This is a genomic window from Halalkalibacter okhensis, from assembly GCF_000787375.1.
Classification (GTDB): Bacteria; Bacillota; Bacilli; order Bacillales; family Bacillaceae_D; genus Halalkalibacter; species Halalkalibacter okhensis.
The window spans coordinates 1-44,892 of sequence record NZ_JRJU01000035.1 but is presented as its reverse complement, the minus strand read 5'-3'; the positions used below and the strand labels follow the sequence as shown (position 1 = coordinate 44,892).

Here is a 44,892-nt window from a genome sequence, read left to right as displayed (position 1 = left end):
AGTCGATTCCACTGTTTTTCTTTAGACCTGCTAAAAAACCAATTGGGACACTGACTATGATCGCTATTATGATGCTCCCTACATTTTTCAAAAAGCTTTAGAACTCGAGCTTATTAAGAAGGATCCGACTGAATTTGCTTACGTTAAAAAGGACAAGAAGACAATTGAACAACTTGAAGAAGAGGAAGTTCCAAATTACCTTGAAAAAGAAGAACTTGCCTTGTTTTTAGAAACAGCTAAACAACATGGGCTTGAACATGATTATTTGGCGTTTTTAATCCTAGCCTATACAGGAATAAGGGTCGGAGAGTTAGTTGCTCTCAAATGGAGGGATATAGACTTTATAAACCAAACGATAAGCATAACCAAAACGTATTATAATCCCAATAACAATACCGTTGAGTATCAATTGGTCCCACCAAAAACTCGAAAGTCTAGACGGAAAGTTGTCATAGACGAAGAGGCTATTCAAGCTTTAAAAGACCACAAAGACGTTCAGAATCAAGTAACAAAGCGACTAGGTGACGACTACTACAATAAAGACTTTATCTTTGCAAAGATGGAGCGACAGTTCGGTTATCCTATTGTGATAAAAAACGTTCGAGACCGTATGAAAAGGCTGCTTACTATCGCTGACCTAAATGAAGAGTTAACACCGCACTCTTTGCGACACACTCATACCTCACTTCTTGCTGAAGCGAGGGTTTCACTCGAACAAATCATGGATCGTCTCGGTCATACCGACGATCAAATTACGAAAAATGTATATCTCCACGTAACCCAAGAAATGAAAAAAGAAGCCTCTCAAAAGTTCACTGAACTTATGAGAAGCCTCCGTTAATATCCTCAATGTTAGCAAACCACTCTCACCTTACTAACAAATCCTTTTATACCAAGGGTTTGAGGGGCAGGTTACATCATGCCGCCCGTAAGTTTTGAGTGTGTAATATCGTTAACAAGAGGTGCAAAAATTGCGGTAAATCAACGTTTTGGATATTGTTGACTGTAACATCTTTAACGGGGATTTACCGTTTTTTATGGGATTGCGTTAGCAAAATGTTAGCAATTTAAAACAGAAATCATCACCAATGTCCACACACTCCACATGCCGTGTGTGCTGGGCATGGACAATTTAAAGAAGATGTAGTGGAATCACCTATTTTCAACTTAAATAAATTTATTTTATGTACAACAGCCAGATGTATATTTAACTCAATTCATAGTATGCAATAATACTTTCTATAGTGTCTTCTCGCATAAACCAATTAGAATTTAATAAACTCTCATATACCTTAGCTTCTATTGAATTTAAATTTAAAAACTCCGCTGAAGATTTATCACTTTCTAATTTTTCTTGAACTGCTTCTAGACCTCCAGATAAGTAATCAGTAACAATACTTTTTACCCGTATCCTAAATACCCTACTAGCAGCCTTCCCATATCTCGAGTCTAATTCCAACTTCGAAAAATGACGCTCTAATCTACTTCGCAATATTGAACTTCTCAAAGTACTATTTATATTAAATTTAAATGTTATAGGAAATGCCTCTACTACTTCCGCTTCTAACCAATCTATACTTGTAATATCTTCAAAATATGAATTTATCAACAATTTTTCTTCAGTATCATAGATTTCATCAGACTTATTAGTGTTACAATCTATACAACTTGGGATTAAATTAATCGGAGTTATTGCATAGTTAATATAGTTTGCCTTTGGGAGATAGTGATCTAATGTAGTGACATTTCCTATTAAACAATAAGGACAGATGCCATCATCGGCAAGTAACATTAATTCATCATAAATGTCTCTCCCTATCCCATCACTATCTTTTACTAAATAATCTTCATATGCTTCTTTCATAACATTTTTATCTACATATCTAATATAATTATATAAATCTTCTCCAGCAGATAAAATACTATCTAAATGATTTAACTTTACTACTTGTAATTGTTCGAGGATTGAATTTTTGGTTTGAGTTGGATCAATAAAATCAATTAACTTATAGTCTCTTAATTTCTCTAGTAATCTGTTTTTGGCTATAGTATTAGGAAAATTAAAAAACTGTAATACAGGAGTATCTCTAGGAATTTCTATTATTTGAGTGGGAACTATTTGATGTAGTTCATTTCTATCTTCATTTGCTACAAAATTATATTGAACTTCTTTTTCTATTAAGTCACTTTTTATTGATTTTATTCTACCAAGCCTAAACTTCCCAGCAACACTTTGCCTATTAGCAAGTAACTCATCAAAAAAATCCTCAATTTTGATATTAGGTTTTGATAATTTATACATCATTAAAATCCTTTTCTAGTTCATTTAAATAACTTCTAACTATTGTTTTTGCATCTAAGCTTAACTGATAATCGAATTCTTCTAATACTCGATCATAATCTCGAAACTTTTCTGCAGCTTCTTTTAGAATTTTATGAAATCCTGTATTAATCACTTCTAAACCAAAAACTTCTTCAGTTAATACCCCTGTATTTTCACCAAATGTTTCCATTTTAGGTCTTTCTATTTTGAATGCATTCCCATATTTACGAATAATAGATACAACTGATTTAGGCACTTCTTGTAGAACTACAGGAGAATGTGTAGCTACAATACCAACACCATTTTCAGCCTTTAGAAGTTCAGATAAACATCTTATATATGCTGATAACAATGGCGGATGTAAGTGCGTTTCTGGTTCGTCAATTAATACTAGTGTTTTTTCCACTAGCAACTCTACTATTTTAGAAATTGAAAGAAGAATAATTTTATGGCCCGAACTCAAATACTCAAATTTAGATACTATGTTTTCTGTACAGATTTGCATATCTTCTTTACTTCGTTTAGTTTCAAAATATTCCTCTAATATAGTAATAAAGTTCAGCTTATTAAAATTATAATCCGCTTTATTTAATATCATAAACATTTGATGTAAATAGTATTGTTTTTTTCTAATCAGAATACTTAATATAGATTCACTAAATTCTTCACTAATTTCAGCATCACTTTTTGTTTCACCCAATTTTTTTTTAAAACCTACATAGAAAAAAGAATCATTTTCATCTTCTTCATTACTAGGGATTTTATCAAATACGCTAAATGAAATATAAACTAAATTAGCAAAATTATCTTGGAGTTTCCCATTTATATATTCATTCATAATTCCTTTCAAAACTGTAGTTTTACCAACACCATTTGTACCAATAACTGCGTGTAAATTTGTAGGTGGTAACGTATCTGGTTCAACCTTAAAATGTAAATCTTTCTTTTTATTTTGATATTCTAAGGAAAATGTAAAATCAAAGTCTGTTAGTAATGCTCCGCCTCTAGCTATTCTCTTAAATTGATTCTCATAATTATATTTATTTACTTCCCTCATCAAAGAGACGGTTAACACTTCTTGTTCCGAATATTTTTCCATAAACTCATCATTATACGCAATATCATTAATAGCCGTTAAAAAATCGATTCTCAAATCATCATCATTTAATTTTTTTATATTCTTGTAGTATTTCGCACTTTGCCCTAAAGAAAAAAAGTTACTCGGCAATTTTAGAATAACATTATTCTGACTAGCTGCTAATTGATTTAATACTGTTCTAGTCTTTTCCTCTGTGGTTTGATTTTCAAAACCTATTTTCACATGTCCTATTTCAGTCTTTTTTAAATTTTTATCTACATATTCAACATTAAATAATGTATAGAAAAGATAATCATTCCAATTATCTGGTACTAAATGAAAACCCTCTTTATTTCTTGCCTCATTAAAATTTGTTATGTAAATTTTAATAAGTCTCACCTCCGGATAAATATTGTACGCGTGTTCTTTTAATTACTTTATAAAAATTCAACCATTTTAAAACAGGCTATTACTTTGCACTTAAATCACCAGAAATTCCCTCAAAATATCAATATGGTTCACCATTTCCATCAAACCTTATTAACGCATTACCATTTCTTAATTCTGCATCTACTAAGTAAAAATTTGATAACGAGGCATCCTCCCAAAGAGATTTAGGTATATGCTCTAAAACATTAATTTGATACTCTATTTTGAGTTCCTTACTAATTTCACTCATCTAAACTTTTAATAAATAATAAATACGAAATTTGCTTAATATTTGTTAAAGGATTACATTCCCTTCCGTCCATAACATTTCCAAAATTTTAGCGATTTGGCTCTTTAATTCACTTATAATCATGTGATTGCTTCCATTAATGTTTTCTTATTTAATAATATTGTTGATTTAAATGGCTAAAACAATTGCTATACCACCACTTCCTAGAGTGCTTTAAATATGAATTTATTAAGATAGTTACTGCTATGAAGGGATGGCAGTAGCTTTTAACCAAAATCAAATCAAATGATGAACTTTTGTTAAGTCCTCCACTTTAATGTTGTATTGTTCTTCTATGAACTTTTGATTCTTCTTCGTAAGTTTAGAAAAGACAATATATAAACGGTTGATTGCTCTACTTAATCCAACATAGTAAACCCTATCTTCTTCGTTCTCCAAATCAGGGTTAAGAAGAAAATCTAAAGAACTTGGTATTAGTAAAACATTTTCAAACTCATCACCTTTTGCTTTGTGAATAGTTCTGTGCTGACTGGTATCTTCTTTATAATTTATACATATTGCAAGTTGGGTGTATGTAATTCCATCATAAAAGTCTTTGGCTGCACCCGCTTTAAAGGTACTCATTGGAATATGGGATTTTATCACTGTATAAAACGCGATTAAGGAAGTTTCATTATAACTATCATATTTAGTTAATAGTTCTTGAAGTAATTTAATTGAGTTATTAACTCGGTCTTTCTCAGGACAATCTGTAAATAGTACTTTCATTTTTTCTAATGCATTTTTATAATCACCTATTCGTGCAAATTCAACTGCTTCTATAGAATTTAAAATTATCCTCGGTCTATCTTTATTACTATCGGCCTCTTTGAATTTCTTTAATAGCTTCGTATCTATTCCATTTAATGCAACCAACGATTTCATTGCATTAGCAGTGGGATTATCCCTTGAAAGTGTATGAATCGATGAACCTTCTCCGCATAGTTCCTTTACTTTTTTATAAGCATCTACAGTATCTCCAATAAATAAAATTGGTAGTTCACCATCAACATTTTTATATTTAGATTGCGCAATATCCTTTCGTACTTCATTCAACAAATCGATAATTTGATTCGAACTACGCCTATTTTCAAGGATTTGATATTCGACCATATTTTCTAATTTGAAGTTAATAAATTCATCTATACTCGCCCCTTGAAACGCAAAAATAGATTGTGCCGGATCTCCAATAATGCCAACTATTGTTTCTTCTTTAGCTATCAACTTAATAATTTTTGCTTGAATAGGATTTGTATCCTGCACCTCATCTAAGAAAAAGTATGGGAATTTGGCTCTTAATACGTTTAGTATAAAAGGATGCCTCGTTATTAATAAATAACTAAAGAATAATACATCATCATGATCAACTTTACCCGATGACCAAAATATTTTTTTATAACTAATCAAATCATCTGCTAAAATATCAGTTACTTTTCTTACTCCACCTACTTTTTCTTGATTACCCACTAACTTTAAATTTCCGTCTGAGTCGTACATGTACTGTAGATTATTGAGCCAGATAAACAAAGAGTCTAACTTTTGCCCGAATAGCAATTGCTTATATGAATTAGGATGAGTAAGTTCATCTACACGTTTATGATTTTCTAACCAATTTTTCACGATTGAATATCTTGGACCATAAGTATCATGTCCATTAACTTTTGAGACATTTATTTCAAATTCATCTGATAAGTAATGTAAGTATGGTTTAACAACGTGCTTATATAAAAAACTATGAATAGTTGATACCTCTACTCTGTCAGTTACACCAGCACCAAGCCTTTTCAAAATCGTTTCAACAGCGATATTTGTATAGGTAATACAAGCTATTTTTCGCGTCTTCTCCAATCGCGCAGAATTTTTCACTGTATTTATTATATGATTAACTAACCAATGTGTTTTTCCTGCTCCTGGACCAGCTGTTATTTTAAAGTGCTGTTCAATATCAATTAAGTCACTAGATGTAATAGTAATCAATTTTCACACACCCAATCTATAGCTTCTTGAATATAGTCTGGGACGACAAACTCAACAAAGTCTTCAGAACCTCGCTTAGCTAAGTTTTCTTGTAATGCGTAGGCTAATTCCAAAGCGTTAACTCCCTTACCAACTGAATTTAAATACCTAGCAGCTATCAGTGCTATTTTTTTATCATCTTCTGACCAACTTAATTCTTCATGTTTTAAGCCATCTATTATTCTCGTATTTTCTTTTGATTTACTTAATCGGCTATAAAGTTTATCAATATCTTTACCTTCTTGAAATAGCTTCATTAGCGCTTTAATTTCTTCTTTATTAGACATTGAATCCGTTACTAACATCTTCAACATTGGGTTGAATCGCACTAAATCATATTCAAGTGTTTTACCTTTTAATTCATCTTGAAAATAAAACTTAATGTTCGTCGAATAATCCACATCCTGCTTACTAATTTTATATTCATATTTATCAGCTTCTATATTCATCTCAAATGGATAACATTTTGTATAGGATTCCCCCTCAATTAAACGCTCTTTCCTTACTGGATCCCTATCAGTAATACAAACTACTTTTCTATTTATTGCAGCAGAATTATTAGAATTAAACAACTTCAAAAAGTGGTCAAAGTACTTTCCTCCTACATTAATTACAGCTACATGTTCGTCTTCTAAAAACTTTCCAAGATATTCTGCAAAAATAGACATTAATAATTGCTCTGCTAAACCTTCAACTAATATAAGTTTTTCAGCAAAAAGCATATTTGATTTCGTCGCATCTAAAAATCTTTGTACATATTTTTTACTTTCTACATTAGTACCAAAAACTTTACCTGGGTAGCTGACTTTTGTTTCATTCTCACCTTTATATAAGCAGATTAATTCATCTAACTCTAACGCTCCTGTAATATGAGTCGAATGTGTTGTTACGAATATTTGACGAACCTTTTTCTCTGCCAAATTCTTTTTCAAAAACTTTAATAATTGCTTTTGCATCGAAGGATGTAAATGCGCTTCTGGTTCTTCTATAACAAGCATTGGAAAGACTTTTGCGTTGCTTCCTAAATACGTTTCACTCGCATTTACTTGCATTTTTGCCAATAGTAAAGACATGAAAATCAAGTTATTATAGCCAAGGCCATTATGCGTTATAGGTAGTTGAATTCCATCATGATGCTCCACTATTAGTTTAAGTGCAGAATAGAGTTCGACATCTGTTATACCGCCAGCAAAGTTTGGTTCAGCATTATCAAATGAAGCCCCAATCTCTTTTGAATACGATAAAATTTGTTTTTTTCCTTCCAACATCCTCTGATTCAAAGAATCCATCAGTACTTTAGCTTGATCTTCAAATTTCTTTTTTTCCTCTTTGATTTGTTGTTCTTTTTCATCGTCATCTAAACCTTGATTGGATTTTATACTATAATCCATAAAGAAATCCAAAACATTTTTTAATAATGTATTTCTTCCACTGAACATATCCCTTTCTACATCTCTAATAGCATCTAAGAATTGAAAATCAAATTTTTTCATATACTCACTATCCACGGTAATTTGATTTTCTAAATTTCCTCCATAAATTTTGTATGTATAAAAACGCAGAAAATTTCTATCTATAATTTCCCATGCATCATTTACAGAGGTTGCAGTAGAAAGTTTTTGTTCATACTCGTCTTGATGTTTTAGCGGAAGACAAAATTCATAATGAATTTTAGCTTCGTATGGTTCTTCCAGTTTCGTTAACCATTGACTTACTACTACCAAATCATCTCCCATTAGGTTTTCTTCTTTTTCTTGACTAAGAGTAATTGATACGTTGATGCGTGGTGGCTGCTTTTTTAATTCTTCTAATGTAAGTTGCTTATTAAAATCATCAATTGATAGGTTCTTTTTAACAGATGGATTATATATTAGTGCCATAGCTCTTAATAAGTTCGATTTTCCAGCATTATTATGACCAATTATTACATTTAAACCCTCGTTAAATTCAATTATATTAGCTTTGAAATTTTTATAGTTTTTAATTTCTACCCTAGATATGTACATACAGCTGTTGACCCCTTTCTGAACTCGAAATGAATTTACTATGTTATGTCTATTATAAGTCATCTTGTTAATATTTGGTTATGTATCACTTTTTAATGATATATCGGATACTGAAGATTACTTTAAAAAGATTAAAACTTTCAATGATATTGAACAGAATTTAAAAGATGTAGTAAAGACATAGGTATTATTTGGTTGGGATGATGATGGGTATCGCAATGGCAGTTTTAAAGAGAGATTTGATGATTTTGTGAAGACAGAATATATAGGAAACAAAAATAGTACAGCTGGTGAAATATTTTTCTTTTCACAGTTAGGCTATATATCACAATCAATGAATATTTTATTTACTATGATGGAACCTAATTTTGTCCCTTATGTACGTGGAATTGTGCCGTTTAGATATCTAACAATTATATATACCAGTCTCAAAGAAAATTTGAATTTAAACTTAGATATTCAAATTGTCCGAACTAGTATTAGCTACTTTTTTGAGAGAGTCTTTGATCATAATTTAGTTTCAGAAATTTCCTACAATGAATATTTAGAAAAGATAAATAGTTTAAGTTTGTACAAATATGTTGAGGATGCTTTGTCACTCCTTAACAAAGAGTTGGATGAAATAAGTCTTAGACAGATAGATTTAAGAGTCGAACAGTTTTATAAAAATGAATTTTTAGTACGTTTAAAATAGCCAAATCAAATTTTTGGCTATTTTTTATGATCAATTATTTACCGTAATATTTTCTACTTTTGATCCTTAACGAAAGGTGCGTTAGCTTAAATATTATTGTTGCGTAGTATAAGTCTACTACGTAAAACAACAGTTAATCTAGCCTCTTTGCAGAAGACTGATCTAATGAATAATGCATCACCTTCTATCGTAAGCAAAAGAAAAAGGCTTCTCAAAAGTTTAATCAACTAATGAGAAGCCTCTTTTATATACCTTATGTTATCATTTTGTTAGCAAATCTCTTTAAAACCCTTATCTATCAAGGGTTTGAGCGGTCATCACATCATGCCGCCCATTCCACCCATGCCGCCCATGCCGCCCATGTCAGGCATGCCGCCGCCTTCGTTTTCCTCAGGCTTATCAGCGATAACAGCTTCTGTTGTTAAGAACATAGCTGATACACTTGCAGCGTGTTGTAGAGCAGAACGAGTTACTTTCGTTGGGTCAACGATTCCAGCTTCAACCATATTTACCCACTCGCCAGTTGCAGCGTTGAACCCTAGGCCAACTTCTTCACCTTTAAGACGCTCAACGATAACAGATCCTTCAAGACCTGCATTGTGTGCGATTTGACGAACTGGCTCTTCAAGAGCACGTAGGACGATGTTTACACCTGTTGCTTCGTCGCCGTCAGCTTGAACTGCTTGAACCGCTTTGATTACGTTAACAAGTGCAGTACCACCACCAGCTACGATACCTTCTTCAACTGCCGCACGAGTTGAGTTCAATGCATCTTCAATGCGTAGTTTACGCTCTTTAAGTTCTGTTTCAGTTGCAGCACCAACTTTAAGAACCGCTACACCACCAGCAAGTTTAGCAAGACGCTCTTGTAGCTTTTCTTTGTCAAACTCAGATGTAGTTTCTTCAAGTTGAGCTTTGATTTGGCTTACGCGGCCAGCGATTGCAGCTGCGTCTCCAGCACCTTCAACGATTGTTGTGTTTTCTTTTGTTACAACAACTTTTCCAGCGCGGCCAAGTTGAGTGATGTTAGCAGACTTAAGGTCAAGACCTAAGTCTTCAGTGATTACTTCACCACCTGTAAGTGTAGCAATGTCTTCAAGCATTGCTTTACGACGGTCACCAAATCCTGGAGCTTTTACAGCAACAGCGTTGAATGTACCACGTAATTTGTTCACAACAAGTGTAGCAAGAGCTTCGCCTTCAACATCTTCAGCGATGATAAGGATTGGCTTACCTTGTTGTACCACTTGCTCAAGAACAGGAAGAACTTCTTGAATGTTAGCGATCTTCTTGTCCGTGATAAGAACGTAAGGATTATCAAGAACAGCTTCCATCTTATCAGAATCTGTTACCATGTAAGGAGAAGCATATCCGCGGTCGAATTGCATACCTTCTACTACTTCAAGCTCAGTAGAGAAACCTTTAGACTCTTCGATTGTGATAACACCGTCGTTACCAACACGATCCATTGCCTCAGCAATGATTTCGCCTACTTCATTGTCAGCTGAAGAGATAGCGGCAACTTGTGCAATTGAAGCTTTTCCTTCAATTGGCTTAGAAATGCTTTTAAGCTCAGTCACTGCAGCAGCCGTTGCTTTTTCGATTCCTTTACGGATCACCATCGGGTTTGCACCAGATGTTACGTTTTTAAGACCTTCACGAATCATCGCTTGAGCAAGAACTGTCGCAGTTGTTGTACCGTCCCCTGCGATATCGTTAGTTTTGCTAGCTACTTCAGCTACAAGTTTTGCACCCATGTTTTCGAATGCATCTTCAAGCTCGATTTCTTTTGCGATTGTTACACCATCATTTGTAATTAATGGAGAACCGAATTTCTTTTCAAGAACCACGTTACGTCCTTTTGGTCCAAGTGTTACTTTCACAGCGTTCGCAAGTGCATCAACACCACGCAGCATTGAACGACGAGCGTCTTCACTAAACTTAATATCTTTAGCCATGTTTTGTACCCTCCTAGAATTATTTTCTTATTTTATGTAGAGACTAAGCTCTTACGTTTATTAGCCAATAATTGCAAGAATATCGCTTTCACGTAGGATTAAATATTCTTTGCCTTCAAATTTCACTTCAGTTCCAGCATACTTTGAAAAGATGATAGCATCTCCTTCGCTTACTTCAAGAGCAACGCGCTCACCGTTGTCAGTCACACGACCAGTACCAACAGCTACCACTTTTCCTTCTTGAGGCTTTTCCTTCGCAGAATCTGGTAATACAATCCCGCTTGCAGTTTTTTCCTCTGATTCAACTAGTTCAATTACAACACGATCACCTAATGGCTTTAACAAGGAAAACACCCTCCTTCAAGATCTAAAAATTAATTTTTATTATTAGCACTCATCACACTCGAGTGCTAACACAATTATTATAATAAGCATAACTGGGTATATTTGCAAGCATTTTGCAAAAAAAAATTTTGAAATTTGCTAGGCGCTTTCACCCATATTAAAAATATGTATTACTATGTATTTTCAAACGAGCATACCGGACAAGCACATAATCAAATACAGACTTACATAACGTATTAAAAGACTGCTCTAAAATTGAATGGACACAAACCTTCATTAGCTTATCCTATTAGAAATTCTCTTATTCACACTATATTCGATAAGTTGTAGGGCTTTCCTTCAGCTTTTATGTAAAGCTTATGTTAAAATATGAAGATGCGATTTTGAGACTTTTTAACAAAGGGGAATTACACATTGAATAAACGATATTGGTGGATTCTAATTACATACACATTGATGCAATTCTCAGCTGTTCCAGGCGTTTTACTTCTTAGAGAACTCGATATTCCTTTAGAACGTATCCCTGGCATTTGGAGCATGTTCAGTTTTACAACGGGCTTACTCATCATTGTCTTGTTGCTTTTGCCTGAGATTCGCAACCGGCATGATGTAGAAGGACGTTCTTCAAGAGGAGAAGCCGTACGTTGGTCTATAATTGGTGTTTTCTTTGTTTTTGCCGCTCAATATGCAGCAGCATTAATTGAAATGTTCCTCCTTGGCATCGAGCCTGGTTCTGAAAACACAGAAACCATTGTAGAATTCGCAAAAGCGTTTCCAGCGTTCATTCTTGTTATATCCGTTATTGGTCCTATTTTAGAGGAAATCGTCTTTCGTTTAGTTGTGTTTGGAGCTCTATACAAAAGATTTAATTTCTGGATTTCAGGGATCCTTAGTTCATTAATTTTCGCTGCTGTTCATATGGATTTCACACATTTACTCGTATATACAGCGATGGGACTAGTGTTTGCCTATTTATATGTAAAAACAAAACGTATCCTTGTTCCAATTATCGCTCACGTTGCGATTAACCTATTTGTTTCAATCGTGAATGTTTTGTTAGCAGATCAAATTGAAGATTGGATGGAGCAACTCGAACAGCTCGAACAACAAACTTCACTCATTATTGGAGGATTATTATGAGAGCATCACCGATAACCATGGCACTCCTTTACTTTTCCATAGGTGTGTTACTCGTTTTTTTCGCTATCCAAAATGTAAACACAGCTGGTTGGAATTTTTGGAGCTATTTAATTGTTTCTTTTGCCGCAATCGATTTTATGATTGCTTATCGCTTTTATCGCTTACGAAAAGTGATTAAACAGCTTCAGAAAACAAATAAAAAGAAAAAGGATTAACATATCTCCGCAATATGAAGGGCCCAAAACACTTGAGGTCCTTCAATTATGCAGAGGTATTTTTTTGTCTTAGCCTAAAGAAACTCTGACAAAAGATAGCAACAGCAAGCTCAGCAATAAAACTAACGATATCGTCACTCTTTGTTTAACATTCACGCTTGATCACCTTCTGATTTTTGCTTCTTATTTGTTTTATATGCAACTTGTACTTCTTTTCATTCCAGCTCTTAAAAAAAGCTATGGACCTTTGGCCTACGGCTCTCATCTCTCCCATGAAGGTCATGATTATCTGGAGTAAGGAAACTCGTGCTTGGCCCAATTAAAAAAGCCATGAATTAAAAACAATTCATAGCTTTTTCTCCTGCCATATATCATTAAATCTCGCCACTACCCCAACGTTAGCGTGACGCATTACATTTCTACGTACTTGAAGTCATCTTTTCGTCTTTGCTTGCTGCTTTTTCAAGTAAGAACGCAATTGGAATGGAAATCGCCGTTACTACAGCAATGACCATGAACCCTTCATTAATGGCTTGAAGGCTTGCCTCTTCTAACGAACCGAGACTAGCCATTAATTGCCCTCTTCTCACTTCATAGTAAATGGAAACAAATACAATCCCTAATGCCGAACTCATCTGTCTGACAACGTTATTCATCGCAGAACCTCTAGAGATCAAATGGCTAGGAATGGCATTCATCCCTGTCGTAGTTGATGGCATGCTGCTTAACCCCATACCAATTCCTCGAATAGCCATCCAAAAGAAAATTAATGCAATTGACGTCTCTAGACTCAAAAATCCAAGAGGGAACGTTCCAATTGCTACGACAATGAGACCGGTAGAAATAATTCCCGTTGCTCCTTTTCGATCTAGAATGCGTCCACCTACACTCATAAATACACCTGTTAATAAAGCGGATGGCAAGAAGATTAACCCAGTCATGATTGGTCCAAACCCATATACTTGTTGAATTAACAGCGGAATTAAAAACAACCCCGCAAACAATCCAACAGATGAAACACTTGCGATAACCATGCTATATGTATAGGCCGGTACACGAAACAAGGCTAAGTCTAATAAAGGTTGTTCCTCTTTTCGTTCAATTTGAACAAATATATATATAAGTATGATGCCAACTGCCACTAACGCAAGATTCACTGGGTTGGTTAAATGAGCAAGTTCGGACATTCTGCCTAATGAATATAATATCAATCCGACACCAAAAGTAATTGTTAAAAACCCGTATTTATCAAAGGTAATTTGTTTATTTGCTGTTGTAGTTGGTAAATAGCGGAATGCAAACCAGAGACCCAAAAGGCCAAAGGGAACATTCACTAGAAATAAATATGTCCAATCTAATGTTTCTAGTAGGAATCCTCCAAAGGTCGGTCCAATCGTTGGTGCCATCATGGCTGATATGCCCCATACTCCCGTTGCCAAACCGCGTTCCTTTCGAGGAAATGCTTCGAAAATAAGCGCCATAGATAGAGGCATCATAATACCACCGCCAACACCTTGGAGCCCTCGAAAGATAATTAAAGAACTAAGATTCCATGAAAGGGAGCCGAGTAATGATCCTAATACAAAAATAGCCAGCCCAATAATATAAAGCTTCTTTTTTCCAAAACGATCACCGAGATAACCCGTTACAGGTACCGTCATTCCCATTGTCACCATAAAAATGGTTATGACCCATCCAGTTGCAACTGCATCCGAGTGAAATACATTCATCAACTGCGGTACCGCTGGATTTAACATGCTGTTATTTAAAATCATTGTAAATGATCCGAGTAGCACAGCTACAACAACCATCCATTTTCCCGAAACTTTCATTATTCTTCACACCATTTCGCATTTCGAAATATTATAGCTGTATCATACCATAAGTCAGATCCTAGGAACACTACTTGCCCCCTATCACAACAGCAATAAGAGGTAAACCCCTTTTGAGTTTACCTCTTATGAAACTTACATTGCTTCTCTTAATCCTTTACCAGTTGCTCCGAAGCCCTTTTCATTGTTTCTTCCTTTGAATATCATACTCTTTAAGTAAGGCAATACCCATCTATCTCCACCGTAACGTCCTGCGTTTGCTCCTGCTACTAAAATAAACATTGATATTAAGATCATCCATGGATTAGAAGAAATCGTTCCAGCAAATAAGAATGACATATTCATCACTACTCCAAAGAATGCTGCCGCTGATGTGAATACTCCTAATATGAGGCCTAACCCTACGAACAACTCTCCCCATGCTACCATCACACTAAAGGTATCTGCGTACGGAATCGCTACACTCTCTAAAAATGATACGTAGTTCGGATACATCAACGCTTCCCCACTCATGACTGGATTGGCAACAGATCCTTGTAAATACCCTCCTGCATTAAAGTCCCCTGTTACCTTGCCCCATCCTGCTGTTAACCAAGACCATCCTAGATACACTCGTAATACTAACCAAATTCCTGCCATATATTTATTTTCTCTAAAAAATTGTCCGATCATTGTAAGTCCCCCTCATTTTTTGTTTGTTCAATGTTTCACATTCGATTGTACAGCTTAGATGGCTTCTTTTAATTTCGCTCCACCTATTCCTTTTTCACTGGTTCTTCCTTTAAAAACAACACTTTTCAAGTAAGGCAACACCCATCTATCTCCACCGTAACGTCCTGCGTTTGCTCCTGCTGCTAAAATGAACATAGAGATTAAGATCATCCATGGGTTAGTAGAAATCGTTCCGGCAAATAAGAATGACATATTCATCACTACTCCAAAGAATGCTGCTGCTGATGTGAATACTCCTAATATAAGTCCTAGTCCTACGAACAACTCTCCCCATGCCACCATGACGCTAAACGTATCTGCAAATGGAATTGCTACATTTTCTAAAAATGCTACATAGTTCGGATATAGTAGCTCTTCCCCACCCATGACTGGGTTAGCGACAGATCCTTGTAAATACCCTCCTGCATTAAAGTCCCCTGTTACTTTGCCCCATCCTGCTGTCAACCAAGACCACCCTAGATACACTCGTAAGAATAACCATACTCCCGCAACATACTTGTTTTCTCTGAAAAATTGACCGATCATTGTAAGTCCCCCTTTAGGTGATTTATTTAAACCCACATAACAATGTGATGTTTCATGCTAGATCATTCACTTTACGTTTTTCTCCTCACACTTTTATGTGAAGTTTTTCACAACCTCTACACTCATAGTATAGAATACTCCCTACCTTTTTTCTACACCCTTAAGCCTTTTGTCAAAGTTTGTTCAATGTTTCACATAGTTGACGTAAAAAAAGAGTGAATGCTGTGATGCATGTCACTCTTTTGAAGAATTTTCTCGTTCTTTTTCTAGTCGTTGGACCTTCCGATACGTCAGGTAAGACACCCAAATACTAAATTCATATAGAAGAAGTAGTGGCAATGTCACCATCAAATGAGATAAGATTTCTGGCGGTGTGATAAAACCCGCAATGACCAACAAAATAAAATAAGCAAATTTCCTCACCTGGGCTAGAAAACTCGGTGTCAGCATACCTAATCGAGTAAAAAACATGACAACGACCGGTAATTGAAAGAGCAAACCAAACGGCAAGGTCACTTGAAAAAGGAAAGAAAAATATTCGTTTACTCCATATTGTTCTGTAATCCCTAATCGCTCTGATAAGCTGCTCATAAATTGAACTAAAAATGGGAAAAGAACAAAATACGCAAACGACAGACCCGCTAAAAATAATATAAATGCAAATGGAATATACGCAAGTGTTGCTTTTTGTTCCTTCTCATGCAAACCCGGACTTACAAATGCCCAAAGCTGATACAAAATAACCGGGAAAGTAATAATAAGAGCACTCGCAAAAGCAAACGTCATAAATATTCGAATGGGATCTGTCATCTTAAAAGCATTCATTGGTAAATCTTGTGCTGTAGGTGTGCTTTGCAAATACGAAATTAGCGGTGTAGCTAAAAAGAAGCCGGCAATTAATGCCACGATGAAGAAGACTAAAGTAACAATAATTCTTCGTCTAAGCTCCACTATGTGGTCCATTACCGACATGTCTCTTTTTTCCATTTATAGACCCTTCCTATTTAGGCTTTATCGTTATCTTTTTTCTTATCATCTTCATCTGCTAAGCCTTTTGTTGCGTTTTTAAATTCACGTAATGTATTCCCAGCAGCCTTTCCTAACTCTGGCAATTTCTTTGGACCAAAAATTAGTAAAGCAACGATCGCAATTAACGCAATGCTGCCTGCTCCTAATCCACCCATAGGTAGCACCTCCTTGTCCTAAATTCATTATAGATTGTGTCGAAATAGATAGCAATGGCTTCGTTTATTCTACGATTCTGAATAATGCTTTAAGAAATAAACCAATGCTTGTAACTCAACCGATAGATCAATATGGTGTACGCGTACACTTTCTGGCACATCAAGTCTAGCCGGTGTAAAATTTAAAATTCCTTGTATTCCAGCTGCGACTAATTGATCGGCAATTTTCTGTGCAGCAACTTGTGGCACAGTCAAAATTGCAACCGTCACTTCTGGATCAATTACCTTCTCAAGATCACTTAAATGGTGAACCGTTACCTCGCCAATTTCCTGACCGATTTTCTGTTCATCCACATCAAAAGCCATCACGATTCGTGTATTATTATTTTTAGAAAAATTGTAATGTAAAAAGGCCGTTCCGAGATTTCCAACTCCAACAAGAACGACTTTCGTTAGCTCGTCTTGATCTAGCGTTTTACGAAAAAAGGAAAGTAAATAATTCACATTGTACCCATATCCCTTTTTCCCTAGTGCTCCAAAATAAGAGAAGTCACGCCTAATTGTGGCAGAATCGACTTTCACTGCCTCACTTAATTCTGTCGATGAAACCCGTTGCTTTCCTGAAGCAGACAAATTCTCTAAAAAGCGATAATAAAGCGGCAAGCGTTTGGCCGTTGCTTGAGGTATCTTTGTTTGATCAATTTTCATTCATTGCCTCCCTCCTACCATCGTCAAGTTGGCAACTCAAGACTACCGTTATTGTACACTATTTCACAGGGTTTGTAATCGTTTCACACTTCTGTTCATGAAGTTGTTGAAAGATACATTCTACGATACACTTAAGAGGTAACACAAAAAAAGGACGGGGTTCCCTTTTTTTGTGTTACCTCTTAGCAATGAGCGGAGCCGTCGTTTGCTCTTTAGCCTTTTGAATGGGTTTCTCAAAAGGCGTACGGCGTGCGGAGCCATTGCCACTTTGGAAGTACTTTTCAAATAAAAACATAGCTTTTATAAAAAGGAATAGATTTTATTAGTTAGGAATGAAATCGATGATTATTTTACAATGTAACAATATTAGCAAATCTTTTGGAATTGATCCTATTTTATCAAATATTAAATTAGATATTCAAACCGGTGAGCGAGTGGCCCTTGTTGGTCGAAATGGTGCCGGGAAATCAACATTATTAAAAATCATTGCAGGTCAACTTTCTTATGATAGTGGACAAGTTATGATGCCAAAAGGGACCGAACTTGGCTATCTAGCTCAAAATACTGGTCTTGAATCCGAATTATCCATTTGGGAAGAGATGTTAACGGTTTTTGCCCATCTACGGAAAATGGAGAAACAAATTCGAGACATGGAAGTACAAATGTCTGATCCCAATTTGCTTCAAAACGAAAATCGTTACAACAAGCTTTTAAAAGAATATGATCAGCTCCAAATCACCTTTAAAGATAAGGGTGGCTATCAATATGAAGCTGATATCCGCGGTGTGCTTGCAGGGATGAATTTTGGTGATTTTGATTATGAAACAAAGATATCCACATTAAGTGGAGGTCAAAAAACGAGATTAGCGTTAGCTAAGTTATTGTTAACTAAGCCAGACCTTCTTATTCTGGACGAACCAACTAACCACCTAGATATTGCTACGCTCACTTGGCTTGAACAATATTTAGTTGGTTATAGAGGTGCGATTTTGATCGTGTCCCATGACCGCTACTTTTTAGATAAAATCGTGACAGAAGTGGTCGAAATCTCTCGGACGAAATCAACCAAATTCACGGGCAATTATAGCGCTTATCTCGACGAAAAAGCAAAACGCTATGAGCTCGAATTAAAACAATACGAGAAGCAACAAGATGAAGTTGCTAAGCTTGAAGACTTTATTCAAAGAAATATTGCTAGAGCTTCAACAACCAAACGAGCGCAAAGCCGCCGAAAACAACTTGAACGAATGACGTTACTAGACCGCCCAGCTGGCTCTGAGAAATCGGCTTCTTTTTCGTTTACAATAGAACGTCAAAGTGGAAAAGAGGTAATCCGTGCAACAGATCTTCATGTTGCGTATGGAGATGAAACGATTTTTCAACAGCTGAACCTGGCGATTGACCGCGAAGAAAGTGTTGCACTTATCGGGCCAAATGGTGCCGGGAAATCTACACTTCTAAAGGCTCTTATGAAAGATATTCCTTTACAAGATGGCGTGATTCGTTTTGGGAGCAATGTGACGGTGGGTTATTATGATCAAGAACAAGCCAATTTAAAGTCTAACAAGCTTGTGTTGCACGAGTTGTGGGATGAGCATTCACTTTTACCCGAAAAGGAAATCAGAACGGTACTAGGTAACTTTCTCTTTAGTGGGGATGACGTCTTAAAGCCTGTTTCGACATTAAGTGGGGGAGAAAAGGCGAGACTGGCTCTTGCCAAATTAATGATGAAAAAGGCAAACCTCCTTATTCTCGATGAGCCAACAAACCATTTGGACCTAGATGCAAAGGAAATTCTCGAAAATGCACTTATTGATTATCCAGGAACGTTACTCTTTGTTTCTCATGACCGATATTTCTTAAATCGCATTGCAACAAGAATGGCTGAACTCGATGATGGACAAATTACGAATTATCTTGGCGATTATGATTATTATGTGGAAAAGAAAAACGAAACCGAACAAAGGGAACTACTAAATCAACAAGAGCGTGCCGCAAGTTTAACTCAAACTACAACTGGACCCCAGACGGATAAGCGCTCATACGAACAAGACAAAGAGGCCAAAAAAGCTGAACGTCAACGTCAACGTAGGATTGAGGAAATCGAAAGTCAAATTGACTCACTAGAAACGTCAATGGCCGAAAAAGAAGATGACCTTTGCGACCCTTCTATTTATTCAGATCATGAAAAAGCGCAAACCATTCAAGCGGAAATTGATGAAGCAAAAGCAAAAATTGAAGCTCTAATGGAAGAATGGGAAGAACTTCAGGAGTAAGAGGAGTAAAAGAGGCAGCTTTCTCATTATAAGAGAGATGAACATCTAATTGTTCGTCTCTTTTTTGAGAATAGGTACGTATTCAATGGATGAGTCCTTTTTCTTTGGTCCATTACGGTTTCAATTCCCTTTGACGAGTGACCTTCACTCTCTTCCCGCTACCCGTTACAGCTCTCATTCTCCCCTTTGACCGACCTTTTCATATTTCATCAAAAAGAGTCACCCCATTCCCTCTTCAGTAAAGGAATATGAATGACTCTATTTCCGTATAACCTAAGCTTGTACAAACGTCCTCTCTTGTATAGAAGAGACTACCTCCTAACATCACTCCACTTCACTCAAAACAGTCAAATCTTCTCCATCTGAGACGAGTAAAATCGTACCGTTCTTGCTTGTTGCATAGACGTTGCTGCCGCTTTTCACGTATCGATTGTAGACTTTTTTACTTTGAAGGATATTCGCACTAATAATTGTGTGCTGTGGCTTCACCGTATCAATGAAGGCTTGAGATGAGGATGTACGGTCTCCATGGTGAGGAGCGTGTAATACATCTACGTCTAACTTATCTCCATATAGCTTTATTAATTCTCGCTCCTTCTTTTTGTATATATCTCCTGTAAATAAAAACGTGTGATTTAAATACGTGACCTTAAGTACCAACGACCGATCATTCATTTTTGCCGTTGATAACTTCCCTGATTCATAAGCATGGATCAATTCTTCCTCACTCGGACCAAGAATTTCAACTTCTACATGATCGCCCAGTGTAAAGCGGTCTTCCGCCGCTACAAACTGTTCAGTAATAGCTTGTTCGCGAAGAAGATTCCTAAATACTTGATAAGTCTCTGTGTGATGCTCTAAATTGGGTCTAATGAAGAGGTCGATTTGTTTGGACTTGAGTAACGTATGATATCCGCCAATATGATCATGATGAGGGTGGGTTGCTACAGCTATATCAAGATGATTGACGTTTAATTGATCTAAATAATGATCAAGCTTCTCCCCCGTGTCCACAATTCCTGCATCAATTAACATTCTCTTTCCATCTGGACTTTCTATTAAAATGGCATCACCGGATTTGGTGTCCGCTTCTAAATCAAAATATCTAATTTGTAGGGCTCCTTTGTGTAAGGTTTCATCAAAAATTTCCTTATGGTTTACTTTCGCTTGTATTGCTTCTTCTTTAGTTACGGTCTCTGCTTGAATATAGGTGACAAGCGGATAGGTAAAAGTCAGTAAGAAAGCTATTGCAATTATCCACTTCAGGTTTGCATACATACGAGGAGCCACTTGTCATCCCTCACTTCTTGGTAGTTTATGTACTTAAAATGTAGAAGGTACTATGATGAAGCAACGGACACTTTCAAAAACTGCTCCGGTTTATTTGTTGTGATGTGCATATGTGGAGAATAATCCTTAAGCGTTTCCATCACCTTAGCATCATCCACCGTCCATGCTCCTACCCTTACCCCATTCTCGAGTAACGTGCTTACTAACGCTTTTGTCAAATAGGCATAATGCATCGACACGCTTGTTGCCCCAGTAAAATTCAATTGATCAATCAACATGGTCGGTTGCCCCAAAACTATGAACCCCGTTTCTACATGACGGTCTAATTCCTTCACCATTCGTACACTCTCATGATCGAAAGAAGCGACCAACACTTGTGAGTACATGTTATATTTTTCAATAAGTTCAATCACAGCTTTTTCGAGACCTAAGTAGAAGTCTCCCGTTTGTTTTAATTCCACAACAATTTGGCAAGAAGTCGGCTTAAACAACTGAAATACTTCTTCTAATGAAGGAATCTTTTCCTCCGCAAAAGAAGAATGAAACCAGCTTCCGGCATCTAACTTCCGCAACTCTTCGTACATGGATTCTTTAATAAAGCCATTTCCATTTGTTGTTCTTTCTAAAGTATGGTCGTGTATCACAACCGGAACTCCATCTTTAGTTAAATGAACATCTAATTCAACCCCATAAATCCATGTTTCTTCCATCGCCAAACGAAACGCGGCGAGCGTATTTTCAGGTGCTTTGGAAGACCATCCACGATGTGCAATACATTTCATATTTGTCGACTCCTTTTCTTATCATGTGTCGTTTTCTTTTATTTGACTCCTGTATACACAAATGCTCGAATAATTTGTCGTTGCGCAAAGAAAAACGCGATTAATATAGGTAGCACAAGAATCATGTTTCCAGCCATCAAGATATTCCAAGCGATTCCACCTTCAACTTGGCGAATTTTTGTAATTCCAATTGGCAATGTTCTCGCTGCATCTGATGTTGTCATTACAAGTGGCCAAAAATAATCATTCCAATGTGTAATAAAACTAAAGAGTGCAAATGTGATTAACACAGGTTTAGCAATAGGAATCATAATCTTCATAATAATTTTCCATTCAGTGGCATCATCTAACCGAGCCGCTTCTAGCAATTCCTCAGGTACTTGCTTAAACGATTGACGCAAAAGGAAAATGCCAAATGCGCTTGATGAGAATGGAAGAATTAACGCCCACAATGTATCAAGCAATCCCCATGCACTCATTTGTAAGTAAACAGGTAAGAAAATGAGCTGCGCCGGAATCATGAGCGTAATCATCGTAAGTCCAAAAAAGAATCGATCTCCTTTGAATTTATATCGTGCAAACGCGTAGGCAGCCGGTATAATCGTACACATTTGTAAAAGTAAGATTCCGATCGACACGATCACACTGTTCAGAAAATACGTTAGGAATGGCCCCGAATTCCAAGCCTTGCTAAAGTTGTCCCAGTTAAGCTGTTCTGGAATCCACGTAGGAGGAAACAACATCGTTTCACCTAAGGTTTTAAAGGACGTTGACATCATCCATACAAAAGGCATCGCAAAAATACACACAAGTAGAATCAGCCCAATTAAATTAATCCCTTTTAACACGATCTTTTTATCCATGCTCGTCTCCTTTTCTAACGATAATGAACCCGTCTTGCTAGCAGTCTAAAATACACAATGGTTAATAGACTAATCAAAATTAATAGCACAACACCAGCAGCTGATGCGTACCCAATCTTAAAGAATCGAAATCCATTTTCATAAATGTAATAAACAAATGTATTCGTTGAGTTAATAGGACCTCCTTGAGTCATAATGGCAATCGTATCAAACACTTGAAATGACCCAATCATGCTTATAACAACTAAGAAAAATAAAGTTGGTGATAGCATTGGCAAGGTTATTTTGTAAAAGATTCGAAACCAATTTGCTTCATCCAATTGGGCCGCTTCGTACATATCTTTTGGGATACTTTGAAGACCAGCGATAAAGACCAGCGTATTGAACCCAATTCCTTTCCATACAGCTACTAGAATCAATGAAAACAAGGCTGTATCAGGATGAGTTAACCACGTAACACTCGGAATCCCTACTAATCCTAAAAACCAGTTTAATAGTCCATAATCCGCGTCCATTAACCACAACCAAAGCATGGAAATCGAAACAAGTGAGATAATATGTGGGCTGAATATAGCTCCTTGCACGAAGCTATAAACCGCCCCTTGTTTGTTCAGCCATAAAGCAAGTAACAAGGAAATCAATAATGTAAAAAACACCGTAAGAAACGTATAAACTGCTGAGTTTCTCATCACTTCTATAAATTCTCTCTCACCCATTAGAGAACTAAAATTCTCAAAGCCGACAAAATCCTTTGTTGGACTAACGAAGTTCCAATCAAAAACACTAAGGTACATCATGTAAAAGATTGGGTAAATAAAAAACAAACAAAAGATAAGAACAGAAGGAGCAATCATCGCATATGGACGAAGCTTAATCCATGGCATCGATTTTAAACCCCCTCTAGTACGAACGGTGTTTTTCTTCCAACGGCTACATCTCTCAACCGCTCACCATTTCTATCAAAAAAATATAGGTCATCATAGGGGATCGAAATAAATACGTTCGAATCACGCTCAACAGTTGATAAGAACGTTTTAACCTGACAATCTCCTACCTTGCTTTTTATTCGGTAAATTACTTCTGCCCCTAAGGTTTCTCTTGTTACTATCTCACCAGGAATGACTAGACAATCATCATGGGTCAGCGCATTTGATTGGATACTCGTATGTTCAGGTCGAAATCCTATAAAACTTGCTTGATCTCCAACATTAGGCAACAAGCCTCGAACATCTTCATACTTAAAAATGTTCATGGCAGGAGTCCCTATAAATTCTGCTGTAAACGTATTGTTAGGGTCATGGTATATATCCATTGGGCTATCCACTTGTTTGACAACACCCTTGTTTAGAATAATAATTTCATCTCCCATAGACATTGCTTCAACTTGGTCATGGGTAACATAAACAAAGGTTGTTCCTAAACGTTTATGCAGTTGAATGAGCTCTGTTCTCATCTGGTTGCGCAGCTTTGCATCAAGGTTAGACAGAGGCTCATCAAGAATAAAAACCTGTGGTTTCTTCACCATAGCTCTAGCTAAAGCGACACGCTGCCTTTGCCCTCCAGACAAATATTGAGGCTTCTTATTCAAATATGGGGTAAGTCCGACGATCTCTGAGATCTCACTAATGAGCTTTTTTCTTTCTTCTTTTGGCACTTTTTTATTTATTAATCCAAATTCAATATTTTCTTGAACGGTCATCGTTGGATAGAGGGCATAATTTTGAAAAACCATTGCTATGTTTCGTTTTCCGGGCGGAACGTCATTCACGCACTTTTCGCCAATCCATATGTCTCCACTTGTTTGCGTTTCAAGCCCGGCAATCATTCGTAACGTTGTTGATTTTCCGCACCCTGAAGGGCCTACAAGGACAGTAAATGACCCATCTTTTATAGTGACATTAAGGTTTTTGACGACTTCCTCATCTTTAAAAGTCTTCGTCACATTTTGCAAAACAATTTGTGCCATAGATAAACCCTCTCTCTCAAAAAAAATTAATCAAACATTTGTTTACTTATAAAAACCTTTGATATAACAGAGAAGAAAGCAATGGTCTTGCTTTCTTCTCTTCGCTCTTACTTCAATAATGGATTAGCTCTTTCTGCAGCTACATCGATTGCTTCTTCGGCTGTAATATCATCTTGGATAATGACTCTCGTAATCTCATCAGATATAATTTTTGCAATTTCCGGGTACGCATCTGCCATAGGGCGAGGTCTCGCATATTCTAATTGGTCAACCGCCACTTTAAACTGCGGGAGCTCTTCATACAAGGCTTGCATCTCATCACTATTAACCGCAGACATCCGACTTGGCAGGTAGCCGGTATATGAACTTGCATAGATGGTTTGTTCCGTTGATGTCATCCAATGAATAAATTCCCACGCAGCTTCTTGCTTTGCTGGATCGAGCCCCGCTGTCATAACAAGGTTCGCTCCCCCTGTTGGCACTCCATAGGTTGAATTAGCAGGCATGAAAGCTGTCGTCAACTCAAAGCCTTGTTCTTCAGCCATCGCAAGCCAAAACGATAAATCAGCTGTAGAACTGAATGCCATGGCAGAACGGCCATTTGCGAAATCTTGTCTTGCAACATCGCCAGCTTCATCCCCTGTTGGCATCTTGAGAATCCCTTCTTCCTCCATCTCTTTCCAGAATTGAACAGGTGCCACACCAGCTTCTGAATTAAACGCGACTTCACTTCCATCATCAGATAACATTTGACCTCCACTTTGAGCAACCAAGGCCTCATACATCCAAATATTTACCGGTAACGTCATGCCTACACGTTCCCCGTCTGTTGTTAGCGTCTGAGCGTACTCTCTAAACTCTTCCCAATTTTTTGGGCCAGCTGGATCTAGTCCTACTTCTTCAAGAATCGTCTTATTTAGATAGAGAATAGGTGTGCTTCGTAAATATGGAAGTGCATAAAGTTGATCATTGACATACGAATTCCCCATTAGACCCGGAATAAAATCGTTCATATCGACATTATTTTTTTCAACGAAAGGCGTTAGATTCTCCGTCATTCCAGAGTTAGCAAAAATGCCAACAGAAGCAATTTCATTTTGTGTGACCTCTGGTGCATTGCCTGCTGCAAATGCAGCTTGCGTTTTTGCATGTAAATCATCGTAAGAACCTTGGTATTCTGCTGTCACATGAATTCGATCTTGTGATTCATTAAACATCTTGACCAAGTTTTCATTGTTTTCGCCAATTTTATCTCCCCATGCATACCAATAGGTGATTTCTACTTTCTCCTCACTATCGACTGATGGCTCTGAACCACCCACGCTCGTTGAACTTTCACTGCTGGTCTGATTACAGCCAACCATTAAAGCTAAAGCAAGCACAAAACCCATTGGAAACAATGCTTTTTTCATTTTCCTATCTCCTTTTCCGACTCAATATATGGATTTATCTCTTACGCTTCTAACCCTGTGACAGAGACTATAGATGCACGGCATTCTCGATCAGATTCGCTACCACGTGCATTCGGCTGATGGGTGAAATGATTCATATGTTGATGTAAGATGAGCGCACTGTTCACCATAGCTTCATCCGTTACCTCAACTGCTGTAATGTTAATTTCCTCTTGATCGAGTTCCACAATTCGAAAACAATGCTGATCAAGAGCAGCTGACAATTGAACAAATGTCCAATTTTGCTGTTTGACGATTGAATCATGATGAGTATGTCCATTAAAATAAAAGCCTTGTCCCTGTTTTTGATTAAGAATGTTCCACATATCAATACTTGGATGAATGGATCCTTTTTCAAGGTCTGAATTTTTCGTTGTTTGATAGACAGGATGATGAGCAAAAACGAAAAGTGGCTTGGTTCCAGACTCTTTAACAACTTCTTCAAACCAAGCTAGTTGTTCATCATCAATCCATCCGCCCCAATCTTCATAATCCATTTCCTTAGCGGTATCTAGAAAAACACAAACGGCTTCATCCGTAGTGATTGAGTGATAACGAGCTTGTCCAGTTATTTCAAGTACGTTACTTCTTGGTTGAGCATATAAATCATGATTGCCTAAAACGTGGATAAACCGTCTTTCACGTTGATTTAAAATATCGTAAACTCCTTCAAGTTCTAATGTGAGGCCGTAGTTTGTTAAATCACCTAAGGAAATATGTGCATCTCCATCAATCTCTAAAAACTTTTCTAAATAGGTCTTATAAAAAGTCGATCTCGCTTCATACAGTCCTTCAATCGTTTCATCAATTGCCGAGTAATGTAAATCTCCCATTAAAACAAGTTTCATTTACAAGCACCTCTCACATTCCTTATTTTCTTTCACCTTCATTTTAGGTAGAAAATATTAACTAGACGTTTTGAGACTATAAACTAAATGTAATTTTTTACCCTCATCTTCTTTACAGACTTAATATGGATGACATTGCATCACGCACCTTCTTTTAAAACAGCAAAAAAACGCCCAGTCTCAATGGACTGCGCGCCGGGTATCCCTTTGTTTAATAGTAGGATCCTTTACTCTTGTTCTTTTTTTGCCTGTTTTCGGTCCAAATTCCATTTTATAAAGGCGTACACAACAAAGACCCAAAGAACTGGATGAGTAATATGTAAGCCAATTTGCGAATATCCCCCTAAAATGGTATACAATCCAATTACAGCAACAACGTAAAAAATAAAAAATAGATCGTGCTCAAACAAAGGAACATTCACTTTACGATGCTCTTTTCTCGGTATTAATAGTTCAGCTACAACCGCTAGTAGAAAACAAAAACCAAGTATCACAAAGATCAGATTCCTGCCAACGAGCCCTCCTGTTATCCAAGGAAAATAATCCATAGCTAACGCAATCGCGATAACAATAAGGACACTAATCCTCAACCGCCTGGCTAGAATTAATCGTTTCTCCAACTGCAAAATTGTTCTCCTCCTTATTTACAGACAACCAGTAATAATGGGCAGATACTACGCAGAACATAGACGTTGCCGCTGCAACAACACCCGAGTCATTTAACAAAAGCAATGCAAATGAAGCAACCACTCCCGTTTGTAAAAAGAGCTGCTTATCTTGTCCTTTAAGCTGCAGGCGTCTCCTCCAAAGAATAATGGCACCTAGCAAATAACTCGTGACAAATAGCTGTGTCCAATTTGAGTGACGGAAGATCTTTATATTCATAGCCGCTTTTCTCTGAATCGTATCTGCAATATAACGAACATCCCCATTCAATAACCGGTCAAACGCCATCCCTATATGAGTCTGCTCTCCTGTTAATTGTAGCATATAGAGGAAGAGACATAGCGTACCCAACGAGCTGACAGCCACAATGATAAGAAAGCGCCATGACCATTTTTTTGTGAACATACGATAAAAGAAAAAAGCAAATGCCAATCCAGCTGATAATGTCGCCCCTGCATTCGTTCCAAGTGAATTCTTTCCAAGAATAACAAGAACACAAGTAAAAAGAGCCGTCATTAAAAGGATCGATTGTTTTTTTCTCCTAACGTCAACTAAAGGACTAATCACCATAATGGCAGAGATCACGTATACCCCGGCAAATTCATTACCAATTCCATAATATCTAGCACCAATAATCGGATCATACCCCAAATAAGAACGTTGCATAAAAGCTGATCCAAGAATGACATCAACTGTAATTAAAAGAAACGTACAGATTCCGATCCAAAAAATAGGCTTCTCGCTCCCCTTTTCCACAACATATCCACATAGCAAAGAACTAGCTATCAACCCTAAGACAAACCCACTTATCCCAATCGTTTTAACAATAACTGATAATGCTAGAAACCAAAATGGTGACCACAATGCCGATAATAAAATCAATCTCGTAATATAGCGCCACGTTCGTCTTTTTTTCGTTCCAAATGATCCATAAACAGCCGCCCCTAATAAAGCAACAACTAAACAAGTAATATAGGTCGATAATACACTGGCTCGACTTTTGTATATGAGTACAATTTCATTAACCGCTTCAAACACAGACGATTTATCCACATCACCTACCCTTTCTTGTATGACTTCATTTCCTGAATAAGACTCTGAAGAAAGATGAAAGGACCTAAGTAAGGTAGGGACCATGTCGATACTACTTAATAAGTAATCTTGTCTTGTAGTATTGGAAGTAAGGTATCCTGCTTTTTTCTGGCCCCAATAAAAAACAGGTGCCAATTGTTGTTTTTCATCATAGGCTTGTTTGTTCATCATAGGAGAAATCATCCACAGTTGATCCACTTCCCGACGCGCTTGTTCAACAAATGATTGTAACCTCATCAATTGTCTTGCCCATTCACTTTGAAAGTGCTTCTCCTCCATATAATGCATTTGGTCATATAGACGGTACAAGTCCCCCCACTCAATCACGAAAAAAGAACTTTGCTCATCCCCAATTGTTGATAGTTTGTTAATAAGAAAGTCAACATCCATCTCCATTCCATATGGAGACCCTTCCTTCGCCCTGACAGACTGAGTAATTTCGCCAGCAACCGTACCGCTGCGATCTAGAGCGAGCAAGGATGCATAACGCACCCTCTCTTCTAACGTATCGCTATGGCCATATACTTTTCGGACCACTCCAGCTTCTTGAAGCAATTGCCCAAAATCACCAACCCGGGCTCTATGTGTCCCCTGATCATTTTTTTGATTTAAGCGATGCAAACCTGGATGCAATAAACCTTCTGTTTGTCTCATTCCAGTCAATTGATGGACCCACTCGCTAGCAGCAAAGCCATTCACTTCTTCTGTCACCTCATAGCTATTCCAGTCCTGTACACCGACTGCTTTTGCTCCAGCTCCCATCGTGACCATATTATTTAAATAAGAATATGGTCCATCTGGCCTGACATTCATCGCGCCAATAGCAGCTTCGTTCCAGATCCAATTTTTATCCTCATTGTGGATAAGCCACTGCGCCTCCGTCATAGACATTCCCGGAACTAAGATAACGGCAATTTTCTCTATTTTCTCAGCTGCTTCGACATAACGTAACAAGCATCCTTGGCAAATGATGAACAATAATAAAAGTACTATAAGCTTTCTCGACATCTCTCTCAAACCTTTTTGGGCTAATTTTCTGACATATCCACAATATCCACAAAGTTATTAACAGCATAAACACTGTTTCTTAAGGTGTTTATCGATTTATTCACATTATCCACGGAGTTATCCACATTTTAGTTAATAACAATTTTCTCCGCGTATTTTCTAGAGTTTTTGTGTTTACCCACATTGTTAACAACATTGTGGATAAAGGTTGTTAACAACTTTTTTACGAAATCCGACAAAAACCTTCGTAAATTTATCGATTTCCATAACAATTTAACCAAAATTCTACAGAAAGCATCAAATCTCCATAACAAAAAAACCACCTATTGTTAGCATTCGCTCCAATAAGTGGTTTTAAACATGATTACTGTTGTTCTAAATCAAGTCCTGGGTTTCCATTTAAATCGTAGGAAGCAAACTTCTGCTTTCTCCATTTAACGCTAGCAGCTGCACCAATCATAGCTGCATTATCCGTACATAATGACAAAGGAGGAATTCTAAGGTCAACATTCGTTTTCTCAAATTCCTTTTCTAACGCATGACGCAATCCTTTATTCGCTGCCACACCTCCAGCTAAAAGCAACTGATTCACTTCATGCTTCTTTACAGCTCGTCTTGTCTTTCCTACTAGAACATCAATGACACTTGCTTGAAAGCTAGCTGCTACATCTTCCTTTTTGACTTCTTCACCGCGCTGGTTGAAGTTATGCAATGTATTAATAACAGAAGATTTCAGACCACTAAAACTAAAATCAAATGAATCCGGTTCTAACCACGAGCGCGGGAAATCAATCGTTTCTTTTCCCTCTGCAGCAAGACGATCAATGTGAGGCCCCCCCGGATAAGGCAACCCTAGCGTCCTCGCCACTTTATCGTACGCCTCACCTACAGCGTCATCTCTCGTCTCACCGATAATTTCAAAATGACCATCTTCCTTCATATAAACAAGCTCTGTATGCCCACCAGAGACAACCAATGCTAATAATGGAAATGAGATCGGCTCCACAAGTTGATTGGCATAAATATGGCCAGCTATATGATGAACACCTATTAACGGGATATTATGCGCAAATGCTATCGCTTTTGCTGCATTAACACCAATCAACAATGCTCCAACAAGACCTGGACCTTCTGTAACGGCAACAGCACTCAAATCAGCAAACGTGATATTTGCCTCCTCCATTGCCTGCTCAATAATAATCGTAATTTGTTCAACATGATGCCTCGATGCCACTTCCGGAACAACTCCACCAAATCGTTTATGGCTTTCTATTTGAGAAGAGACCACATTACTCAAAATCACTGTCCCATTTTCAATCACAGCTGCAGACGTTTCATCACAGCTTGTCTCAATCGCTAAAATCAGTTCCTTTTCATTTATCATCTAAATTCACCCACATCACTAAAGCATCTTCTAAATTATCAGCATAATAATTTTTCCTTATTCCACCTTCAATAAAGCCCATTTTCCGGTAAAGATTTTGCGCAACTGTATTAGATACGCGTACTTCTAACGAAAGCTTAGATACACCCATTTGCCTTAAAAATGAAATAACATATTGCAAGAGTCTTTCACCATGCCCTTGTCCTCTGTTTTTTGAATGAATAGCAATATTAGTTACTTGAGCTTCATCCATCACGACCCATAATCCACAATAGCCAATAATCTCACCTTCAACTTCATAAACAAGGTATTGTGCAAATTGGTTTGAAGTTAGTTCATTTAGAAAAATAGTCGGATCCCAAGGTGTCGAAAAAGCATCACGCTCGACTTCCATGACTGTATCTATATCTTCCATTGTCATAAACCGAATCGTCTCTTTTTCTTGTTCAATCATAGTCACAACCCTTTTCTTTCTGAGCCTTTCGCCAATTCGCTTCGGCTTCAGCGAGCTGCAGGTAATTCGGAACAAACGAGTGCACAGAGTCAGCCATTGTCATAGCCTGTCCTACTCTTGCTAATTCTGCCGGTCTAGGCAAAGCCATCGATCCTGTAGCGAAATGAGCAGCTTCTCCGAGTACATCACGAATCATCGTTTCATGCATAGAAACATCTTGCCCCACAAATAACACAGGTTTCTGTAGTTCCTTCAAGTAGATAAGCCAATCTTCTAACAATATTAAGCAATCGTTTCCTACTTCTACTACGTCTACACCGTTCGTTTCATAGTGGCCCGTATATACTTGCCCACGTCTTGCATCCATAATTGGAGAAACAACCCCTTGAAAGAAACGGCCTGTCTGCGCTAGAACAGCAAGGCTTGATACACCTACGATCGGTATATGCAGTGACCAAGCAAGCGTTTTGGCAGTTGTCACACCAATTCGAACCCCTGTGTAGGATCCCGGTCCGTTGGCGACAACAATTTTTTCTAATTCGTTCGGTTTCACAGCTACTTCACTCATTAATTGGTCAATAGCCGGCATAAGCCGAATCGAATGGTTCTTTTTAATATTTGTTATTACTTCACCTAACGTTCGATCACCTTCTGTAACAGCTAAACCCATGACAAATGAAGATGTATCAATTGCTAATGTTTTACTCATAACGCAACTCCTTTAATAACTGCAAAGAACGGCTCCCCGTCGTTTGAACCGTAATCTTCCTACTTGTTTCTCCTAAATGGAATAAGGAAATCGATAAACGATCCTCCGGTAGCTGACTTGGAATCATACTCGGCCATTCAATAACCGAAACCCCTTCACCATAAAAATACTCCTCTAACCCTAGGTCTTCCATCTCATCTTCCATTCGGTATACATCCATATGGTAAAGCGGAATTCGCCCATTGTATTCTTTAATAATCGTAAATGTCGGGCTATTTACAACCCGTTTCACACCTAGACCTTTTGCAAACCCCTTGGTAAAACTTGTTTTCCCTGCACCAAGATCTCCTTCTAGCGTAATCACATCACCAGGTTGTACAATACCCGCTAATTTCTCCGCTAGTTGCATTGTCTCCTCTGGTGACTCTGTTATAAGATTCCACTCTTCCACTGCCTTCACCCGCGCTTTTTAAAATGGTTATATCCGTTCTTTTCTACCTTATTCCGTTGATTTTCTTCTAATAAAGATACACCAGGTTCTCCCTCTTCAACAAACCCAATGACTTGAAGCATCAGACCTTGCGATAGGAATTCTGCTTCTACTTCTTTGACATCCTCTTTCGGAAGCGTCCCAATCAAGATAAAATCCTCTCCACCAAATAACGCATAATCGAGTTGCTTCTCCGGCGGGTAGGTATACATCACATCATGAATTGGAAGCTTGTCTCGTTCAATAATCAACCTCGCCTGGCTTGCTTCTGCTATCTCATTTGCTTCACTAGCAACACCATCACTTACATCATTTAACGAAATTCGTTTGTTTAATGTAGATAGGATCCTTCCTTCTGCTATATGAGGAGTTGGCTCCTGATGGGATTTCACCAGAATTTGCTCCTCCCGAGAAAAAGGCCCCGTAAAACCTTTTTCAAACAACAAATCTAGCCCTGCTGCTGATGTTCCAGCATATCCCGTTAGAAAAATAAGATCACCCGGCTTAGCCTGATCACGATACCTCGCCCTGCCACGTTCGACTTTTCCAATTGCCGTCACCGTTAACACAAGAACATCGTTCGTCGATACCGTATCTCCACCAACTAAATCCATTTGATACGTCTTGGCTAAATCATTCATCCCTTGATAGAGTTGAGTTAATTCTTCCTCCGTCCAAGATGACGGAATAGCAATAGATACCAAATAATAGGTTGGAATGGCCCCCATCGCTGCAAGATCACTCACATTAATTGCTAATCCCTTTTTTCCTATTTGATAAGGACTAAGTGTGTCACGACGAAAATGAACACCTTCGACCATTGTATCTACACAAACAACTTGTTCCATATGATCCGCTCCAGAATAAACAGCTGCATCGTCCCCTATTCCTCGAACAAGTTCTTTTTGATAAGTCTCTTCAGGTGTAATCTTTGAAATAAACGCGAACTCATCTTCCATTTTAACCGACCCTCTCGATCAGAATCATTTCTCTACAAAAAAACCTTAGGATTTCATCATACCTAAGGTTTGCCTCTTCTAGTTTATCCGATTTCAAACGAAATGCCCAAGCAAATGATAAGAAAAGGCAAAACAACTCAATTTATAAACTTCATAATGTATGCATTATGAAGTTTATTTGCAAAAAGACCATTTTATCAGCGAAAACAAAAATATAATAGCGAAAAACCAAATATATCAGCGAAAATCTCATTTTAACGGCGAAATGACAATATATAGAGATTCTCTCCATATATTTACTTCAAATTAAAATAGAAAAAACCGAAACATATTCGTTTCGGCTTCTTTTTGGTATTGCGGGGGACGGATTTGAACCGCCGACCTTCGGGTTATGAGCCCGACGAGCTACCAGACTGCTCCACCCCGCGTCGTTATAAAGTATATTGATGATGTTTATTCGAAGAAGTCGTCTTTTCCTCTTCTAACTTTGCTTTGTAGTGTATGCGTCAAGACATGTCGTAGTTTATTCGACGATGTTTCGCTACATGCTCCACCCCGCGTCGTTATATAATTAGTATTGTCAATACTAATAAATTTTATACAAAGAAATTCGCCTGGCAACGTCCTACTCTCACAGGGGGAAGCCCCCAACTACCATCGGCGCAAAAGAGCTTAACGACCGTGTTCGGCATGGGAACGGGTGTGACCTCTTCGCTATCGCCACCAGACTTTTTCTCTGACACAAGTTCTATAATAACATGGTCTCAAAGTGAAAGCAAGCATCTTTTATTTCTTTCTCAAAAAATAAAGCATGGGGAAAAAACGCTCTTCCCCATGCTCCTTTTACTTTGCTGATTCAATCGCTTGAACAAATGCTGCGATAATATCCTTCTCGTCTTCAATTCCCACTGAAATACGAACCAATTGTGCTCCTATTCCTAACTCTTTTCGAAGTTCATCTGGAATGGTACGATGCGATGTGCGGAGTGGGTAGGAAACCGTTGTTTCAACTCCAGCTAATGTAGGGGCAATTTTCACCCATCCAAGTGAGCGGAAAAACGCTTCTACATTTACATCGTCGGCTAAATCCACACTAACCATCGCTCCATTGCCTTTTTCAGAAACATATTTAGGGTAAAAAACCCGAGCCACTCCCTCGTGACTCTCTAATGGTTCCGCAAGCATTTTTGCATTGTGGCTTTGTCTTTCCATTCGAACGCTTAATGTCTTCAGCCCTCGACATGCAAGCCAAGCCTCAAATGGACTTAAATTGCAACCTAGAGTAATCACTTTACCTTTTGCCTTATCAATAAGCGTTTGCTCCCCAACAAGAACCCCTGCAGTTACATCACTATGGCCTCCGATATATTTAGTTGCGCTATGAACAACAAGATCAGCACCAAGTGTAGCTGGTTGTAACAAATATGGCGTAGCAAAGGTATTATCAATCATAGTCTTAATGCCTTTTTCTTTCGCTAGGGCAATGACCTCCTCAAGTTTTTCCACTCGAAGCAGCGGGTTTGTAACCGATTCTGTATAAATGAGTACCGTTTTATCCGTTAATGACTCTGTTACTTTATTCAAATCTTGGAAAGAAACAAAACTGACGTTAATACCAAAGTTAGGTAATTCTTGAGCAAACAACTGATAGGTTCCACCATATAAATCATCAGAGGCCAAAACGTGATCCCCAGGGTTGGCTACGGCTAAAACACCAGCTAAAATGGCAGACATTCCTGATGACGTTGCCACTCCATCATCGGTTTCCTCCAGTAAGGCAACCCCTTTCCCAAGGTCATCAGTGTTAGGATTGCTATACCTTGAGTATAGGTATTCTTTTTCCCCTTCATAGAAGCTCTCCATATCCTCTAAATCAGTAAAAACAAACGCTGATGTTTGATAAATTGGTTTTGCCTTGCTTGCATTTCTTGCAGGTTCTTTCGCTTGAAAATGTACAGCTCTCGTATTAAAACTTGTTTCTCTCATTTTCTCCATCCCCTAATCTATGATTACTTCGTGATTGAAAAACCAAATACAAACATAGTGATTGATCCTACAATAGATAAACTTATGTAAGCCAATAGCGGCTTCCACGCACTCTTTTGATATAGTTGTACTGTTTCCATACTAAACGTAGAAAATGTCGTGAATGCTCCAAAAAAACCGATAGCTACTAGCAAAAATACAGACTCTTCATAGGCTCCAAGTGGAATTCCCCCGTAATAGCTACCATAAAAAACCCCTAAGCCAAGTGAACCAAGTACATTTACTATCAACATTGCAATTGGGAAAGGTGGTGTAGGGAACTTGCTCATAATTGCAATCCCCAATACATAGCGACAAATCGCTCCTAGCATTCCTCCAACACTAACTAGTAGTAGATTCATTCTTGTTGTACCCCCTTGAAACCTTGTCGCTTTCCTACCTTTTGCCCCAATATATAGCCAACTAGTGCACACATGATCCCTCCACCAACCGATACAAGGATATAGACCACACTTAGCCACCACGTATGTTCTAGAAACAAAAAGACACTATCACTAGCAAGAGTGGACATCGTCGTAAACCCGCCACACAACCCAACACCAAGTCCTACCTTAAGCCATTCACGTGAGATCTTGATGATAAACCATCCAGTCAAAAAGCCAAGAACCATACTTCCACCTAAGTTCTCCACGATCGTCCCAATTGGATAGCCTGTTGTTAATGTCACAAGATTTAAATAATAGCGAAGGCTTGTCCCCATGGCTGATCCAATGGCGATCGCTATTATATTTTTCCACATACTTTGTTTCAAGTTGGTTTCTCCTTCATTCGTACGAATAGTTTGATTTTATCTCACTACAGAGTCACGAGCAAGAACCTAGTCTGATCTGTTCCACCTCGTAATTGTATTTTTCGCCTATATTATTAAACGAACGATTGATTAAGTCTTGAATATCCTATAGAAAAGATGCGAAAAAAGGCAATTCCTTCTCCTATTGGGAACCCTTTTACTTTGTTAAGGAGGTGCATGTTAGAAGATGAATGCTGATCCAGAGCCCCTTAGGCAAAATTTAAACAAACATTTATTTAACATCCACGTGCACCTCGCTGCCTGTGGTGACACACCTTAGAAGGAGGTCATAACATGGTTAGACTTAACAAAGAAGATTATGCTCATCATTTAATAGAGTTGCTAAATAAAAACGAGAATCACCTATTCCGCGAATCCTTTTTACAGCTACATCCGACGGACCAAGCTGAATATTGTATCAACCTAGAAAAGGAACAACGGCAAACCCTTTATCATATGCTGGACCCAGAAGAAATGGCTAATGTCTTCCAGGCTCTTGACCTACACGAACAAAAAGACATCATTCTTGAACTTGATCAACCATATGCCTCAGAAATGGTGACACATCTGTATACAGACGATGCTGCTGACTTACTATCCCAATTAAATAAGAGCGAGGCACACGCCCTATTAAAAGCTATGGATTTAGAGGATGCCAATGATGTTTATGAGTTAATGGCCTATCCCCCTAAGACAGCTGGTGCCCTTATGACGAAAGAGTTCATTTCACTTGCTTCCTCACATAACGCCCAACAAGCTATTGAACAATTACGGGAAGAAGCACCGAATGCCGAAACGATCTATTATTTATATGTTGTGAATGAGCGCGAGCAACTTGTAGGCGTTGTGTCTTTAAGAGATTTGCTAACAGCTCAATCAAACGAGGTCATTCAAAATTTAATGAGTTCTCGTGTTGTCTCTGTTGACTCAGTCACAAAACAAGAAGAAGTAGCCAAAATCATAAAAAAATATAACTTCTTAGCAGCCCCTGTTGTCAGCTCTGACGGTACCCTGCTTGGAATTGTTACAGTCGATGATGTCATTGATGTACTAGAAGATGAAGCCACGGAAGACTTAGGTGAATTTACGGCTGCTAGAGGAGCAACAGACATCCATGTATCTGCCTTCACTGCAGCAAAACTACGCTCACCTTGGATAGTTCTTCTCATGTTTTTTGGTCTTCTTACAGCTGGAGTTATAGAGCAATTTGAAGAAACACTCAACCAAATTATCTTGCTTGCGGCTTTTATCCCCTTGTTAATGGGCTCAGCAGGAAACGCAGGAACACAGTCATTAGCCGTTGTTGTTCGCGGATTGGCCCTTGGCACCCTTGAGAAAAAAGGTCTTTTAAGAACACTCTTTAAGGAATTTTGCACAGGCATGATGATTGGTTTCATTTGTGCCATGACGTTGCTTCTGATCATTCCTATTTTTTATGGTAGCTTTATGGTAGCTGTGGTTGTTGGCATCTCTATCTTTTGTTCGTTAAGTGTTGCAACCATTGTAGGAGCTACAGTCCCACTCATTATTCACAAATTAAAGATCGACCCTGCATTTGCCTCAGGCCCTTTCATTACAACGGTAAATGATATATTAGGACTGCTTATCTACTTTACGATAGCCACTAGCCTACTTCATTATTTGTAAACTAGAGTAACTCACATCTTAGGTGGGTTATTCTTTTTATCTTCTAAGTAGACCCTATTTAAAAATTCGTTATAATGAGATTAGCCTCTTTAAGAATAGGAAGATACTATGGAGATATTAAAGCATTTAATATTAGAATATGGTTATTTTGGAATTTTCATTGCGCTAGTTGGTGGAATCGTTGGGCTTCCTTTGCCTGATGAGGTATTGCTTCTTACCATTGGGTATTATGCCTATCTTGGTAAAATTAATTTATGGACAGCCATCATTAGTTCTTATTTGGGATCAGCTATTGGTATAACGATTAGTTATGTACTCGGAGCCAAATTAGGTCTTCCCTTTTTATTAAAATATGGTCCTAAAATTCACCTATCTCATAGTAGAATACACAAATCCCAACAAATGTTTGCAAAACATGGAGCTTGGTTATTACTAATAGGTTATTTTATCCCTGGCATCAGACATATTACAGGCTATCTAGCAGGGATCTCTCGTTTGAGACTCCGAACATTTATGCTATATTCCTATGTTGGGGCATTGTTTTGGGTGACGCTATTTGTTTTCTCTGGTTATGAACTTGGAATTCGATGGTACGTTGTAAAACAATCCTTTGAAACATACAAATATGTTCTTTATTTTGCTCTTTCTGCTCTCATAGCGATTATCGCTATTTCATTCTTTTTTAAATTCAAATTAAAGAAATCATAAAAAAGCTGCACAGGATTTCATAATCCAAATGTAGCTTTTTTACATGGACTCTCTTTGTTTAATAAATGATTCTACAAGCTCCAAAGCTTCTTCCTCCGTATTTCCATCAAGCAATTTATAATGAACATAATAGACTAAATCAGCTAAGTGAAAGCTCAAAACCACTTCATTCAATCCTGAATTTACTTCTAGCTGATAATACACATTCTTATCTTCTATTTGAACTACCTCCCCCTTCGGAATGATCATTTCATTATCATAAATATGAACAATTACACGAGCATCTTCTTCATTTACATGTTCAGTATAGATAAGTTCTCCATTTAGTAATGGCATTTCCTCTTCATTCACAACCTGCTCAAATTTTTCATCAGGAATATATGCAACAGTTGCCCCATTCATACCGGAAAAACCTTCAGGCACCTCATTATGATGGATCCAAATCATGCCGATAGAATGACTTTCTATTTGTGGTAAATAAACATCTTCTCCAAAAGTGCCAGTCAACTCCGCCTCAAACTTTTCGTGACTGTGGCTGTCTTTGTGAATAGAGCTCTCGTTTGTATTTTCGTACGTCATCCATAGGTAATAACCGCCAAGGATCAGAATGAACGAAGCCACTATTGAGGACAAAATCGGAAGTGGCATACGATATTTTTTACGATTGCCATTCTTTTTAAGACTGTTCATCATTCTAGAACGCAATTCTTCATTCTCAGAATCTGTTAATTTAATGTTGTTAAACGTAGACAAGGTTTTTTTAAATTCTGTTTCTTCTTCAATTCGACTCATGTTCATAGCCCTCCTCTTCTAATTGCTTTTTTAATACAATTAAAGCTCTCCTTAGCGTAACCTTCACTTTATTTTCTGACCAGTTAAGCACGTTAGCTGTTTCTCGAATGGTTAACTCGTTCATTTTTCTTAAAATAATAACGTCTCGATACGAACGTTTTAATTTCGTAAGCGCACGGTACAACTGTTCTTCATTTTCTCCAAGTTGTGTTATTTTCTCTGGACAATTTGTATGTTGTGTTGATATAAACGTATCTAAAACAAAAAGAAGGGGCTTTTTCTTCCGCTTATAATCAATAGTCACATTACGAGCAATACGGTATAACCAATTTTTATTACTCGTTTCATTTTTGAATGTAGAAAGGCTTTGATATGCTTTTAAAAACGTATCATGAGTTAGATCTTTAGCTTGTTCATGATCCCCAATCATCATAAGAATAAAGCGGTAAATATCAGAGCTATAACACTGATACCAATCCATTATTTTCTGATCCTTATCATCATCTCTCAAAGATTTCACCTCTCTCCTAGCTCAGATGATTTTGTTTTCCCTAATGACGTTTCTAATTCAAAAAAGTTACACAAATTTGGAAATCCGTTTACAAAATTCTAAAAAAGCGCTCCTGTTTAAAATCCAGAAACGCAGCATTCTCTTTCTTGATTTTTTAATTTAGTAGCAAAATAAGATCGATAAATAAGAAAGGTTTCTACCCTCAACTTACTCAGATTCTCTAAACCTATCTACCCAATTAATCAAATTGGTTACATATTCTTTTGAAATAATCTCACCTTTTAATTCTGTATCATACATAAAATGATCGGTGTTCTTAATTGTTAAAAAGAGAACATCCTTATTAGAAAAAGTCGCTTGCGTTAATGGACCAATACTATCATCTACAGGAACATATATATCTTTATCCGCAAAAATAAATAATAAGGGAATGTTTACCGTTTTAAAGCACTTAATAGGGTTATAATCTAATTCGTAATACCACTTTGAATTCTTTTTATTTCTAGGCAAGCATCCTTTTGGCGGGAGGTATGCATATGGATACCATGCTTCCTTTACCTTTTGTTGTAAGACAGCTTGAACACCCTCTCTTTCTACCTTTTCCCTAAAATATTCATCAACCATTTTCTTTACACTTCTTGCTTCTTCCACGATCTCTTTGGGAAATCCAGCTTCTTTCATTGAGATACTAGATGCATACAACATCTGTTCAGATGGAGAAACACCTGGTGTGGATACCATAATTAAAAAAGAGACTTGGCTAGTTAGAGATGTAGCTAACGAGGCAATCCATCCCCCTTGGCTGATTCCACATAATCCAATACTTCCTACGTCATCCCTTTCATCCAATATAGCAATCGCTGATAAGGCGTCCATAGCTAAGTCTTCAAAACGAGCCGTGTTAAAGTTACCAGTTGAGTCCCCTGTTCCTCGTCGATCATATAAAAAAACACCTATCCCATTACTCGTAAATAAGTCCTTTAGATGATCATAATATCTATCATTACGCTCTCCTAAATTAGCTGCATGTAGAATGACAACAACACGATAAGGATAAGTAGTTATCGGTTTATATAAAGTACCCACTAATATTTGTTCTTCTGACCGGAACGAAATCTCTTCTGAAGTATACATGTTTCACCTCTGCTATTGTAACTATAATGAATTTTATCATATGTCTTACCTGGTTATAGTCTACTTTTTGATCATAATCTCTATCAAATTCGCCAATAAACAAAATCAACGAAATGATGTTTTTACTATTTGTAAATTTTATTCACAAAGCATTGACACTTAATCAAAAGAGGAGTAAATTTTCTATTAGTTAAATTAAATATAACCTTTAGTCGCTTAATCATGTTTGAGCGGGGGAACCAACTTTGGTGGATATCTTCCATCTTGGGGTGAATCTTACATAGTAAGAGGGGATACTCTTTAGTCCCTAATCCGACAGCTAACCTCGTCAGCGTTTAGAAGAGAAGGGTCGTTGTGGACCATTCTTTGTGATGGTCTATTTTATTTTGCAAAAAAAGAGGTGAATGACATGGCAGATAGGAAAAAACAATTTGCTGTAATTGGATTAGGTCGTTTTGGTGGTAGTGTGTGCAAGGAGTTATATAATATGGGGCACCAAGTTTTAGCAATTGATAATCGAGATCAGAAAGTTAATGAATTTGCTCGGTTCTCTACCCATTCTGTGATTGCTGATTCTACGGATGAAAAGGCACTACAATCACTTGGAATCCGCAACTTCGAATACGTTATTGTTGCGATTGGTGATAACATCCAGTCCAGCATATTAACAACGCTTGTCCTTAAAGAAATGGAGGTAGAGAATGTTTGGGTTAAAGCCCAGAATGCCTATCATCATAAGGTACTTGAAAAGATTGGTGCTGATCGCATTATTCACCCTGAACATGATATGGGGGTCCGAATCGCCCAACATATAACGTCCGAAAAAATTGTAGATTATATCGAGTTATCAGATGAATACAGCATTGTTGAATTATTAGCTACCAACAAAGTTCATAATCGTTCAATCATCGACCTTGATATTCGTGCAAAATATGGTTGTACGATCTTGGCTGTTAAAAGAGGGGAAGATATTAACGTGTCTCCGATGCCGGATGATGTGATTTATAAAGATGACATTTTAATTGTAATTGGACATAAACGAGATCTGAAACGTTATGAGGAAGAAGGTTTGTAACGATGTCTTTTCCTAAAAAAGGAGTTTTTCATCGTCCTTTCCAAGTATCACCCCCGCAGACATTAGCTTTAAGTTTTCTTGTAGCCATATTGATTGGAACGGCTCTACTAAAGCTTCCTTTGGCTACAACAGAGCCAATTACATGGATTGATGCACTGTTTACAGCCACTTCAGCAACCACCGTTACAGGTCTTGTTGTTGTTGATACCGGGACGGCTTTTACCGTGTTTGGCCAGGTTGTAATCATGTTACTTATTCAAATTGGCGGTTTGGGATTAATGACTTTTGCGGTTTTAATTGTCATCGTATTAGGAAAGAAAATTGGATTAAGAGAACGGATCTTGGTGCAGGAAGCTCTGAATCAAACATCTATTGGCGGCGTTATCCGCCTTGTTAAAATTTTATTTGTTTTTGCTATCTTAATTGAATTAGTTGCTGTGATTTTACTGTCCATGCGATGGGTTCCAGAGTTTGGTTGGCCTTATGGAATTTATACAAGTATTTTTCATTCAATTTCTGCTTTTAATAATGCCGGCTTCTCTCTTTGGTCAGATAGTTTAATGAGCTATGTTGGAGACCCAGTAGTAAATATTATCATTACGTTTTTATTCATAACTGGAGGAATTGGGTTTACTGTACTATCAGATTTATGGCATACCAAGCAATTCCATAGATTATCGTTGCATTCTAAAATAATGCTTGTTGGAACGTTAGTCATAAACGTAGTAGCGATGATGTTGCTCTTCACACTTGAGTATTCCAATCCAGCCACACTAGGTTCCTTGGATATTGGAGATAAATTGTGGGCTTCCTACTTCCAAGCTGTTACACCACGAACTGCAGGTTTTAACTCATTGGATATTGGTAGTATGACCTCTGGATCTATTGTATTTCTTCTGTTGCTTATGTTTATCGGAGCAGGAAGTGCTTCAACAGGTAGTGGGATCAAGTTAACAACTTTTATAGTGATTGTCATGGCTGTTCTCACTTTTTTAAGGGGCAGGAACGAGACCGTCGTTTTTGAACGAACGATTAAACACCAAATTATCTTGCGTTCTTTGGCCATTGTCGTGATAAGTTTACTAGCTGTTTTTCTTACGATTCTAGCCCTTTCTATAACAGAGAATGCTCCCTTTATTACGATTGTTTTTGAGGCCTTCTCTGCCTTTGGAACCGTCGGCTTATCAATGGGTTTAACAGGTGAACTAACGCCTATAGGTAAACAGATTATTATTGTTTTGATGTTTATAGGGAGAATAGGTCCACTCACTTTAGCATTTTCCTTAGCCCGCTCTCAAAAATCGAGCATTCGTTACCCAGATGGAGAAGTATTTACAGGATAGTTTGATGTTCTCAACTAAATACAAACTTTTTTTATGATCAATAGATTAGAGGATGTGTATTAAAAGCATACACATCCTCTTTTTATTATCATTCTCACAGCATTCTCGTTTGTCAAAAAAACTTGGTTTCAATCCTTTTCTACGTAAGCAAATGCCCGTGATCTTTTATCAATCCATACACATAATGATCAACATATCGATCATACAAAAATTCCGAGCTCTTTAAACAACCTTCTTTTTCAAATCCAAGCCTTTCAGGGATAGCCTGACTTTTTTGATTTCCAGTGGCAGCACGAATTTCGATTCGATTGAGTCCCAATTCATGAAAACAATAGTCTATTACTGCACGACATGCCTCTGTCATTAGTCCTTTACCTTGAAAACCTTCCCCTAACCAATAACCAATGGAAGTAGATTTATTTGCCCAATTAACACTATGTAAACCTACCACTCCCACTAGTTCGCCTTTATACCAGATTCCCGCTTGAAATCCATTATTGCTACTAAATTGTTTTAACGTACCCTCAATAAAATTCTTTGAGTCATTTATGTTCTTAGTATAATCCACCCAGGGTAACCACTCTCTAAGGTAGTTTCTTGATCCGTCTGTTAAAAGAAATAATGCCTCCGCATGCCTTGGCTCTAGCAAACGTAATTGTGTGTCATCGTTTAGTTTATACGTAAACATCTATTCTTCTCCTCTCTTCTTTCTTTTTTTCCATATTCTACTTCTTTTGTCGAGTAAATAAAAGCAAAATTCCTCTTTTTTTCGAATAGTTTATTTTTTCATTAAGAGAAACCTCATTTTATTGTTATATTGTTTTGCTTCTGTGTTCTTTCTGTCCAACTTGGACGATATTCTGTCGGAAATGAGTGATTTGCTGTCCGAACTTGACCATATTCAATCCAAGCCTGGCTTTTTTCTATCCGAATGTTGAAATGCATATTCAAGCAAGACGTTCATCTCACATGGGGACGGGGATACGATGATTTCTCGAAGAAACTTACTCACGATGTAACATCGGCTTATTTAAGGTAGATGCCGTTCCTCTGGATCAGAGCTCTTCAGCGCCTTGAGCATACTGTTTATGCATACTAAAAAAGACAATCCATTGGATTGTCTTTCTTTTATCT

42 protein-coding genes, 1 tRNA gene, 1 rRNA gene and 1 riboswitch are annotated in these 44,892 nt (G+C 37.5%); of the genes, 9 read left to right on the top strand and 35 right to left on the bottom strand.

The window, feature by feature from the left end:
• The first annotated feature begins 220 nt into the window (after positions 1-220).
• Positions 221-841: a site-specific integrase gene (locus LQ50_RS19205; RefSeq protein WP_052144870.1), complete on the top strand. Its 621-nt coding sequence runs from the start codon at positions 221-223 to the stop codon at positions 839-841.
• Positions 842-1,207: 366 nt separating this feature from the next.
• On the opposite strand, the gene LQ50_RS24485 is transcribed toward LQ50_RS19205, so the two are convergent.
• The 4 genes from LQ50_RS24485 to LQ50_RS19185 form a co-directional block, all read right to left on the bottom strand.
• A complete protein-coding gene (locus LQ50_RS24485) occupies positions 1,208-2,302 on the bottom strand; it encodes an HNH endonuclease (RefSeq protein WP_052144869.1) in 1,095 nt (364 codons plus the stop codon).
• On the bottom strand, positions 2,295-3,800 hold the full coding sequence (locus LQ50_RS19195) for an AAA family ATPase (protein WP_034632374.1): 1,506 nt from the start codon (positions 3,798-3,800) through the stop codon (positions 2,295-2,297). The genes LQ50_RS24485 and LQ50_RS19195 overlap by 8 nt, the downstream gene beginning before the upstream one ends.
• A 556-nt stretch (positions 3,801-4,356) precedes the next feature.
• Positions 4,357-6,096, bottom strand: a complete 1,740-nt coding sequence (locus LQ50_RS19190; RefSeq protein ID WP_034632370.1) for a UvrD-helicase domain-containing protein — start codon at positions 6,094-6,096, stop codon at positions 4,357-4,359.
• Positions 6,093-8,141 (bottom strand): ATP-dependent nuclease, encoded by a 2,049-nt coding sequence (locus LQ50_RS19185; RefSeq protein ID WP_034632368.1) that lies wholly within the window; start codon positions 8,139-8,141, stop codon positions 6,093-6,095. Before LQ50_RS19185 ends, LQ50_RS19190 begins: the two co-directional genes overlap by 4 nt.
• Before the next feature lie 250 nt (positions 8,142-8,391).
• On the opposite strand from LQ50_RS19185, the gene LQ50_RS19180 reads away from it, so the two are divergent.
• Positions 8,392-8,835 carry a hypothetical protein gene (locus LQ50_RS19180; protein ID WP_034632366.1) on the top strand — a complete coding sequence of 148 codons (444 nt, stop codon included), beginning with the start codon at positions 8,392-8,394 and terminating at the stop codon, positions 8,833-8,835.
• A 317-nt stretch (positions 8,836-9,152) separates the two neighbouring features.
• On the opposite strand, the gene groL is transcribed toward LQ50_RS19180, so the two are convergent.
• Together groL and groES are read right to left on the bottom strand one after the other, a co-directional pair.
• The gene (groL, locus tag LQ50_RS19175) at positions 9,153-10,793 is read right to left on the bottom strand and encodes a chaperonin GroEL (protein ID WP_034632363.1); all 1,641 of its coding nucleotides are present in this window, start codon (positions 10,791-10,793) and stop codon (positions 9,153-9,155) included.
• A gap of 60 nt (positions 10,794-10,853) precedes the next feature.
• Positions 10,854-11,138, bottom strand: coding sequence for a co-chaperone GroES (gene groES / locus LQ50_RS19170; protein WP_034632361.1), 285 nt, complete (start codon positions 11,136-11,138; stop codon positions 10,854-10,856).
• 414 nt (positions 11,139-11,552) lie between these two features.
• On the opposite strand from groES, the gene LQ50_RS19165 reads away from it, so the two are divergent.
• Together LQ50_RS19165 and LQ50_RS19160 are read left to right on the top strand one after the other, a co-directional pair.
• On the top strand, positions 11,553-12,278 hold the full coding sequence (locus LQ50_RS19165; protein WP_034632358.1) for a CPBP family intramembrane glutamic endopeptidase: 726 nt from the start codon (positions 11,553-11,555) through the stop codon (positions 12,276-12,278).
• Entirely contained in the window at positions 12,275-12,493 is a 219-nt protein-coding gene (locus LQ50_RS19160; protein WP_034632355.1) for a YdiK family protein, read from the top strand. Before LQ50_RS19165 ends, LQ50_RS19160 begins: the two co-directional genes overlap by 4 nt.
• 419 nt (positions 12,494-12,912) lie before the next feature.
• Here LQ50_RS19160 and LQ50_RS19155 read toward each other — a convergent pair whose 3' ends face one another.
• The 6 genes from LQ50_RS19155 to LQ50_RS19130 form a co-directional block, all read right to left on the bottom strand.
• Positions 12,913-14,325, bottom strand: coding sequence for an MDR family MFS transporter (locus LQ50_RS19155; RefSeq protein WP_237563761.1), 1,413 nt, complete (start codon positions 14,323-14,325; stop codon positions 12,913-12,915).
• A 135-nt stretch (positions 14,326-14,460) separates the two neighbouring features.
• Entirely contained in the window at positions 14,461-14,997 is a 537-nt protein-coding gene (locus tag LQ50_RS19150) for a DoxX family protein (protein WP_034632353.1), read from the bottom strand.
• A 54-nt stretch (positions 14,998-15,051) separates the two neighbouring features.
• Positions 15,052-15,582 carry a DoxX family protein gene (locus LQ50_RS19145; RefSeq protein ID WP_034632350.1) on the bottom strand — a complete coding sequence of 177 codons (531 nt, stop codon included), beginning with the start codon at positions 15,580-15,582 and terminating at the stop codon, positions 15,052-15,054.
• A 234-nt stretch (positions 15,583-15,816) separates the two neighbouring features.
• Entirely contained in the window at positions 15,817-16,569 is a 753-nt protein-coding gene (gene tatC, locus LQ50_RS19140) for a twin-arginine translocase subunit TatC (protein ID WP_034632348.1), read from the bottom strand.
• 17 nt (positions 16,570-16,586) lie between these two features.
• Positions 16,587-16,766 carry a sec-independent protein translocase protein TatAY gene (gene tatAY / locus LQ50_RS19135; protein ID WP_034632345.1) on the bottom strand — a complete coding sequence of 60 codons (180 nt, stop codon included), beginning with the start codon at positions 16,764-16,766 and terminating at the stop codon, positions 16,587-16,589.
• Positions 16,767-16,835: 69 nt separating this feature from the next.
• Positions 16,836-17,474 (bottom strand): redox-sensing transcriptional repressor Rex, encoded by a 639-nt coding sequence (locus tag LQ50_RS19130; protein WP_034632344.1) that lies wholly within the window; start codon positions 17,472-17,474, stop codon positions 16,836-16,838.
• 341 nt (positions 17,475-17,815) lie between these two features.
• Here LQ50_RS19130 and LQ50_RS19125 point away from each other — a divergent pair, with 341 nt between their 5' ends.
• On the top strand, positions 17,816-19,750 hold the full coding sequence (locus tag LQ50_RS19125; protein ID WP_034632342.1) for an ABC-F family ATP-binding cassette domain-containing protein: 1,935 nt from the start codon (positions 17,816-17,818) through the stop codon (positions 19,748-19,750).
• A gap of 324 nt (positions 19,751-20,074) precedes the next feature.
• Here LQ50_RS19125 and LQ50_RS19120 read toward each other — a convergent pair whose 3' ends face one another.
• From LQ50_RS19120 to LQ50_RS19030, 19 genes are all read right to left on the bottom strand, one after another.
• Entirely contained in the window at positions 20,075-21,040 is a 966-nt protein-coding gene (locus tag LQ50_RS19120; protein WP_161784701.1) for a ComEC/Rec2 family competence protein, read from the bottom strand.
• A gap of 50 nt (positions 21,041-21,090) precedes the next feature.
• Complete coding sequence (locus LQ50_RS19115; RefSeq protein ID WP_034632339.1) at positions 21,091-21,822, bottom strand: glycerophosphodiester phosphodiesterase family protein; 732 nt, start codon at positions 21,820-21,822, stop codon at positions 21,091-21,093.
• 38 nt (positions 21,823-21,860) lie between these two features.
• On the bottom strand, positions 21,861-22,685 hold the full coding sequence (locus LQ50_RS19110; protein WP_034632337.1) for a carbohydrate ABC transporter permease: 825 nt from the start codon (positions 22,683-22,685) through the stop codon (positions 21,861-21,863).
• A 14-nt stretch (positions 22,686-22,699) separates the two neighbouring features.
• Positions 22,700-23,569, bottom strand: coding sequence for a carbohydrate ABC transporter permease (locus tag LQ50_RS19105; RefSeq protein WP_034632334.1), 870 nt, complete (start codon positions 23,567-23,569; stop codon positions 22,700-22,702).
• Positions 23,570-23,574: 5 nt separating this feature from the next.
• Positions 23,575-24,651 carry an ABC transporter ATP-binding protein gene (locus LQ50_RS19100; protein ID WP_034632332.1) on the bottom strand — a complete coding sequence of 359 codons (1,077 nt, stop codon included), beginning with the start codon at positions 24,649-24,651 and terminating at the stop codon, positions 23,575-23,577.
• Positions 24,652-24,758: 107 nt separating this feature from the next.
• Positions 24,759-26,063, bottom strand: coding sequence for an ABC transporter substrate-binding protein (locus LQ50_RS19095; RefSeq protein ID WP_052144868.1), 1,305 nt, complete (start codon positions 26,061-26,063; stop codon positions 24,759-24,761).
• A 41-nt stretch (positions 26,064-26,104) separates the two neighbouring features.
• Positions 26,105-26,950, bottom strand: a complete 846-nt coding sequence (locus tag LQ50_RS19090; RefSeq protein WP_034632329.1) for a metallophosphoesterase family protein — start codon at positions 26,948-26,950, stop codon at positions 26,105-26,107.
• A 227-nt stretch (positions 26,951-27,177) separates the two neighbouring features.
• Entirely contained in the window at positions 27,178-27,576 is a 399-nt protein-coding gene (locus LQ50_RS19085; protein ID WP_237563760.1) for a hypothetical protein, read from the bottom strand.
• Entirely contained in the window at positions 27,530-29,716 is a 2,187-nt protein-coding gene (locus LQ50_RS19080; RefSeq protein ID WP_152608258.1) for an O-antigen polymerase, read from the bottom strand. The genes LQ50_RS19085 and LQ50_RS19080 overlap by 47 nt, the downstream gene beginning before the upstream one ends.
• Before the next feature lie 364 nt (positions 29,717-30,080).
• Entirely contained in the window at positions 30,081-31,100 is a 1,020-nt protein-coding gene (gene tsaD, locus LQ50_RS19075; protein WP_237563759.1) for a tRNA (adenosine(37)-N6)-threonylcarbamoyltransferase complex transferase subunit TsaD, read from the bottom strand.
• Positions 31,090-31,554, bottom strand: coding sequence for a ribosomal protein S18-alanine N-acetyltransferase (gene rimI, locus LQ50_RS19070; RefSeq protein ID WP_034632324.1), 465 nt, complete (start codon positions 31,552-31,554; stop codon positions 31,090-31,092). The genes tsaD and rimI overlap by 11 nt, the downstream gene beginning before the upstream one ends.
• Entirely contained in the window at positions 31,547-32,263 is a 717-nt protein-coding gene (tsaB, locus tag LQ50_RS19065; RefSeq protein WP_034632322.1) for a tRNA (adenosine(37)-N6)-threonylcarbamoyltransferase complex dimerization subunit type 1 TsaB, read from the bottom strand. Before tsaB ends, rimI begins: the two co-directional genes overlap by 8 nt.
• Positions 32,256-32,714 (bottom strand): tRNA (adenosine(37)-N6)-threonylcarbamoyltransferase complex ATPase subunit type 1 TsaE, encoded by a 459-nt coding sequence (gene tsaE, locus LQ50_RS19060; protein ID WP_034632321.1) that lies wholly within the window; start codon positions 32,712-32,714, stop codon positions 32,256-32,258. Before tsaE ends, tsaB begins: the two co-directional genes overlap by 8 nt.
• A 5-nt stretch (positions 32,715-32,719) precedes the next feature.
• Entirely contained in the window at positions 32,720-33,712 is a 993-nt protein-coding gene (gene thiL / locus LQ50_RS19055) for a thiamine-phosphate kinase (RefSeq protein ID WP_034632318.1), read from the bottom strand.
• A gap of 354 nt (positions 33,713-34,066) precedes the next feature.
• Positions 34,067-34,140, bottom strand: a tRNA-Met gene (locus LQ50_RS19050).
• A gap of 184 nt (positions 34,141-34,324) precedes the next feature.
• Positions 34,325-34,440, bottom strand: a 5S ribosomal RNA gene (gene rrf, locus LQ50_RS19045).
• Between the two features lie 115 nt (positions 34,441-34,555).
• Positions 34,556-35,698, bottom strand: coding sequence for a trans-sulfuration enzyme family protein (locus LQ50_RS19040; RefSeq protein WP_034632317.1), 1,143 nt, complete (start codon positions 35,696-35,698; stop codon positions 34,556-34,558).
• Positions 35,699-35,721: 23 nt separating this feature from the next.
• Positions 35,722-36,099 (bottom strand): fluoride efflux transporter CrcB, encoded by a 378-nt coding sequence (crcB, locus tag LQ50_RS19035; RefSeq protein ID WP_034632315.1) that lies wholly within the window; start codon positions 36,097-36,099, stop codon positions 35,722-35,724.
• A complete protein-coding gene (locus LQ50_RS19030; protein WP_237563758.1) occupies positions 36,096-36,509 on the bottom strand; it encodes a fluoride efflux transporter FluC in 414 nt (137 codons plus the stop codon). The genes crcB and LQ50_RS19030 overlap by 4 nt, the downstream gene beginning before the upstream one ends.
• A gap of 333 nt (positions 36,510-36,842) precedes the next feature.
• Between LQ50_RS19030 and mgtE the strand changes: the two genes are divergently transcribed.
• Complete coding sequence (gene mgtE, locus LQ50_RS19025) at positions 36,843-38,195, top strand: magnesium transporter (RefSeq protein ID WP_034632312.1); 1,353 nt, start codon at positions 36,843-36,845, stop codon at positions 38,193-38,195.
• A 108-nt stretch (positions 38,196-38,303) separates the two neighbouring features.
• Positions 38,304-38,903, top strand: coding sequence for a DedA family protein (locus LQ50_RS19020; RefSeq protein ID WP_034632311.1), 600 nt, complete (start codon positions 38,304-38,306; stop codon positions 38,901-38,903).
• Between the two features lie 39 nt (positions 38,904-38,942).
• On the opposite strand, the gene LQ50_RS19015 is transcribed toward LQ50_RS19020, so the two are convergent.
• The 3 genes from LQ50_RS19015 to LQ50_RS19005 form a co-directional block, all read right to left on the bottom strand.
• On the bottom strand, positions 38,943-39,695 hold the full coding sequence (locus LQ50_RS19015) for a hypothetical protein (protein WP_034632309.1): 753 nt from the start codon (positions 39,693-39,695) through the stop codon (positions 38,943-38,945).
• Positions 39,682-40,206 carry an RNA polymerase sigma factor gene (locus LQ50_RS19010; protein ID WP_237563757.1) on the bottom strand — a complete coding sequence of 175 codons (525 nt, stop codon included), beginning with the start codon at positions 40,204-40,206 and terminating at the stop codon, positions 39,682-39,684. The genes LQ50_RS19015 and LQ50_RS19010 overlap by 14 nt, the downstream gene beginning before the upstream one ends.
• Before the next feature lie 207 nt (positions 40,207-40,413).
• Positions 40,414-41,340: an alpha/beta hydrolase gene (locus LQ50_RS19005; protein WP_034632307.1), complete on the bottom strand. Its 927-nt coding sequence runs from the start codon at positions 41,338-41,340 to the stop codon at positions 40,414-40,416.
• Positions 41,341-41,543: 203 nt separating this feature from the next.
• Positions 41,544-41,689, top strand: a riboswitch (cyclic di-AMP (ydaO/yuaA leader).
• Between the two features lie 60 nt (positions 41,690-41,749).
• On the opposite strand from LQ50_RS19005, the gene LQ50_RS19000 reads away from it, so the two are divergent.
• Positions 41,750-42,415, top strand: coding sequence for a potassium channel family protein (locus LQ50_RS19000; RefSeq protein ID WP_034632376.1), 666 nt, complete (start codon positions 41,750-41,752; stop codon positions 42,413-42,415).
• Between the two features lie 2 nt (positions 42,416-42,417).
• The gene (locus LQ50_RS18995; protein ID WP_034632305.1) at positions 42,418-43,758 is read left to right on the top strand and encodes a TrkH family potassium uptake protein; all 1,341 of its coding nucleotides are present in this window, start codon (positions 42,418-42,420) and stop codon (positions 43,756-43,758) included.
• Between the two features lie 139 nt (positions 43,759-43,897).
• Here LQ50_RS18995 and LQ50_RS18990 read toward each other — a convergent pair whose 3' ends face one another.
• Positions 43,898-44,446: a GNAT family N-acetyltransferase gene (locus LQ50_RS18990; protein WP_034632302.1), complete on the bottom strand. Its 549-nt coding sequence runs from the start codon at positions 44,444-44,446 to the stop codon at positions 43,898-43,900.
• Between the last annotated feature and the right edge of the window lie 446 nt (positions 44,447-44,892).

Excerpts from the sequence above, each read along its gene's own strand:
- LQ50_RS24485 (WP_052144869.1), bottom strand. The coding sequence starts at position 2,302 with ATGTATAAATTATCAAAACCTAATATCAAAATTGAGGATTTTTTTGAT.
- LQ50_RS19185 (WP_034632368.1), bottom strand. The coding sequence starts at position 8,141 with ATGTACATATCTAGGGTAGAAATTAAAAACTATAAAAATTTCAAAGCT.
- groL (WP_034632363.1), bottom strand. The coding sequence starts at position 10,793 with ATGGCTAAAGATATTAAGTTTAGTGAAGACGCTCGTCGTTCAATGCTG.
- LQ50_RS19160 (WP_034632355.1), top strand. The coding sequence starts at position 12,275 with ATGAGAGCATCACCGATAACCATGGCACTCCTTTACTTTTCCATAGGT.
- LQ50_RS19155 (WP_237563761.1), bottom strand. The coding sequence starts at position 14,325 with ATGAAAGTTTCGGGAAAATGGATGGTTGTTGTAGCTGTGCTACTCGGA.
- LQ50_RS19150 (WP_034632353.1), bottom strand. The coding sequence starts at position 14,997 with ATGATCGGACAATTTTTTAGAGAAAATAAATATATGGCAGGAATTTGG.
- LQ50_RS19145 (WP_034632350.1), bottom strand. The coding sequence starts at position 15,582 with ATGATCGGTCAATTTTTCAGAGAAAACAAGTATGTTGCGGGAGTATGG.
- tatC (WP_034632348.1), bottom strand. The coding sequence starts at position 16,569 with ATGGAAAAAAGAGACATGTCGGTAATGGACCACATAGTGGAGCTTAGA.
- tatAY (WP_034632345.1), bottom strand. The coding sequence starts at position 16,766 with ATGGGTGGATTAGGAGCAGGCAGCATTGCGTTAATTGCGATCGTTGCT.
- LQ50_RS19130 (WP_034632344.1), bottom strand. The coding sequence starts at position 17,474 with ATGAAAATTGATCAAACAAAGATACCTCAAGCAACGGCCAAACGCTTG.
- LQ50_RS19125 (WP_034632342.1), top strand. The coding sequence starts at position 17,816 with ATGATTATTTTACAATGTAACAATATTAGCAAATCTTTTGGAATTGAT.
- LQ50_RS19115 (WP_034632339.1), bottom strand. The coding sequence starts at position 21,822 with ATGAAATGTATTGCACATCGTGGATGGTCTTCCAAAGCACCTGAAAAT.
- LQ50_RS19110 (WP_034632337.1), bottom strand. The coding sequence starts at position 22,685 with ATGGATAAAAAGATCGTGTTAAAAGGGATTAATTTAATTGGGCTGATT.
- LQ50_RS19105 (WP_034632334.1), bottom strand. The coding sequence starts at position 23,569 with ATGCCATGGATTAAGCTTCGTCCATATGCGATGATTGCTCCTTCTGTT.
- LQ50_RS19100 (WP_034632332.1), bottom strand. The coding sequence starts at position 24,651 with ATGGCACAAATTGTTTTGCAAAATGTGACGAAGACTTTTAAAGATGAG.
- LQ50_RS19095 (WP_052144868.1), bottom strand. The coding sequence starts at position 26,063 with ATGAAAAAAGCATTGTTTCCAATGGGTTTTGTGCTTGCTTTAGCTTTA.
- LQ50_RS19090 (WP_034632329.1), bottom strand. The coding sequence starts at position 26,950 with ATGAAACTTGTTTTAATGGGAGATTTACATTACTCGGCAATTGATGAA.
- LQ50_RS19080 (WP_152608258.1), bottom strand. The coding sequence starts at position 29,716 with ATGTCGAGAAAGCTTATAGTACTTTTATTATTGTTCATCATTTGCCAA.
- tsaD (WP_237563759.1), bottom strand. The coding sequence starts at position 31,100 with ATGATAAATGAAAAGGAACTGATTTTAGCGATTGAGACAAGCTGTGAT.
- rimI (WP_034632324.1), bottom strand. The coding sequence starts at position 31,554 with ATGATTGAACAAGAAAAAGAGACGATTCGGTTTATGACAATGGAAGAT.
- tsaB (WP_034632322.1), bottom strand. The coding sequence starts at position 32,263 with ATGAGTAAAACATTAGCAATTGATACATCTTCATTTGTCATGGGTTTA.
- thiL (WP_034632318.1), bottom strand. The coding sequence starts at position 33,712 with ATGGAAGATGAGTTCGCGTTTATTTCAAAGATTACACCTGAAGAGACT.
- LQ50_RS19040 (WP_034632317.1), bottom strand. The coding sequence starts at position 35,698 with ATGAGAGAAACAAGTTTTAATACGAGAGCTGTACATTTTCAAGCGAAA.
- crcB (WP_034632315.1), bottom strand. The coding sequence starts at position 36,099 with ATGAATCTACTACTAGTTAGTGTTGGAGGAATGCTAGGAGCGATTTGT.
- mgtE (WP_034632312.1), top strand. The coding sequence starts at position 36,843 with ATGGTTAGACTTAACAAAGAAGATTATGCTCATCATTTAATAGAGTTG.
- LQ50_RS19020 (WP_034632311.1), top strand. The coding sequence starts at position 38,304 with ATGGAGATATTAAAGCATTTAATATTAGAATATGGTTATTTTGGAATT.
- LQ50_RS19015 (WP_034632309.1), bottom strand. The coding sequence starts at position 39,695 with ATGAGTCGAATTGAAGAAGAAACAGAATTTAAAAAAACCTTGTCTACG.
- LQ50_RS19005 (WP_034632307.1), bottom strand. The coding sequence starts at position 41,340 with ATGTATACTTCAGAAGAGATTTCGTTCCGGTCAGAAGAACAAATATTA.
- LQ50_RS19000 (WP_034632376.1), top strand. The coding sequence starts at position 41,750 with ATGGCAGATAGGAAAAAACAATTTGCTGTAATTGGATTAGGTCGTTTT.
- LQ50_RS18995 (WP_034632305.1), top strand. The coding sequence starts at position 42,418 with ATGTCTTTTCCTAAAAAAGGAGTTTTTCATCGTCCTTTCCAAGTATCA.
- LQ50_RS18990 (WP_034632302.1), bottom strand. The coding sequence starts at position 44,446 with ATGTTTACGTATAAACTAAACGATGACACACAATTACGTTTGCTAGAG.